54 protein-coding genes (2 of these 54 cut by a window edge) are annotated in these 57,671 nt (G+C 33.1%); 45 read left to right on the top strand and 9 right to left on the bottom strand.

Translation table 11 applies throughout. The features are described from left to right. The 6 genes from IAI10_RS15000 to IAI10_RS14975 form a co-directional block, all read left to right on the top strand. Positions 1 to 806, top strand: partial view of an AEC family transporter gene (locus IAI10_RS15000; protein WP_315674098.1) — the 3' portion only. It extends 112 nt beyond the left edge of the window; only the last 806 of its 918 coding nucleotides appear in the window; its start codon lies off the left edge, out of view; it ends in the stop codon at positions 804 to 806. 111 nt (positions 807 to 917) lie between these two features. Next, positions 918 to 1,277, top strand: a complete 360-nt coding sequence (locus IAI10_RS14995) for a DUF5658 family protein (protein WP_315674097.1) — start codon at positions 918 to 920, stop codon at positions 1,275 to 1,277. A 134-nt stretch (positions 1,278 to 1,411) separates the two neighbouring features. Next, on the top strand, positions 1,412 to 1,705 hold the full coding sequence (locus IAI10_RS14990) for a hypothetical protein (RefSeq protein ID WP_315674096.1): 294 nt from the start codon (positions 1,412 to 1,414) through the stop codon (positions 1,703 to 1,705). A gap of 204 nt (positions 1,706 to 1,909) precedes the next feature. Next, positions 1,910 to 3,208: a hemolysin family protein gene (locus tag IAI10_RS14985; RefSeq protein WP_315674095.1), complete on the top strand. Its 1,299-nt coding sequence runs from the start codon at positions 1,910 to 1,912 to the stop codon at positions 3,206 to 3,208. 81 nt (positions 3,209 to 3,289) lie between these two features. Next, positions 3,290 to 3,742: a YhcH/YjgK/YiaL family protein gene (locus IAI10_RS14980; RefSeq protein ID WP_315674094.1), complete on the top strand. Its 453-nt coding sequence runs from the start codon at positions 3,290 to 3,292 to the stop codon at positions 3,740 to 3,742. Between the two features lie 184 nt (positions 3,743 to 3,926). Then, a complete protein-coding gene (locus IAI10_RS14975) occupies positions 3,927 to 4,115 on the top strand; it encodes a hypothetical protein (protein WP_315674093.1) in 189 nt (62 codons plus the stop codon). Positions 4,116 to 4,130: 15 nt separating this feature from the next. Here IAI10_RS14975 and spo0A read toward each other — a convergent pair whose 3' ends face one another. Beyond that, entirely contained in the window at positions 4,131 to 4,943 is an 813-nt protein-coding gene (gene spo0A, locus IAI10_RS14970) for a sporulation transcription factor Spo0A (RefSeq protein WP_315674092.1), read from the bottom strand. Positions 4,944 to 5,225: 282 nt separating this feature from the next. On the opposite strand from spo0A, the gene IAI10_RS14965 reads away from it, so the two are divergent. Further along, positions 5,226 to 5,621, top strand: a complete 396-nt coding sequence (locus IAI10_RS14965; protein ID WP_315674091.1) for a hypothetical protein — start codon at positions 5,226 to 5,228, stop codon at positions 5,619 to 5,621. 95 nt (positions 5,622 to 5,716) lie between these two features. Here the strand turns inward: IAI10_RS14965 and IAI10_RS14960 are convergent, their stop codons facing one another. After that, the gene (locus IAI10_RS14960) at positions 5,717 to 6,400 is read right to left on the bottom strand and encodes a peptidoglycan-binding domain-containing protein (protein ID WP_315674090.1); all 684 of its coding nucleotides are present in this window, start codon (positions 6,398 to 6,400) and stop codon (positions 5,717 to 5,719) included. A 162-nt stretch (positions 6,401 to 6,562) separates the two neighbouring features. Here IAI10_RS14960 and IAI10_RS14955 point away from each other — a divergent pair, with 162 nt between their 5' ends. The 10 genes from IAI10_RS14955 (at position 6,563) to IAI10_RS14910 (ending at position 16,481) form a co-directional block, all read left to right on the top strand. Further along, on the top strand, positions 6,563 to 6,946 hold the full coding sequence (locus IAI10_RS14955; RefSeq protein ID WP_315674089.1) for a phage holin, LLH family: 384 nt from the start codon (positions 6,563 to 6,565) through the stop codon (positions 6,944 to 6,946). Positions 6,947 to 7,367: 421 nt separating this feature from the next. Beyond that, entirely contained in the window at positions 7,368 to 7,943 is a 576-nt protein-coding gene (locus IAI10_RS14950; RefSeq protein WP_315674088.1) for a lysophospholipid acyltransferase family protein, read from the top strand. A 178-nt stretch (positions 7,944 to 8,121) separates the two neighbouring features. Further along, entirely contained in the window at positions 8,122 to 9,129 is a 1,008-nt protein-coding gene (locus IAI10_RS14945; RefSeq protein ID WP_315674087.1) for an isocitrate/isopropylmalate family dehydrogenase, read from the top strand. A gap of 247 nt (positions 9,130 to 9,376) precedes the next feature. Then, positions 9,377 to 10,528 (top strand): pyridoxal phosphate-dependent aminotransferase, encoded by a 1,152-nt coding sequence (locus tag IAI10_RS14940; RefSeq protein ID WP_315674086.1) that lies wholly within the window; start codon positions 9,377 to 9,379, stop codon positions 10,526 to 10,528. A 20-nt stretch (positions 10,529 to 10,548) separates the two neighbouring features. Then, positions 10,549 to 11,397, top strand: coding sequence for a MetQ/NlpA family ABC transporter substrate-binding protein (locus IAI10_RS14935; RefSeq protein ID WP_315674085.1), 849 nt, complete (start codon positions 10,549 to 10,551; stop codon positions 11,395 to 11,397). Positions 11,398 to 11,467: 70 nt separating this feature from the next. After that, entirely contained in the window at positions 11,468 to 12,499 is a 1,032-nt protein-coding gene (locus IAI10_RS14930) for an ATP-binding cassette domain-containing protein (RefSeq protein WP_315674084.1), read from the top strand. Further along, the gene (locus IAI10_RS14925) at positions 12,492 to 13,154 is read left to right on the top strand and encodes a methionine ABC transporter permease (protein WP_315674083.1); all 663 of its coding nucleotides are present in this window, start codon (positions 12,492 to 12,494) and stop codon (positions 13,152 to 13,154) included. Before IAI10_RS14930 ends, IAI10_RS14925 begins: the two co-directional genes overlap by 8 nt. 76 nt (positions 13,155 to 13,230) lie before the next feature. Continuing rightward, complete coding sequence (locus IAI10_RS14920; RefSeq protein WP_315674082.1) at positions 13,231 to 14,604, top strand: FAD-binding oxidoreductase; 1,374 nt, start codon at positions 13,231 to 13,233, stop codon at positions 14,602 to 14,604. Between the two features lie 736 nt (positions 14,605 to 15,340). Continuing rightward, positions 15,341 to 15,667, top strand: coding sequence for an ArsR/SmtB family transcription factor (locus tag IAI10_RS14915; protein WP_396334397.1), 327 nt, complete (start codon positions 15,341 to 15,343; stop codon positions 15,665 to 15,667). A 52-nt stretch (positions 15,668 to 15,719) separates the two neighbouring features. Next, the gene (locus IAI10_RS14910; protein ID WP_315674081.1) at positions 15,720 to 16,481 is read left to right on the top strand and encodes an SDR family oxidoreductase; all 762 of its coding nucleotides are present in this window, start codon (positions 15,720 to 15,722) and stop codon (positions 16,479 to 16,481) included. A gap of 51 nt (positions 16,482 to 16,532) precedes the next feature. On the opposite strand, the gene IAI10_RS14905 is transcribed toward IAI10_RS14910, so the two are convergent. Then, complete coding sequence (locus tag IAI10_RS14905) at positions 16,533 to 17,093, bottom strand: AAA family ATPase (RefSeq protein ID WP_315674080.1); 561 nt, start codon at positions 17,091 to 17,093, stop codon at positions 16,533 to 16,535. 433 nt (positions 17,094 to 17,526) lie between these two features. Between IAI10_RS14905 and IAI10_RS14900 the strand changes: the two genes are divergently transcribed. The 5 genes from IAI10_RS14900 (at position 17,527) to IAI10_RS14880 (ending at position 21,372) form a co-directional block, all read left to right on the top strand. Continuing rightward, on the top strand, positions 17,527 to 17,691 hold the full coding sequence (locus IAI10_RS14900) for a hypothetical protein (protein WP_315674079.1): 165 nt from the start codon (positions 17,527 to 17,529) through the stop codon (positions 17,689 to 17,691). Between the two features lie 39 nt (positions 17,692 to 17,730). Beyond that, entirely contained in the window at positions 17,731 to 18,087 is a 357-nt protein-coding gene (locus IAI10_RS14895; protein WP_315674078.1) for a hypothetical protein, read from the top strand. A 141-nt stretch (positions 18,088 to 18,228) separates the two neighbouring features. Continuing rightward, entirely contained in the window at positions 18,229 to 19,869 is a 1,641-nt protein-coding gene (locus IAI10_RS14890) for a sulfate permease (protein WP_315674077.1), read from the top strand. Between the two features lie 53 nt (positions 19,870 to 19,922). Next, positions 19,923 to 20,534: a class I SAM-dependent methyltransferase gene (locus IAI10_RS14885; RefSeq protein ID WP_315674076.1), complete on the top strand. Its 612-nt coding sequence runs from the start codon at positions 19,923 to 19,925 to the stop codon at positions 20,532 to 20,534. A 40-nt stretch (positions 20,535 to 20,574) separates the two neighbouring features. Beyond that, positions 20,575 to 21,372, top strand: a complete 798-nt coding sequence (locus IAI10_RS14880; protein WP_315674075.1) for a M55 family metallopeptidase — start codon at positions 20,575 to 20,577, stop codon at positions 21,370 to 21,372. Between the two features lie 122 nt (positions 21,373 to 21,494). Here IAI10_RS14880 and abc-f read toward each other — a convergent pair whose 3' ends face one another. After that, positions 21,495 to 23,120, bottom strand: a complete 1,626-nt coding sequence (gene abc-f, locus IAI10_RS14875) for a ribosomal protection-like ABC-F family protein (RefSeq protein ID WP_315674074.1) — start codon at positions 23,118 to 23,120, stop codon at positions 21,495 to 21,497. Positions 23,121 to 23,532: 412 nt separating this feature from the next. Between abc-f and IAI10_RS14870 the strand changes: the two genes are divergently transcribed. The 11 genes from IAI10_RS14870 to IAI10_RS14820 all read left to right on the top strand — a co-directional run bounded on the left by IAI10_RS14870 (position 23,533) and on the right by IAI10_RS14820 (position 35,638). Further along, positions 23,533 to 24,030, top strand: coding sequence for an NUDIX domain-containing protein (locus IAI10_RS14870; RefSeq protein WP_315674073.1), 498 nt, complete (start codon positions 23,533 to 23,535; stop codon positions 24,028 to 24,030). A gap of 168 nt (positions 24,031 to 24,198) precedes the next feature. Then, positions 24,199 to 26,865, top strand: a complete 2,667-nt coding sequence (locus IAI10_RS14865) for a cation-translocating P-type ATPase (protein WP_315674072.1) — start codon at positions 24,199 to 24,201, stop codon at positions 26,863 to 26,865. 222 nt (positions 26,866 to 27,087) lie between these two features. Then, positions 27,088 to 27,447, top strand: a complete 360-nt coding sequence (locus IAI10_RS14860; protein WP_315674071.1) for a GntR family transcriptional regulator — start codon at positions 27,088 to 27,090, stop codon at positions 27,445 to 27,447. 16 nt (positions 27,448 to 27,463) lie between these two features. Continuing rightward, positions 27,464 to 28,306, top strand: a complete 843-nt coding sequence (locus tag IAI10_RS14855) for an ABC transporter ATP-binding protein (protein ID WP_315674070.1) — start codon at positions 27,464 to 27,466, stop codon at positions 28,304 to 28,306. A 15-nt stretch (positions 28,307 to 28,321) separates the two neighbouring features. Next, entirely contained in the window at positions 28,322 to 29,731 is a 1,410-nt protein-coding gene (locus IAI10_RS14850; RefSeq protein WP_315674069.1) for a hypothetical protein, read from the top strand. 117 nt (positions 29,732 to 29,848) lie between these two features. After that, on the top strand, positions 29,849 to 30,661 hold the full coding sequence (locus IAI10_RS14845; protein WP_315674068.1) for an ABC transporter permease: 813 nt from the start codon (positions 29,849 to 29,851) through the stop codon (positions 30,659 to 30,661). A 12-nt stretch (positions 30,662 to 30,673) separates the two neighbouring features. Next, positions 30,674 to 31,648 (top strand): ABC transporter ATP-binding protein, encoded by a 975-nt coding sequence (locus tag IAI10_RS14840; RefSeq protein WP_315674067.1) that lies wholly within the window; start codon positions 30,674 to 30,676, stop codon positions 31,646 to 31,648. Between the two features lie 3 nt (positions 31,649 to 31,651). After that, positions 31,652 to 32,467 carry an ABC transporter permease gene (locus IAI10_RS14835; RefSeq protein WP_315674066.1) on the top strand — a complete coding sequence of 272 codons (816 nt, stop codon included), beginning with the start codon at positions 31,652 to 31,654 and terminating at the stop codon, positions 32,465 to 32,467. Positions 32,468 to 32,509: 42 nt separating this feature from the next. Then, entirely contained in the window at positions 32,510 to 33,079 is a 570-nt protein-coding gene (locus tag IAI10_RS14830; protein WP_315674065.1) for an HD domain-containing protein, read from the top strand. Positions 33,080 to 33,122: 43 nt separating this feature from the next. Next, positions 33,123 to 34,169: a metalloregulator ArsR/SmtB family transcription factor gene (locus IAI10_RS14825; protein ID WP_315674064.1), complete on the top strand. Its 1,047-nt coding sequence runs from the start codon at positions 33,123 to 33,125 to the stop codon at positions 34,167 to 34,169. A gap of 140 nt (positions 34,170 to 34,309) precedes the next feature. Continuing rightward, the gene (locus IAI10_RS14820; RefSeq protein ID WP_315674063.1) at positions 34,310 to 35,638 is read left to right on the top strand and encodes a helix-turn-helix transcriptional regulator; all 1,329 of its coding nucleotides are present in this window, start codon (positions 34,310 to 34,312) and stop codon (positions 35,636 to 35,638) included. Positions 35,639 to 36,179: 541 nt separating this feature from the next. Here the strand turns inward: IAI10_RS14820 and IAI10_RS14815 are convergent. Next, entirely contained in the window at positions 36,180 to 36,356 is a 177-nt protein-coding gene (locus IAI10_RS14815; RefSeq protein WP_315674111.1) for a Uma2 family endonuclease, read from the bottom strand. A 585-nt stretch (positions 36,357 to 36,941) separates the two neighbouring features. Between IAI10_RS14815 and IAI10_RS14810 the strand changes: the two genes are divergently transcribed. Beyond that, positions 36,942 to 37,790 (top strand): methyl-accepting chemotaxis protein, encoded by an 849-nt coding sequence (locus IAI10_RS14810; RefSeq protein WP_315674062.1) that lies wholly within the window; start codon positions 36,942 to 36,944, stop codon positions 37,788 to 37,790. 80 nt (positions 37,791 to 37,870) lie between these two features. Here the strand turns inward: IAI10_RS14810 and leuD are convergent, their stop codons facing one another. Together leuD and leuC are read right to left on the bottom strand one after the other, a co-directional pair. Continuing rightward, the gene (gene leuD / locus IAI10_RS14805) at positions 37,871 to 38,464 is read right to left on the bottom strand and encodes a 3-isopropylmalate dehydratase small subunit (RefSeq protein ID WP_315674061.1); all 594 of its coding nucleotides are present in this window, start codon (positions 38,462 to 38,464) and stop codon (positions 37,871 to 37,873) included. A gap of 17 nt (positions 38,465 to 38,481) precedes the next feature. Further along, on the bottom strand, positions 38,482 to 39,882 hold the full coding sequence (leuC, locus tag IAI10_RS14800; protein ID WP_315674060.1) for a 3-isopropylmalate dehydratase large subunit: 1,401 nt from the start codon (positions 39,880 to 39,882) through the stop codon (positions 38,482 to 38,484). A 130-nt stretch (positions 39,883 to 40,012) separates the two neighbouring features. Here leuC and IAI10_RS14795 point away from each other — a divergent pair, with 130 nt between their 5' ends. From IAI10_RS14795 to IAI10_RS14760, 8 genes are all read left to right on the top strand, one after another. After that, positions 40,013 to 40,891 (top strand): LysR family transcriptional regulator, encoded by an 879-nt coding sequence (locus tag IAI10_RS14795; RefSeq protein WP_315674059.1) that lies wholly within the window; start codon positions 40,013 to 40,015, stop codon positions 40,889 to 40,891. 107 nt (positions 40,892 to 40,998) lie between these two features. Further along, a complete protein-coding gene (locus IAI10_RS14790) occupies positions 40,999 to 42,111 on the top strand; it encodes an AAA family ATPase (protein ID WP_315674058.1) in 1,113 nt (370 codons plus the stop codon). Next, positions 42,086 to 44,467 (top strand): DUF5682 family protein, encoded by a 2,382-nt coding sequence (locus tag IAI10_RS14785; protein WP_315674057.1) that lies wholly within the window; start codon positions 42,086 to 42,088, stop codon positions 44,465 to 44,467. The genes IAI10_RS14790 and IAI10_RS14785 overlap by 26 nt, the downstream gene beginning before the upstream one ends. 27 nt (positions 44,468 to 44,494) lie before the next feature. Further along, the gene (locus tag IAI10_RS14780) at positions 44,495 to 45,613 is read left to right on the top strand and encodes a VWA domain-containing protein (protein ID WP_315674056.1); all 1,119 of its coding nucleotides are present in this window, start codon (positions 44,495 to 44,497) and stop codon (positions 45,611 to 45,613) included. Further along, on the top strand, positions 45,589 to 47,322 hold the full coding sequence (locus IAI10_RS14775) for an SWIM zinc finger family protein (protein ID WP_315674055.1): 1,734 nt from the start codon (positions 45,589 to 45,591) through the stop codon (positions 47,320 to 47,322). The genes IAI10_RS14780 and IAI10_RS14775 overlap by 25 nt, the downstream gene beginning before the upstream one ends. A 15-nt stretch (positions 47,323 to 47,337) precedes the next feature. Beyond that, positions 47,338 to 47,670, top strand: coding sequence for a hypothetical protein (locus IAI10_RS14770; protein WP_315674054.1), 333 nt, complete (start codon positions 47,338 to 47,340; stop codon positions 47,668 to 47,670). Continuing rightward, positions 47,667 to 51,188 carry a DUF4132 domain-containing protein gene (locus tag IAI10_RS14765; RefSeq protein WP_315674053.1) on the top strand — a complete coding sequence of 1,174 codons (3,522 nt, stop codon included), beginning with the start codon at positions 47,667 to 47,669 and terminating at the stop codon, positions 51,186 to 51,188. Before IAI10_RS14770 ends, IAI10_RS14765 begins: the two co-directional genes overlap by 4 nt. Positions 51,189 to 51,442: 254 nt before the next feature. After that, complete coding sequence (locus IAI10_RS14760) at positions 51,443 to 53,152, top strand: methyl-accepting chemotaxis protein (protein ID WP_315674052.1); 1,710 nt, start codon at positions 51,443 to 51,445, stop codon at positions 53,150 to 53,152. 252 nt (positions 53,153 to 53,404) lie between these two features. Here the strand turns inward: IAI10_RS14760 and IAI10_RS14755 are convergent, their stop codons facing one another. Further along, entirely contained in the window at positions 53,405 to 53,581 is a 177-nt protein-coding gene (locus tag IAI10_RS14755; protein WP_315674051.1) for an H-type small acid-soluble spore protein, read from the bottom strand. Between the two features lie 240 nt (positions 53,582 to 53,821). Here IAI10_RS14755 and mgrA point away from each other — a divergent pair, with 240 nt between their 5' ends. The 3 genes from mgrA to yaaA all read left to right on the top strand — a co-directional run bounded on the left by mgrA (position 53,822) and on the right by yaaA (position 56,712). Next, positions 53,822 to 54,808 carry an L-glyceraldehyde 3-phosphate reductase gene (gene mgrA / locus IAI10_RS14750; protein WP_315674050.1) on the top strand — a complete coding sequence of 329 codons (987 nt, stop codon included), beginning with the start codon at positions 53,822 to 53,824 and terminating at the stop codon, positions 54,806 to 54,808. Positions 54,809 to 55,089: 281 nt separating this feature from the next. After that, entirely contained in the window at positions 55,090 to 55,914 is an 825-nt protein-coding gene (locus IAI10_RS14745) for an aldo/keto reductase (protein ID WP_315674049.1), read from the top strand. A 21-nt stretch (positions 55,915 to 55,935) separates the two neighbouring features. Then, positions 55,936 to 56,712 (top strand): peroxide stress protein YaaA, encoded by a 777-nt coding sequence (yaaA, locus tag IAI10_RS14740; protein WP_315674048.1) that lies wholly within the window; start codon positions 55,936 to 55,938, stop codon positions 56,710 to 56,712. 220 nt (positions 56,713 to 56,932) lie between these two features. On the opposite strand, the gene IAI10_RS14735 is transcribed toward yaaA, so the two are convergent. Then, on the bottom strand, positions 56,933 to 57,671 hold the 3' portion of the coding sequence (locus IAI10_RS14735) for an MATE family efflux transporter (protein ID WP_315674047.1). Its footprint extends 626 nt past the window's final position; 739 of the gene's 1,365 nt are visible here — the last part of the coding sequence; the start codon falls outside the window, past its right edge; the stop codon is at positions 56,933 to 56,935.

The raw sequence follows: 57,671 nt of genomic DNA, 5'->3' as shown, positions 1-57,671 counted from the left end.
GGCTGCTTATAAATGTGACCTTACCTCTGATGGTTTTTAACTCTTTTACCAGCAAAATATCCAGGGACATGATAGCTAATGCTGAAAAAATTTTCATATATGCTGTAATCATACATGCAGCTATCATTATATTCTCAAAAATAGCTTATTTTAAAACCTCTAAGGAACAAAGGGGAGTGGCTAAATTTGTAACTTTATTTTCTAATTCTGGATTTATGGGATATCCCATACTGAACGGACTTTATGGAAATGTAGGGGTATTTTACTGCGCCATTTTTGGAATAGTATTTAATGTTTTTATGTTTACTTACGGTATAATGGTGCTTAAGGAAGAAAATGATAAGAATTTTCTTAGTCAGCTTAAAAAGATTATTTCAAATCCTGTTATAATTTCTATGATTGCAGGAATGCTTGTATTTTTATTTAATATAAAGCTTCCTTATGTGCTTTCCACTGCTATAAGCTCAGTAGGTTCAATAACTCCACCTTTATCTATGATAATAGTTGGCTCCATGCTGGCAGGCACGGACATAAAGAGTGCTGTGAGTGGGAAAAACGTATATATATTAAGCTTCATAAGACTTTTGGCCATGCCTATCTTTAGCTGGCTTATTCTCAAGGCTCTAGGAGCTCCAAGCTTGATAATAGACATAATAGTGCTTCTGGAAGCTATGCCTGCAGCTTCAAATGTGGCCATGCTCACCATTGAATATGGCGGTGACGAGCTTCTTTCAGTAAAGAGCATATTTGTGAGCACAGTGCTGTCAATGATATCCATACCCATAATAATAAAATTCTTATTGTAGATTATAAAAAATTAGCTATGTAAAGTAGCTAATTTTTTTAGCTTTGCATAAAATATACTAAGTGGGCACAAACTACATATAATTTCCAGAGTAATATGTGGGGTGTCATACATGGTACAATTTATAAAGGGCAGCGATTTAAAGAATATTAAAGTAAAGTTTATGATCATATATTTTTTTAATGTTTTAGATATAATGTTTACACTGTTTTTACTGAAAACGGGCATGTTTGAAGAAGGTAACATTATAATGCAGCCAATAGTAAAAAACAGTTTTTCAGCTATATTTATAAAAATTATACTTCCCCTTGTATTATTGATCGTGCTCTATTGTAGAATCAAGAAAGCTACTCTGCTTCAGCTTAAGTATTCTAATATTATCATACTTTTTCTAACATTCTTGTATCTTATAATCTGCTCTTTTCATGTGATTTTTTCTTTTCTGTACTTTTTATACTCATATGTGATTTAATATACATTATATTGAAAATAATGTTATAATAATGTAAGGCTGTGCTTTAAAGGATGTTTGCTATATTTAGGAAACTTATCGGTGTTATTTTAAAACAAAGCCTAATGTAAAAAGAGAAGAAGGAAAGTGATTTCATGAAAAAGAAAACTTTGGTATTGTCATTAGTTATTTTATCCAGTATAGTATTACTAACTGGATGCATTCCTGGGGATGGAAGCTATACGATTGCAAAGCCAGCAGGTTTTTTCTCCGGTGTTTGGCATGGTTGGCTGGCACCAATATCTCTTATAGTAGGCTTGTTTGATAAAAATATCAGAATATACGAAGCAAAAAATACTGGCTGGTGGTATGATTTAGGTTTTTATATAGCTATTATAAGCGGCTTTGGCGGTATATCTTTATCACGCAAGAGGAAAAAGGACAAGTAAAATACATAAATTTTGGGGCTGCACTTTAAATCAGCATTGACTTTTATGCTGATTTAAAACATTTCTTAATATTCCCATGAGCATTCAAAATATAATAAGAATTTATGAAATAAAAATATCAGCTATAGAAAATAATAATATAAAATAGAATCTATAAAATATAGAGATAGTAAAATTGTAGTGAGCTTAGGGGGAATAAACTGAATGACTACACTAATAAATATAATAATTATACTTGGATTAGTATTTATGAATGGATTTTTTGTGGCCACAGAATTTTCCATGGTTAAGGTAAGAAAATCTAGGATAGAAACACTGGTGTTTGAGGGAAATAAGAGCGCGAAACATACCCTGAAGGTGGTAAATGATTTGAATTCCTATTTATCAGCCTGCCAGCTGGGAATAACCTTGGCTTCACTGGGACTTGGCTGGGTGGGGGAACCTGCAGTAGCAGATATGCTAATGCCTCTTTTTAAGTTTTTTCATGTGCCGGAGGATTTGATACACTCAATTTCCTTTGTATTAGGCTTCATAATAATCACAGGCTTTCATATTGTACTTGGAGAACTGGCACCTAAATCTGTGGCTATTATCAATACCGAAAAGCTTGCTCTTATAACTGGATGGCCGCTGATAATGTTTTATAGAATCACCTATCCGGTAATGTTAGCCTTCAATCACAGCACAAATTTAGTATTAAAAATATTTGGCTTATCTCAGGTAGACGAGCATGAAAGTGCATATACAGATGATGAAATAAAGCTTCTGGTAGAAGATAGCTATAAGCATGGACTAATAGATCAGACAGAGCTTACCTTTGTAGATAATATATTCGAATTTTCAGAGACCACAGTGAAGGATGTAATGGTGCCCCGTACAGATATGGAATGTATTTTTTTAGAGGACTCCTTTGAGGATATCATAGAACTTACCTTAAGTCAGCAGCTGACTAGATATCCTGCCTGCAGAGGCAGCAAGGATAATGTGGTTGGATTTATAAATATAAAAGATTTATACAAAATTAAAATTAAAGGAGACATTAAAGACATAGAGAGCATTGTTAGAGATATTAAATTTGTACATGAATCCTTATCTATTAGCGATATGATTAAGGTTTTTCAAAAAGAAAAGATACAAATGGCTGTAATTATAGATGAGTATGGCGGAACTGAAGGGCTGGTAACGGTAGAGGATATTCTAGAAGAGATAGTAGGAGAAATTCAGGATGAATTTGATGAAGAAGGAGAGGCTATAACTAAAACTAAAGAAGGCAGTTATGTAGTAGAGGGAAAAGTTCTTATAGCTGATATAAATGATTTATTAGGTATAGAAATAGATGATGAAAATATAGATACCATAGGCGGATGGATTTACTCCCAGCTTAAAGCTTATCCTCAGGTTAATGAAAAGATTAGCTATGAAGGCTATGAGTTTGTGATATTAAAATGTGATAGGAAAAGAATCAGCAAAGTACTTATTAAAAATGCATCAGAAGAAATATGATACTAAGAGACTTGATTATTAAGCAAATAGGTTTTACAGTATATATGTAGCGCATAATTATTTTTGGGAGGAGTAAGATTCATGATAGTTGATAAATTGAATAATGCTGAATTATACTATGGAGTGAATCCTTCAATTAAAACAGCTTTAAAATATTTAAAAGAAAAGGATTTAAAATCTTTACAGCCAGGAAAATACCCTATTGATGGGGATAAAATATACATATCAATCTCAGAATATGTTACAAAGCCAGAAGAGGACTGCAAATGGGAAGCTCATAAAAAGTATATAGATATTCAATACATAATAGCTGAGACAGAAAAGATGGGTTATACTCATATCAGTAATTTAAAAGTTACTGAAGAGTATGATGAAGGAAAGGATGTTCTTTTTGGTGAAGCAGCTGGGGACATCGTAACCGTCAGGGAAGGCAGCTTTGCTATATTTTTCCCAGAAGATGCTCATATGCCTTGCATAAGAGATAAGGAAAATCAATGCGTTAAAAAAGCTGTTGCAAAGATTTTTATAGAATAGTAGCTAAAAATAATTGCTCATAGGGTTTCTTTGCCTTATGAGCAATTTAATTTAGGATTATTATGAGCCCAATATAGCCTATCCAACTAAAGAAATGTCTTAAATAAGTGTTGATTTTTAACACTTATTTAAAACAGAACCCAAAATAAAAAAGTATAATAGTAAAAAAGAAAAGGATGATTTTATGCAACTAATAATACAAATAGTGTTAATATGCTTAATATTGGCTATTCCAGTAGGTTTATTATTAAAAATCCTATTTAAAAAAATTGATAATGAGATAGATCTTTTGACGAGCTATATATATGCCTTGGCTGGAGTATCCGTAATAGTAGGATTCATATATGTGGTTGCAGAAGTAATTAAGCGTTAAGGCTTATTTTATACTTTATAATGCCTTATTCTGCAATCTTAATCTGTCAGCTAAAAGGGCTATGAATTCACCGTTCGTAGGCTTGGTTTTATTTTTGTTAATTACAGGACTAAATAGCAGTTTTATAGTATCTGTTTTGCCTCTGACAAACGCTACATGAATGGCGTGCCTGATTGCTCTTTCTACTTTGCTTGAAGTAGTATCATGGTTTGAAGCAATGACAAGATATAATTCTTTGTTTACGGATAGGGTATCTAGATTATTTAATAAGCTAAGAATGGCTTCTCGTATGTATATATAGCCTTTTATATGGGCAGGTATTCCAATTTCATGAAGCATGGTTGTAATTTGCTCTTGCAGATGGAAATCTGCAGTGCTTTGAGTCTCAGCACAGTAAGCTTCCTCTTCAATAGCTTCCAAAGCAGGCAGAATGTTTTCCTCAGCGCCATAATCCATAATCTGTCTTATCCTTTCCATAAATACGTCTAAATCAAAGGGTTTGGTTATATAATAAGAGGCTCCAAGTTCCATTGCTCTCTGTATGATTTTTTCTTGTCCCACTGCAGAAAGAATTATAAGCTTTGGCTTAGGACTTAGCTTCAATGCATTTATTTTTTCAAGGACTGCAAGGCCGTCCAAACGAGGCATTATAATATCTAAAATTATTAAATCAGTTTTTTGGTTTTTAACCAATTCTAGTACCTCAAACCCATCGTTACAAATACCAATCAATTCAATATCATCTTGGCAGGATAAGTAATCTTTAAGCAAACCGCAAAATTCCCTATTGTCGTCAGCAACTACTACATTGATTTTTTTTTCATTCATTTTTAATCTCTCCTTTTGAATAACAATACAGCATATTTATTTAATTCAATAATAACATGGAAAATCCTGCTAAAAAGAAATAATTTTCTTTTACATATTATTTTTATTAAAGATTCTGTTTTAAATCAGTGTTGATTTTTAACATTGATTTAAAAAACAGCCTTATTAAAAAGTAATATGTATAAATTATAAAATATTTGTAAAAATAATACATATATATTGAAGCTGTAACTTCATAGGTATAAAATGGTAAGGGACAATAATTAATAAGGAGATGATGAGTTGCTTAAAGCATTAAAAAAGAGCGGAGTATTAGTTGGTACCCTAGTAATTTTTATTGCATGTACTTCATCTGTTAAAAGTGGTGTTTATGCCAAACAAAAAAATAACAACATAAAAGTAAGTGTGAATAAGTTAAGTGATGATAAAGTTAAAGATACTGCGATAAAGTCAGATCAAAAGGAAAGTAGTCAAGAGGAAAAGATAGTATATATTAAACCAGCTCAAAATAAGGATCTGGTAAAAGTAAATCTTAATGATCCTAAATCCTGCATTGTAGAGGTAGCACCTAACGTTAGAATAAATTTTAAAACCCATAAGTTTGTAGATGCTAATGGTAATCCTCTGCCTACTTCCTATTCTAGGACTTATGTAGATTTTAGTAAAAACCAGCATTGATTTAAGATCTAGCCACAAATTAAAATAGGCATGTAGCAATAGGAAAATTTGACTGCATGTCTATTTTAATTTGGCCATATTTTGAAAGGATAGTATTAAGCCAACATTCCAAGTAAGCTATACCAAGTTTGAGGACCTACTATACCATCTTGAGACAAATTTTTATTTCCTTGGAACAGCTTTACAAAATAATTTGTATCTGGTCCAAATAAACCATCGATAGCTAAATAGTATTTATCATTTACTAAAAGAGATTGAGCCGTATACACAGCATCACCGCTGGTTATGTGACCGTATCCAACATAATCTCTATGAACAGTTGCATAGCCAATATAATAAATGTCAGTATTTCTTTGGTGGGCTGCTGTCTCTATGCTGCCTGAGTCCCTAAAGTAATAAACATCTACATAGTCAACTTGACCTGGAGAAAGGGTATCGGAAGCAGTTGCTAGAGAGTTATCAATGCTAGAATCTGATTTTACCATAATCATATCCGTATCTAAGGGCCTGATATTATTGAATTTGCACTTTACTTCATAATTTTTCTTTACGTCCTTAGGTGCATTTGAGTATGTGTAGATTTTTACATTGACTCTAGCTAGATGAATAACATTTTCGCTGGAAATCTGAGGCTTAATCTTGGTGCTGATGAGTTTTCTGTTTGCCAAAGTCAGCTGCTTTAATGTGTGAGTAGTTTTAGCAGAGGCAAAAGTAGGAGTTGCTGAAATAAAGGTGGCAGCTAACAGAGTTAATGCTAAGTTTTTTAACTTTATATTCATATGAACACCCCTTTACAAAAATTGGTATACAATCATTATATTACAAAATATGTTTTAGTTCAAATAACACAAAATTTCAGTAACCATAGTGTAAAAGACTGACTATTATTATATTAGCAATAAAATATTTTGCTAAATAATAACAATTAGGGGATGAAGAATATGGATATAAATCAGATTGCAGCCTATGTTATATCTATAATAATTTTGAGTATAGCAGGATATATTGGTAGACAGATAAAAGTCATGAAGGAAGATAAAAATTCTTTTTATAATAAAATATTGGAGTTTAAAAGTAAGGAAGAAAATAGGGCAATTGAGCTTATGGGCAAGGAAAATGAAGAAAAAGCCAAGCAAATCATTAAAGATGCGGTGTATAGGGCAGAACAGCTTGGAAAGGAAATGGCCTGGGATGGAGCTACTAAGCATACCAAGGCATTAGAATTTATAGAAAGTGAACTTAAAAAAGCAGGACTCACGGTTACGGATGAGGAAATCTTCAATTTAATAAAAACTACTGTGGGATATATTAATGCTGGAAAATAAATGCTGGGAGAGTGTCTTGTTCACTCTCCTTTTAAGCATAAAACAAAGAAAAAATGAAAGCTAAATATTTATGTGAGAAAAGTTAACCTTAATACATAGATATAATATGAATATTTTGGTATAATTATAGTGCTAAGGATAGGCTATGTTTTAATGTAATATCAACGATTTAAAACAGAACCTAGGGAACTAAAAAATATATATGATACTGGAAAGGGGAGTGAGGGACGCTATCTAGAGCGCATAGCTGCAGATAACGTTTGTAAGAATGTACATATTAAGATATATTTATTCCATAATATTGCTTATATTCACATTGCTGCTTAGATTATATCTATTTATCCTAAAAAGAACCGCTGCTAGGACTCAAGAAAAATATGATAGGCACGTATATAAAATAACCAATTGGTGGGCTAGCTATATGCTGAAAGTGCTTGGCATAAAGGTAAAGCTTAAAGGAAAAGAAAATCTTCCAGAAGGAAATTGTATGTTTGTATCCAATCATCAGGGAAATGCAGATTTCTTTATACCTATGGCAGTGCTAAACAAGCAGCTTGGATTTATAGCTAAGAAAGAAATATTAAAGATTCCTATATTGCGTACCTGGATGAAGGATATGCATTGTGTATTCATCGATAGAGAAAATATAAGGGAATCCTTAAAAGCAATAAATCAAGGTATTGACAATGTAAATGCAGGTTATAGCATGCTTATATTCCCAGAGGGAACTAGAAGCAAGAGCCACAAATTAGGGGAATTTAAGAAGGGCAGCATGAAGATGGCTTTAAAGGCAAACGCACCATTAGTTCCAATAGTTTTGGATAACACCTTCAAAGTGTTTGAAGAAAATAAAGGAAAGCTGAAGCCTGCCACTATAACAATGTCCATATTAAAGCCAATAGATGTAAATGCTCTGGATAAAGAGCAAAAAGCTCATTTGGCTGAATTGGTAAGAGAAAAGATCGCCCAGGAACTAGAAAAAAATCAAGATAATTAGAAATAGCGGATAAAAACTGGAGTTTATACTCTGGTTTTTTTATTTATAAAAAACAATGCTTTAATTCTTTAATATGTTACAGAATTTTATCAAACTATATGTTATAATAGTCTACAATAAAGTTTTTACTAATAATTATGCAATAAAATTTTTAAATTTTCAAAGGAGGAATCATTTCATGTACAACGTAACTTTAATACCTGGGGACGGAATTGGTCCAGAAGTAGCCTATGCCGCTAAAAAACTTATAGATGCATCAGGAGTAAAAATTAACTGGGATATACAAGAAGCTGGGGAAGCTATGATAGAGGAATACGGCACTCCATTACCAGATAGAGTTTTAGAGTCTATAAGCAAGAATGGTGTTGCTCTTAAAGGACCTATAACAACACCTGTAGGAAAAGGTTTTAGAAGCGTAAATGTAGCTTTAAGAAAGAAATTTGATTTATACGCAAATGTTAGACCAGCTAAAACTTATAAAGGTATACCTTCAAGGTATGAAAATGTAGATCTTGTTATAGTGAGAGAAAATACAGAGGACTTATATGCAGGAGTAGAGCATATGGTTGGCGAGGATGCAGCTGAGAGCATAAAGATATTTACAAGAAAAGGCTGTGAAAGAATAATAAGATATGCATTCGAGTATGCAAAAAAGGAAGGAAGAAAAAAGGTTACAGCTGTACATAAAGCTAATATTATGAAATGTACTGATGGAATGTTTCTTGATATAGCTAGAGATATTGCAAAGGAATACCCAGAAATAGAATTTGAAGATCTTATTGTAGATGCAATGTGCATGAATTTAGTGCAAAGACCAGAAGCCTATGATGTGCTTGTGCTTCCTAATCTTTACGGTGACATAGTTTCTGATTTGTGTGCTGGACTTGTAGGTGGACTAGGAGTAGCACCAGGAGCAAATCTTGGTAAAGATATAGCTGTATTTGAAGCTATACATGGCAGCGCGCCTACTATAGCAGGAAAGGATATTGCCAATCCTACAGCTATGATGCTTTCAGCTGTGCAGATGTTAAGATACTTAGGTGAGAGCGATGCTGCTTATAAAATTGAAAAAGCTATTTCAATAGTGCTTGAAGAAGGCAAATCAGTAACTACAGATTTAGGTGGAGATCTAGGAACAAAGGCATATACAGATAAGCTTATAGAAGTATTTAACAGCATAGAGTAATATTATAAATACCTTAGAGACCAGCAATGGATTTTTATTCCCTTGCTGGTCTCTTTTTCATTGTAAAAATCAATACTGATTTAGAACATAGCAAAAATTGAAGTCAATTATGAAAAAGGCAAAAATGTATTGGTTTCCATAAAAATATATCAAAAAAAACATTTGACAAATGACAATAAGATAATATAATAAATATTATAGGAATAGTAGGAATTACGTATTTTTAAAATTATAGGGGGGGACTTAAATGAAACAACTTAGTGATAGGCTGGATTGGTTCACAGAATCCATAATTAGAAAGATGACGAGAGTTGCTAATCAGTATGGAGCTATTAATCTTTCTCAAGGGTTTCCAGACTTTGATCCGCCTAGGGAGTTGATCGATGCACTTAAAAAAGCTGCTGATGAAGGGCCTCATCAGTATGAAATAACTTGGGGATCTACAGAATTTAGAGAAAAGCTTGCTAAAAAACAGAAAAATTTTATGGGAATTGATATAAATCCAGAAGAAAATATTGTAGTCACCTGTGGAAGCACGGAAGCTATGATGACAGCTATGCTCTCTGTCTGCAATCCTGGAGACAAGGTTATAGTATTTTCACCTTTTTATGAAAATTATACTGCAGATGCAATTTTGTCGGGGGCAGAGCCTATATATGTACCTTTGATACCGCCTAAATTTAATTTTGATAGAGAAGAGCTAAGAAATGCCTTTAAACAAAATCCGAAGGCACTTATATTATGCAATCCATCAAATCCTGTGGGAAAGGTATTTACAAAAGAGGAATTAGAGTATATAGCTGATTTGGCAAAGGAATATGATACCTATGTGATAACCGATGAGGTTTATGAGCATATAGTTTATAAACCTAATAAGCATACTTATCTATCCTCTCTTCCAGGCATGTTTGAGAGAACAATTTCCTGCAGCTCCTTATCTAAGACTTATTCCATAACCGGCTGGAGGCTTGGCTATATAATTGCTTCCAAGGAGGTAATAGATAATTGCAAGAAGGTGCATGACTTTTTAACGGTGGGAGCAGCAGCACCACTTCAAAAAGCCGCACTTGCAGGACTTGACCTTGGACAGGACTATTATGATGAGCTGTCAGAGCTTTATGAAAGAAAAAGAAAGCTGTTTTTAGATGGCTTAGATGAAATAGGACTTAAATATTATGAACCTCAAGGCGCTTATTATGTGCTTGTGGATATTTCGGAATTCGGGGAAAAGGATGATTATGAATTTTGCAAATTGCTGGCTAAGGAAATAGGAGTGGCAGCAGTGCCAGGATCCAGCTTTTTCAGAGAGCCAGTTACAAATTATATAAGATTTCACTTTGCTAAAAAAGAGGAAACACTGATAGAAGCATTAAACAGACTAAAAAAACTAAAAAAGTAATATAAATCGGGGGGATTTAAATGAATAAAACAAAAAAGATATTGGGGGCATTATTAGCATTAACAATGACATTCGCAGTGGCAGGATGTTCAAGTAAGAAATCCGAAGGTGACAAAGCTACTAAAAAAATAGTTATAGGAGTATGTCCTGGACCTTATGGGGATATGGTTAAAAAGGCCATAGCACCAGCACTGGAAAAGAAGGGCTATAAAGTAACCACTAAGGAATTCAGCGATTATGTACTTCCAGATAAGGCTTTAGCGAACAAAGAAATAGATGCTAACCTTTTTCAGCATACCGCTTATCTTAATAAATTTGCAAAAGATAATAATTTAAGTATATCACCAGTAATAAGTGTACCTACAGCAGGTATGGGCATATTTTCAAACAAAATCAAATCTTTGGATGATTTGAAGGACGGCGCTCAAGTTGCCATACCAAATGATGCTTCAAATTTAGCAAGGGCTCTTACACTTCTTCAGGTGCAGGGACTTATAAAAATCAAGGCTGATATAGACCAGACAAAGGCCACAGAAAAAGATGTAACAGAGAATAAGAAAAATTTAAAATTTGTTGCCGTAGAAGCAGCTCAGCTGCCAAGAACTCTTGACAGTGTAGACATAGCAGTGATAACAGGAAACTTTGCTATTGCTTCCGGTCTTGATCTTTCAAAAGCTTTAAAAACAGAAAAATTAGCAGAAAACTACAAAAACGTGGTAGCAGTGAGAACAGAGGATTTAGATAAACAATTAGGAAAAGATCTAAAAGAAGCAGTTCAATCTAAGGAATTTAGGGATGCCATAGAAGATCCTAAGGGTATTTTTAAATCTTTTGATAAACCAGAATGGTATACAAATAACAGCAAATAGCTATTTATAAAACATTGTGCAAAGTATTTTAGCACAATGTTTTGCATTATTAAGCTTTTGGGGGTGCAAAATGATTGAATTAAGAGATGTATCTGTTACTTTTAATGGTAAAAGTAAAGTTGAAGCAGTGAAAAACGTGAACTTAAAAATAGAAAAAGGAGAAATCTATGGCATAGTAGGCTTTAGTGGTGCAGGAAAAAGCACCTTGGTAAGAACAATAAATCTTCTGCAAAGGCCTACCAACGGGCAGGTATTTATAGATGGAGTGGACATAACTGAGCTTAAGGGAGAAAAGCTGAGACAAGTAAGGTTAAGAATTGGTATGATATTTCAGCATTTTAATCTAATAAGCGGAAAAACTGTTTATGAAAATATAGAATTCATGCTTAAAGCCAATGGCTATAAAAAGGCAGATAGAAAAGAAAGAGTAATGGAGCTATTAAGGCTAGTTTCTCTTGAGGATAAAGCAAATTTCTATCCTGCAAATTTAAGCGGTGGCCAAAAGCAGAGGGTTGGAATAGCAAGAGCTATAGCTAATAATCCAGAGATACTTCTTTGTGATGAGGCAACTTCTGCCTTAGATTTGGAAAGCACTGATGAAATTTTGGACTTGCTTAAAGTGATAAATAATAAATATGGAATAACCATAGTTTTTATTACTCATGAAATGGAAGTGGCTAAAAAGCTTTTTCATAAGATGGCAGTAATGAGCAGTGGAGAGGTAATTGAAAAAAATGATGTATACTCAATATTTGCTCATCCAAGTCATGAAATTACAAAATCCTTAATAAATAAAAATTTAAATCTTCAGCTTCCTGAAAAAATACAGGAAGCTCTGCAGCAGGGAGAGCTTTTAAAGGTGTATTATAGAGGAGATAAAAGTCTTGAGCCGGTGATATCCTCTGCAGCCAAGAATTTTAATATAAATATAAGCATAATCCACGGAAAGATAGAATACATCCAGAATAAAGCTTTAGGAATACTCATTATAAATCTGGTGGGAGAAAAGGATGAGTTAAGCAGAGCTAAGGAGTATATAAGAGAAAATGTTTCTGAACTTGAGGAAGTATTAAGCAAAGAAGAGGTGAAGAACGTTGGATAGTACATTAGACATATTAAAAGATGAATTAGGACAGGCGGTTTTAGATTCCTTAAATATGATAGGGATAGCTATTGTTCTATCAATAATTGTAGGGGGATTATTAGGACTGCTGCTATATTTAACCTCCAGCAAATTGTTTTTCAAGAATAGATTAATAAATACAATTGCAGGAGTAGTAATCAATATAGTTCGTTCCCTGCCCTTTGTAATATTATTAGTGGTGCTTATACCTTTTACTAAACAAATAATTGGTACAAGTATAGGACCTGAAGCTGCTTCAGTGCCTCTTACTATTGCTTCCATAGCTTTTTTTGCAAGACTTGCGGAAGGTGCTTTTAACGAAGTGGATAAAGGGATTTTAGAAGCAGCTATAGCCTCTGGAGCAAAGCTTAGAATTATATTATTTGATGTGCTTTTAGTGGAGGCCTTTCCTGGAATCATAAGAGCTATAACAGTTACCTTAGTAAGTCTTATTGGATATTCAGCTATGGCGGGCATAGTTGGAGGCGGAGGTATAGGAGATTTAGCTATAAGATACGGATATTATAGATATGAAACAGGTGTTATGCTAGTTACTGTTGTGATTTTGATAGTGCTTGTGCAAATAATACAGCTTATAGGAGATAGAATAGCTGGTGTACTTACCAAAAAATAGAGCTATGTTTTATACAGTGCAAAAATCAAAATCCATCTAAACAGAGCTAAAATAGCTGCAATTAGGAGGCATTTTTATGAGAATTGATGATTTATATAATATAGTAGGAGATGCATCGAGAGTAAAGCTTCAAGCTGATGTGGAAGAGAAATATTTAAGCGACGGATTGATGAGAGTTAAAGGCTTTGCAGATGCGGTGGTATTTCCCATAAGTACTGAGGAAATAAGCAATTTAATGAAGTTTGCCTATGACAACAATATTTATATAACCCCAAGAGGAGCAGGCACAGGTATGGTTGGAGCAACAGTCCCTGTTAATGGAGGAATAGTTTTAGATCTATCTCTAATGAATAATATATTAGAGCTGGATGAAAATACACTTACAGTAACAGTAGAACCGGGAGTTTTACTTAAGGAGCTTCAAAGCTATGTGGAAGAAAGAGGACTTTTTTACCCTCCAGATCCAGGTGAAAAATTTGCTTCCATTGGAGGAAATATAAGCACCAATGCAGGTGGCATGAGAGCTGTGAAATATGGAGTTACAAGAGACTATGTATTAGGACTTAAGGTAGTTTTAGCTAATGGGGACATTCTAAACTTAGGCGGTAAGATTAGAAAGAACAGCTCTGGACTTGATATAAAAGATCTTGTAATAGGTTCAGAGGGTACATTAGCTGTAGTAACCAAGGCTATATTAAAGCTTGTTCCAAAACCTAAGAAAAGCATAAGCGTTCTTGTACCTTTTGATACCTTGAAGAAAGGTATAGAAGCTGTAATAAAGGTTATAAAGAGCAATGCAAATGCTACGGCTATAGAATTTGTGGAAAGAGATGTTATAGCCAATGCTGAAAACTATTTGAAAATAGAATTTCCTACACATAAAGGCGAAGCTTATATATTATTGACCTTTGACGGAGATGAAGAAAGCGAGATAAAAAATAATTATTTAAAAGTCAAAAAGGTGGCCTTTGAGAATGGAGCATTAGATTTTATTTTGCTAGACAGCAAGGAGCTTATTGAAAATACCTGGAAAATAAGAGGAGCATTGGTTACAGCTGTAGAGGCGGTATCAGAGCAAGAACCTATAGATATTGTAGTTCCAATAGATAAGTCTGAAGAATTTATTAATTTTACTAAGGAAGCGGAAAAGGAATACGGCATAAAAATGACTAGCTTTGGCCATGCTGGAGATGGTAATATACATCTTTGTGTAATTAGAAACGGCATGGAGGAGGAGCTTTGGCACTATAAGTCTGATATTTTACTTAAGGCTTTGTATGAAAAAAGTAAAGAACTTAATGGACTTCCTTCTGGGGAGCATGGAATAGGACTTACTAAAAAGCCTTACTTTGAAGCAGTGACAGACAAAACGAATTTAGAATATATGAAAAAAATCAAAAAAGCTTTGGACGAAAAAGGAATTTTAAATCCAGGAAAGGTCTATATGTAATTAGTATTGAAAAATCGACACTGATTTAAAATAGAGCAAAAAATAAAAATTTAGATTTCCATAATTTACTCTGTATTTATCTAAGGATAGCGGACATAATAATACCATAAAGAGCTTAGCAGTTGAGTTTAAACAATATATATCTATTAAAGATGTATATATGTTAACTAAAATTATATGTAAATTTTTATTTATATATAATTTTCGATTTTATAAGGTTAGGAAAAGTTCTATTATTGTTGACTCATATATATTATATTACATTATTTTTTATTATATTGAGTTAAACGTCCTTTTGGCTTTTAATCTAAGTATAATAAAAGTAATTAATTATAATATTGCAGTTTATGATAATAGGATTCCAACTTATCTTATAAGGTCCAACTAAGATTATATAAAGTGCTGTAATGGTCATATATAGCCGTGAGGTTATATATGGCTGTGTAGGGATTTTATATAGTCGAGCGAACCATGAATATGGTTAGTGAAATGTTTAATTATAGTCGAAAGATTATAACTAGATACCAAATTAGTTATATTTGTGCTAGTTATACTGCTTGGTTCTTTATTTAATGGCTGCAGATAAATTTGTAAAAATATAAATTTATCTGCAGTCTGAATTTTTTGGCTAAGATATTGACTCAAGCTGTTAATTGTAGTACTTTTACATTAAGTTATATATTAAATAGGTCATGTTTTAACAGCTATTAAATAAAACAGGCAAGGTGGAGGGTACATGAGCAGTAAGGAACAAAATGAATACATACTTGAAAAATTTAGAGAATGTATACCTATTTTTGAGGTTATGTCTGATGTGGTGAGGCAAAACATAATAGTTCTTCTAGCAGAAAATGAAGAAGGGCTAAATGTTAATAGCATAACAGAGGTTCTGCCCCTTTCAAGACCTGCGGTTTCTCATCATTTAAAAATTTTAAAGCAGTCAGGAATTTTAGGATATCGTAAGAAAGGTACAGAAAATTATTATTATTTGACTTTAAAAAATCCTGTGGAAAAATTAAAAGAAGTTATAAAACTTATTGAAATTAACTGCGATTTGAGATAAAATTTATTTATAATTGGTTCAAAAGATTAAACCAATAATCGGAGGTGTTATTATGAGTAAAACAGTACTTATTACAGGAGCTTCAAGCGGTTTCGGCTATGAATTTGTAAAGCTATTTACAAAGGATGGTTTTGATCTTATACTTGTGGCTAGGAATAAGGGAAGGCTTGAAGAAATAAAAAAAGAATTTTCCAATTCAAAGATAACAGTAATCGAGAAAGATTTAACAAAACCTAATTCAGTAAAAGAACTTTACAATGAAATTAAAGAAAAAAGTTTAAAAGTAGATGTGCTGGTAAATAATGCAGGTTATGGTCTCTTTGGAGAATTTGATAAAATAGATATAGAAAAACAAATAAATATGATTAATTTAAACATAGCTGCTTTGACAGAACTAACTTATTATGTGGTTAAAGATATGAAAGCAAATAAAAGTGGAAAAATACTTAATGTAGCATCTTTAGCAGCTTTCTTTCCAGGACCTTTGATGGCAGCCTATTACGCTACAAAAGCATATGTGCTTTCCATATCTCAAGCCTTAGCAGAAGAGCTTAAAGGAACAGGGGTAACTGTAACTGCTTTGTGTCCAGGCCCTTCAGCTACAAATTTTGCTAAGGCTGCGTCAGCTGATAAGACTAAGCTATTTGCAAATGGTATGTCTGCAGAGGTGGTAAGTAAAATTGGATATGATGCATTAATGCAAAATAAAAGAGTTGTAGTGTCCGGAAAAATGAATAAGCTTGGTGCGTTTTTCGGTAAGCGCTTGCCTCAAAAGCTAGTTACATCCTTAGTTAAAAAAGTATCCCTAAGATAAGAAACTTTTTAAATCAGAGGCAAATAAAAAATAGAGGTTTTATAGATTTATCTATAAAACCTCTATTAGTTTTTGAATATCTGCCTCAACACTTTCAGCGGAAGAGTTGTCCACTACTAGGATGCCTTCTAGCTCTGGCACTGAATAGTTCTGTCCACTTACATATTCATCCCAATTAGCTAATTTCCAAGTATCTCTTTCAGAATTTCTAGCAATCATTCTCTGATGGCACACTTCAATATCACAATGCACCCAAACTGGAACGAGCTCTGCATCATATTCTTTAAGCTTGGCTTTTAGATTATTTATGTATTCACCATTTCTGTATTCCTTTGCAAATGGTGCATTTACCATTACATTGTCATTGTAATTTAAGCACTCAAAAGCAACATCAAGAATGGCTGTATATTCAGCATCTCTAACATATTCTTTAAAGAAAGCTGAGTCTCTGTTGTAAGGTTCATTTGCTGCCTTGAAAACCATTTTTGATAGAGGTATTATAGTATCCTTATCTAAATAAACAGGATTATCTAATCTTTTTGCAAGTTCAGAAGAAACAAAAGTTTTTCCACAAGCAGGTGGTGAACCTATAAGAATTAAATGCTTTTTCATATCGTCATCTTCCTTTGTTCTATAATTAATATTTGCACTTGTTAAAAAAAGTACAAACTACATTGTTTATTATATCACAAAGTATATATAGAAGTACAAGAAAAAAACATTTTTTAAGTAAAAAAAGTTTTTTTAAATTTATTTTAAGTGTTAAGTTACTTAATATTATAAATAAAATTAAATATATTTAAAAAATACTCGAAAAAATCTCTGGATATTAAAAACAGTAGATAAAAAAATATCAATATAAAAGCTTTTCTATTGTTAATATATTATATCTAATCATTAGGTTCTTCTTTAAAACGTAACCTTATAGTAAGAAACAAATGATAACTTTATTCATAAAATATACTAAAGAGACCTCTATATGTCTAATCATTCATTAATATGGCAATACTAAAAATGATAAAATATTTGAAAGTAGGGTGCTGCGATGAATGTAGGTAATATAGTTAAAATAGAAGATAATAATGAATGGAAGGGTATGTATGGCATTATAAGATATATACATGGCGATGAAGCTTATGTATTTTGCGTGCAAATGCCCTGCTATCTTTACAGAGTAACTAAAAATAATAATATAGTTTTGGTAAACTAAATTTATACTTTGTTGATATCCAAGGAGAATTAATATAAAATGAACTTGGATATCTTTTTACATGGAGGAAGAAAAAAATTGTTTAATATAGAGGATATTTTATCCGAGGATTATAGTAAATATCCTGAGGATGCAAAAGAGTATTTAATTAAATTTAACCAAAAGCTTAGAGAGAGCATAAAAGAGGAACTTATTCAAGATAAGATGGATATGGTAATGAAAAATGTGAATAATGACAAAGAGTACTTAGTAGGAGTCTTAGAGGAAATATTGGAAAATGGATTTAAAGGCTATAACAATATGTCTACTAGAGCTTTGGTAAATACATATTTGTCACAAAAGGATCAGCAGGATTTCATAGGGCTAATAGAGAAAGTGAGCAATGCACTTTCATAAAAAGTATACTGTCAACAATCATAGCTTGAAATCTATAATGTTATTGATAAGTTAATCGTAAATATGTTTTGGAACTTAGAGTCTTTCGTGCTATACTAAAAAAGTCGTGCAAAAATTAAATATAGTATAGGAGAGATAGTCTTGTTAGTACCGAAATTAGTTACTTGTCTTAAAAAATATTCCAAGGATCAATTTATTAAGGATTTCATTTCAGGGATAATAGTAGCAATAATAGCTCTACCGCTTAGCATTGCTTTAGCTATTGCTTCAGGAGTATCACCAGAAAAAGGTTTGTATACTGCAATTATAGGAGGATTTATAGTATCTTTACTTGGTGGGAGCAGAGTTCAGATAGGAGGCCCTACAGGAGCTTTTGTAGTTATTGTATACGGAATAATACAAAAGCATGGTGTTGAGGGATTAATAATAGCCACAATCATGGCTGGCATTTTTTTAATAATAATGGGAGCTTTGAAGCTAGGAAGCCTCATAAAATACATACCTTTTTCTATAACCACTGGTTTTACAACTGGAATAGCTGTGGTTATATTCTCTACACAAATTAAGGATTTATTAGGACTTCAAATGCAGTCCGTGCCTTCAGATTTCATAAGTAAATGGATTGCTTACATAAAGCATATGAATACAATAAGCATGACTAGTGTGTCTGTTTCTTTAATAACCCTAGCTATAATAATTCTGTGGCCTAAAATAAATAAAAAAATTCCAGGTACCTTTGTGGCTATAATAGTTGTTACTCTATTATGTTCATTGCTAAAGCTTAAGGTTGATACCATAGGAAGTGAATTTCATAATTTGTCTTCAGCATTCCCCAAATTTACAATACCTAATGTGAATTTAAAGATTATAAATGAACTTATGATGCCAGCTATAACCATTGCTGTACTAGGATCTGTTGAATCACTTCTTTCAGCAGTGGTAGCAGATGGTATGATAAAAGATAAACATCAGTCAAACACAGAGCTTATAGCTCAAGGGATTGCTAATATTTTTTCAGGCGTTTTTGGGGGGATACCAGTCACTGGAGCAATTGCAAGAACAGCAGCCAATATAAAAAATGGTGGAAGGACACCTGTTGCTGGAATGGTTCATGCAGTTTCACTACTTTTTATAATGATGATTTTTATGCCCTACGTAAGACTTATACCTATGGCATCTCTAGCTGCCATACTTGTGATGGTATCTTACAACATGGGAGATTGGAAAGCATTTGAAAGAATATTAAGAGCACCAAAAACTGACGCTTTCATATTTTTGATAACTTTTGTATTAACCATAGTGCTTGATTTAGTACAAGCTATAGGCATAGGAATAGTACTATCATCTCTTCTATTCATGAGAAAAATGGCACAGCTAACTGATGTGAAATATATGGAAGATGTTAGTGAGGATGAGGAAATATGTGAGTTACTTAATGGCATTGAAAATACTGAAGACATAGCTGTTTATGAGATTAATGGTCCCTTCTTTTTCGGAGCAGCCAGCAAATTTGTTTCTTCTATGTCTGAGATAAGCATGCCTCCTAAAGCCCTTATAATAAAAATGGAAAAGGTACCTTTTATGGATGCTACAGCTTATCAAGCCTTTAAAACTCTTTATGAAAACTGCAGTCAATACGGAACTAATTTAATTATAGTTAGGCTTCAGCAGCAGCCTTTTGATATGTTGAAAAAGTATGGATATATGGATATAATAGGTAAAGAAAATTTTTGCGATGATATGGAAAGCGCTTTAGAGAAATTAAAAAAAGAAATAGCATGATTTTGCTTTAGGGGTAAGTTTAAAAAGCTTACCCTGCATATTTGGAGGGATAAATGAATAAGGGTGAAAAATATGATTATATGCTAAAAAATATTAAAGACGATGAACTTGGATTGTTCGAAAAATACGAGGAAATTTTAAATGAAATCAGAGAAATTATTTTAACTTATAATGCTGAAGCTGTGCTGGATATAGGCTGTGGAACAGCTAATTTGTGCGGACCTATCAGCCGTAAAATAAAAGTTATTGGTATAGATAAAAATGAAGAAATGCTGCTTCAGGCAAAAAAGAAATATCCTAAAATGAGTCTAAAGCAAGGAGATTTTTTAGACAAGCCATTTGAAGAAGAAATAGCAGATATTATAGTAACTACCCTTGTTTTTCATGCTATCACCAATAAAAAACTGGCACTGGAGAATATGATTAAATATTTAAAGCCTAATGGGAAAATAGTAATTGCGGATTACATGTTTTTAAATGAGGAAGAGAGAGAGAACTGTAAGAGAGTTCTTTTAGAAGCTGGAAAGAAGGAACTTTGGGACTTTATCAATTCCAAGAACTATACAAATGTAGAAATGTTGGAAGATTACGTTGAAACTTTAGGGTATAAATTTAGAGCTAAGCACATAATCAATTTTACATGGCTTGTAGAAATTGAAATATAATATTAATATATATTTAATAGAACAAAGGGAGGCAATATTTATGAAAGTGTACATAAGTGCAGATATTGAAGGTATTACTGGAGTTACCAGCTGGAGTGAAACTGAAAAGACTCATGGTGACTTTCAAAGCTTTGCAAAGCAAATGACCAGGGAGGTAAAAGCAGCCTGTGAAGCTGCCTGTGAGGCAGGGGCTTCAGAAATTTATGTGAAGGATGCTCATGATAGTGCAAGAAACATTGATATAGCAGAGCTTCCCGAATATGTGGTGCTTCAAAGGGGATGGGCAGGAGAGCCTATGTGCATGGTTAGCGGATTAGATTCCAGCTTTGATGCTGCAATATTTCTTGGCTATCATTCAAGAGGGGGAAGTGGTACAAGTCCCTTAGCTCACACCTTGAGCACCAATTTGGATCATATAAAAATTAATGACAGATACGCCAGCGAATTTTTAATAAATGCTTATGCAGCAGCTCTTTACAAGGTTCCGGTAGTATTTGTAAGCGGAGATAAAGGCTTAACCGAAGAAGTGAAAGAAGTAAACGGAAGCATAGCCACTTTGGCAGTAAAGGAAGGACTAGGGAAATCTACTGCAAGTATTCATCCTGAAAAGGCTATTAAAGAAATTAAAAGCACTGTGGCTAGTTCTTTAAAGGAGTCATTAAGCGGATGCATGCTTACTTTACCAGATAAATTTAATGTAGAGATTGGTTATTTAAAGCAGGAGGATGCCTTTAGAAATTCTTTCTACCCAGGAGCAAAATTAGTTTCTCCAAAGGTAATTTCTTATACCGCTGAAAATTATTACGAAGTGCTTAGATTTCTTCATTTTGTAGCGTAAATAAGATTAGTAAAAAAGGTAAGGAAACAGTTAATAGATAAAAAGTAAGAGTTATGGTTAAAATTCGCCTAAAGCGAATTTCTACCTAAACTCTTCACTTTTACCTATTACTTAGTAAGCAATTACTGAGAAGCTGCTGCCATGTAATCCTCATAATTGCCATTAATGGTTTTAATGCCATGGCTGCTTAGCACGCATACTTTAGTAGCAATTTTGTTTATAAAATATCTGTCATGAGATACAAATATAATAGTGCCTTCATATTTAGTTAAAGCCTTTTCTAGAACTTCCTTGCTAAATATGTCTAGATGATTTGTAGGTTCATCCAGAATCAGCACATTAGCCTGCTTAAGCATCAGCTTGGCTAGAGCAACTCTCGCTTTTTCTCCTCCGCTTAAAGCCTGAATCTTTTTATACACATCTTCTCCTGAGAAAAGAAAGCGTCCGAGAATATTTCTAATATTTCCTTCCTTATCATCAGGACATTCCTGCCAAAGTTCATTAAGAACAGTGTTTTCCGCCCTTAGGTTTTGATGTTCCTGATCATAATAGCCTATAGAGATATCTTTTCCCCAGTATAATGCTCCGCTGTCTAAATTAATATATCCCATGAGAGCCTTTAGTAAAGTAGATTTACCGGTGCCATTTGGACCTAGAATAGCTACCTTGTCACTTCTATAAACTGATAGATTTAAGCTATCAAGAAGCTTTTTTCTATTAATTCCATCACCTACACAAATGGAGCCATTAGAAACGAAAAGTACATCTTTATGAGACTTTTGTTCCAGTGAAAATTCCATTTTTGTCCGCTTAAGCTCAGCTTGAGGTTTATCGATTTTATCCATTCGATTTATTATATTTCTTTTATTTTTAGCAGCTTTTGAAGAAGTAGCTCTCACTATATGAGTATCTACAAAGGTTTGAAGCCTTTTAATTTCCTGCTGCTGCATTTCATAATCCTTAAGCTGTTTTTCTTGATTTTTAGCTTTAATTTCCACATATTTTGAATAGTTTCCAGTATATTTGGTTAAAATTCCTCTTTCCATCTCCCATATGGAATCCACTAAAGCATCTAAAAAGTATCTGTCGTGAGATACTACTAATATGGCTCCATTGTAATTTTTTAAATATTTTTCAAGCCAGCTAAGTGCAATGAAATCCAAGTGGTTAGTGGGTTCATCCAATATAAGAAAGCTGGGTTCCTTTAAAAGCAGCTTAGCTAGGGCAAGTTTATTTTTTTCTCCGCCGCTTAAGCTAGAAACCAAGGTTTCTAGGGAAGAATTATTAAAGGACATACCATTAAATATTGTGTTTATTTTTTCATTAATGGAGTAGCCGCCGTGAATTTCGAAGTATTCCATCTTTCTGCTGTATTTTTCAGAAATAGAGCGCAGTTCCTTGGCATTGTCATAAACCTTGGGATCAGCCATCTTATTTTCCAGCTCTCTCAGCTGCTTTTCAATAATCAATAAATCAGAAAATGCATCAAGCAGCTCTTCATATATGGTATTATTTAAGCTTAAGCCATTGTCCTGCTTTAAATAGCCTAATTCGTCAAAGCTTCTATTAATCACATTACCAGTAAAGTCAGTATGCTCGCCTATTATTATTTTAAGCAGAGTGGATTTACCTGCTCCATTTACTCCTATTAAACCAATTTTTTCTTTTTTCTCTACCTTTAAGTTTATATTTGAAAGTATAGTTTTTCCTTCAAAACTGATACCTACATTGTTCATTTCTAATATCATAATTTTCTCCTTTCATACTACATATCTATATCACCTCCTTCCAATGTTACTCTTATGGTTCGAATCATCATAACTGCTAGTTTCATAATAATATTCCTCCTTACCTAAATAAAAAAGCCTCAGGCTTAAAGACCTGAGACTTTGATAACTATTAAAAATTCACTGCTTAGGAATTAAAATAAAACTTCTGAAGGTCTTTCAAATTAAATATGCTTTTATTTTCGGCTAAATTTATTGTGTTAAATTTCATATTAGTGACCTCCTTTTTATTTTAATTCAGAAAATTTAGTAATTTAAACAAGGTAAATATAACATAAAAATATAATTAATGCAACAATTATATAGGAAGAGACAAGAATATTTGTTATAATTTTGTTGATTCATTATGTTTTAAAAGAAGGAGAGATAAGGAATGATTTTTAAGGAAGTGTTAGATTACGCTGAAAGCGATAAAGTCCATAGTAAAATTCATACAAGAAAAGCGGTGAGAGCTGTTATTTTAAAAGGAGATAAGCTGCTTATGGTTCACTCCAATAGAGGGGATTATAAATTTCCAGGCGGAGGAGTAAACCCAGGAGAGAATGATTATGAAGCCTTAATCAGAGAAGTTGAAGAAGAAACAGGTTATCTGGTTAAAAATATAGAAAAAAAGATAGGAATGGTATTGGAAAGAAAAGAAGATGAGTTTGACAAGGAAGCCTTATTTGAAATGGAGTCACATTATTACGCATGTGAAGTAGAGGAGGAAATGCATCAGCAGAATTTAGATGAGTATGAGAAAGAATTAGATTTTTATCCTGCTTGGATTTCCCTAAAGGATGCCTTGGAAAACAACAAGTTATTATTAAATAACCCTGATATAAATCCTTGGACAAGAAGAGAAATAAAGGTATTAAGTAAATTGCTTTAGCCTTAGAATGTAATTTTTTTATATCCTCAATTAAATGTATTAAAACACACATTTTTGCATATAAAAAACTAGTGTAACAATAGTATGAATTTTTAGTTAATTGCCTAATAATAGCAAGAATATATGGTAAAATAAAGTCAATAAATGATGTAAAAAGGGTGTGAATACATGTGGTATGAAAAGAGCATTGAAGATGTAGTCAAAGAATTGTCTGTAAATGTTCAAAATGGGCTTACTGCAGAAGAGGTGGAGAAAAGGAAGGAAAAATATGGACTTAATAAATTGGCTGAAAAAAAGAAAAGAGGGATTATCAGTCTTATTTTTGAGCAGTTAAACGATATCCTTATATATATACTTCTTGCAGCAGCAGTGATATCTTTTGTCGTAGGAGAAAGAAGCGATGCGGTAGTAATTTTCATAGTTATAATAATAAATGCAGTGGTGGGAGTAATTCAGGAATCTAAGGCGGAAAAATCTCTGGAGGCCCTTAAAAAATTATCCACACCTAAAGCAGTAGTGAAGAGAAATGGTGAGGTTATAGAGGTGAATTCCGAGGAGTTAGTACCTGGAGACGTGGTGCTGATTGATGCTGGAAGATACATTCCCTGCGATTTAAGACTTATGGAAACTGCCAATCTTAAGATTGAGGAATCTGCTTTAACTGGTGAATCAGTGCCTTCAGACAAGGACGCTAATGAAAAACTTTCAGAAGGAAAAACTCCTTTAGGGGATCAAAAAAATATGGCTTTTATGTCCACTTTAGCTACTTATGGAAGAGGAGTTGGGATAGTAGTTGAGACAGGCATGAACACTGAGATAGGTAAGATAGCAAAAATGCTTGACAATGAAGAAACTAGCCTTACTCCTCTGCAGAAAAAACTGGAGGAGCTTGGAAAAATCTTAGGCTTTGGAGCTATAGGAATATGCATATTTATATTTATAGTTGGATGGCTTCAGGGAAGAGATACCTTTGAGATGTTTTTAACAGCTATAAGTCTTGCAGTGGCGGCCATACCGGAAGGACTTCCAGCTATAGTAACCATAGTGCTGGCTATGGGAGTTACAAGAATGATTAAAGAAAATGCTATTGTAAGGAAGCTTCCTGCTGTTGAAACTTTAGGGGCTGTAAACGTAATCTGTTCAGATAAGACTGGAACTCTTACTCAAAATAGAATGACGGTAACCAAGTTTTATGTGGATAAAAAGCTGGATGATGCAGCAAATATTAATATAAATTTGGCTCCCCATAAGCTTCTCTTAGAAAATCTTATGCTGTGTAACGATGCAACCTATACGGAAAGCTCTAAGACAGGAGATCCCACAGAAATAGCACTTCTGGAGCTGGGAGCAAAATATAATATAATAAAGCAGGATTTAGAGGCTGCACATCAGAGGGTGGATGAAATTCCCTTTGAGTCCGATAGAAAACTTATGACTACGATAAATAAATATGAAGATAAGTATTACGTGATGACAAAAGGTGCAGTGGATAATCTGCTGAAAATATGCGATAGTGCTCTTATAAATGGCGAGAAGGTTTCATTAGATGAAAAATTGAAAGAAGAAATAATGAAAAGCTCTAATAGAATGTCCGATGATGCTTTAAGGGTGCTTGCTGGAGCTTACAAAATTATAGCTTCAAAGCATATAGAAATAGATGAATTGGAACAGGGTTTAACCTTCCTTGGATTGGTGGGAATGATTGATCCTCCTAGAGAAGAGGTGAAAAAATCTATTGAAGTATGCAAAGCCTCAGGAATAAAGACAATAATGATAACGGGAGACCATAAAAATACGGCCTATGCTATAGCCAAGGAGCTTGGCATTGCGGAATCTGAATCCCAAGCCATATTTGGTGCAGACATAGATGATATGACAGAAGAGGAGCTCAGTGCAAAAATAGATAATTTAAGAGTATTTGCCAGAGTTTCACCAGAGCATAAGGTTAAGATTGTAAAAGCCTTCAAGGCAAAAGGAAATATAGTTTCTATGACCGGAGACGGAGTAAATGATGCACCATCTCTTAAGGCGGCAGATATAGGGGTAGCTATGGGAATAACAGGAACAGATGTGGCCAAGGGAGCCTCAGATGTTATTTTAATTGATGATAATTTCTCCACTATAGTTTCTGCTATTGAAGAGGGAAGAAACATATTTAACAATATAAAAAAATCCATAGTATTTTTGCTTTCCTGTAATATAGGAGAAATTATAGCTTTGTTTTTAGCCATACTTCTTGGCTGGGCAGCTCCTCTTAGACCAATTCACATACTTTGGGTTAATCTTATAACAGATACTCTCCCTGCACTGTCCTTAGGAGTGGATGCCGGAGATAAGGATGTTATGAAAGAAAAACCAAGAGATCCAAAGCAAAGCTTATTTGCTGGTGGAGTTGGTATAAGTATAATTTTAAACGGTCTACTAATAGGTTTTGTTACTTTAGCAGCTTTTGTAATAGGACTTAAATATTATACTGGTGATCCTTCAATATTTCCTTTGATGCCTCATGATTTATCAAAGCCTGAATACAAAGATGCACTTACTCATGCCAGAACTATGGCCTTTGTAGTGTTAAGCGTTTCTCAGCTCTTTTATTCCTTTAATATGAGGCATCCTAAGAAATCCATATTCCAGATAGGTATATTTACTAATAAGTATTTAGTAGGTTCGCTTATCTTAGGCATACTTCTTCAATTAATGGTGATAACAGTGCCATTGTTTAGAAATATTTTTGATGTATTTAAATTAAGCATGATGGATTGGCTTCTTGTATTAGGAATCTCAATAGTGCCTTTGCTTTTAAATGAAATTATAAAGCTGGTAAAACGTAAATAGATAGATAAAGCAGCGAGTATAGAGGGTAAAAACCTGAATTCTCACTGCTATAATTTTAGGCTATGTTTTAAATAAGCATTGATTTTTAATACTTATTTAAAACATAGCCTGATTTTTTTGTTGCACAAATTCTTGACAAGTACTAACAAATAATCTATTCTATATATGGGTTGATTACATGAGTAACCAACCATACAACTACCGATGGGAAGGAGGAAACCCATGGAGTTTTCGCAAGATTCTATAAAACCTATTTATTTGCAGGTAGCAGAATGGCTTGAGGATGAGATTTTAAAAGGTAATCTAAAGGAAGAGGAGCAGGTGCTCTCGAAAAATCAATTTGCAAGCCTATATAATATTAATCCTGCCACTGCCAATAAGGGAATTAATATTTTAGTAGACGAAAATATACTCTATAAGAAAAGGGGAATAGGTATGTTTGTAGCAGTTGGAGCAAAGGAAATTATCATTTCTAAGAGAAAAGAAGGGTTTTGCAGGGAATTTATTGATAAGCTTTTGTATGAAGCTGACAAACTTGGCATGACAAAAGAAGAAGTAATCGAAATTATTAAGAAGAGATAGTTTAGGAGGTTATGAAATGAAGGCTGTAGAGTGTTTAGGTGTAACTAAAAATTATGGTAAAAAGGCAGTGGTAGATGGCATTAATTTGTCCTTAGAGGAAAATAAGATTTATGGACTTCTTGGAAGAAATGGAGCTGGTAAAACCACTCTTTTAAATATAATTGCTGCCCTTATAAAGGAAGACCAAGGACAGGTTAAGGTATTTGAAGAAATAGTTTTTGATAATGAAAAAATCTTAAATCAAATTTGCTTTGTAACTGACAGAATGACCTACATGAGCAACCTAAAAGTGAGCAAGATATTTAGATTGGCACAGGGCTTTTTTGAAAATTGGGATGAGGAATTTAAGAATCAGCTTATAGAAAGATTTAAATTGGAGGAGAACAAAAAATATAGGAGGCTGTCAAAGGGCATGCAAGCCTTAGTTGGAATAATAATTGGACTTGCTGCAAGATCCCCTCTTACTATATTTGATGAAGCTTATTCAGGTTTAGACGCAGCTGCGAGAGAGAGCTTTTACAAAATTCTTTTAAAGGACTATATAGATAATCCAAGAACTATAATTTTTTCCACCCACCTAATTGACGAGGTGAGTAATCTATTTGAAGAAATAATTATAATTGATAAAGGAAAACTGCTTTTACAGGAAGACATGAATACGATAAATGAAAAATCCTTTGAAATTTGGGGCGATGAAACTGAAATTGACAAGACTATAATAGGAAAAAGAGTTTTAAAAACAGAAACCGTTGGAAGAAGCAAAAAAGCCTTCATATTTGATTATATAGAAGAAGAGCATAATATTAAGCTAAAAAGAATGTCCCTTCAAGATTTATTTATAAATATCACAAATGAATAGGAAGCAGGTGACAAAATGCATTCAATAAAAAAATATGTAAAGCTGCACCATGACTTTACCAGTAATATGGAGTATTTAAGCTATTTTATTTGTACCCTATATCCCTTGATTCTTATAATTACGGCAATATTATCTCACACAGACAATTTTAATAAGATTAATGATGTGTCTAATATACTTTCTTATGGTACAATGATTTTCAGCAATTTTTTACTAGCTATGACTTTGCATAGCTTAGGAAAGAAAGTGCAAATGTTTTTTAGGGCAACAAAAAAGAATTTTTATGTATCTATGATGATATATTGGATTTATATAAATATAGTGCTTTCAATAATTCATGTTATACTTTCAAAACTCCTTTTACATTTTTATAATAATGTAAGTATAGATATATACAGCAGTCTAAAAGAATTTTTTATGGTGTTTTCCTTATTCACATTGTTTGTAAGTCTATTTAATATATTTTCCATATACTTAGATAGAGGTCGCAATGAATTTATATTTTTATTTTTCCTGCCAATTATAATACTTTTTAAGACTAATCCAACAGACTTAAATTTATTGCACTGTTCGTTAATGCTTCTCTTGTCAGTTGTTTTGATTTATGCAGGATGGCTACTTGAGAAGAATACTTATAGTAGCAAAGCTCATGATACTAAACCCGGAAGAAAAATTAGAATTGAAAAGAAGTTGCAGAAAAAAACAAGGCTTACTAAATTAAGAGCAGCAATTCAAATATATAGCTTTCAGGACCTTGGACTTGTAGCTGTGCTAGCTATTCTTTGCTTAGTATTTTTGTTTAATGAAACAGGAGATAATGGAGGAAAACAACTTATATCTCAATATCTTTTATTGTTTATGTGGATGCCAATGGTAGCTGTGTTTGACTGCAACTTTAATTTTTCAATAAGGCTTGTGATGCACTCACAATTTAGTGCGTCCAGAAGATTGTTTTATAAGGCTTATTTGATAGCTACTATGTTTAAAGCTATCTGTGCTTTAATTGTATTTATAGCTTTTGTGCTTCTTGAGAAACTGGTGTGTTATGAAAAAGGACTCACTGCGAGAATTGATATATTTGGCAATAAATATGCAGGTATAAGCAGCAATGAATTTATAAGTATATGTGCTTTGTTTTTTGCAGTAACCTTGTTTTTCTATTCAATATGCACACTTTTTGCGGCATCAGAAAGACTACAGGGACTTGCTTTCATATTGGAGATAGCAGTTTTTACAGTAATGAATGTAGACCTTCTATCAAGTGGTAGAATTAATTTTAATAATGTAAATATACTTGTTTCGATTATTTTGCTCATAGCTAGCCTGGCCTTTTATATTGCTTTTAGACTTCTACTAAAAAAGAAAAACCTAGGCAAGTCATGGTTTTCAAATACCTTGATAGCTATGTCTAATACTAAAAACTAAATATTGACAAAATAACTCCCTATAACTATAATGCTTGTGCCTTAAAAACACAGTAGATTTGATTAACTATTTGGTTAATCAAATTTGAAAATGCATTATATTAAGGGGGTTATTTTTATGAATTTAAAAACACTTAAGGCCACATTTAAAAGAAATCTTACCATTCACATCAGAGCCTATCCTAAGGACTTTTTTATCAGCAGTGTAATAGGCTCTATCTACACAGCACTGTCAGCTTACTTTATTTATTATCTATTGTTTAATGGCAGCGTTAATGCATCTTTTTCTTCCTTTTCGGGAACCTCAGATTATATGAGCTATGTAATCCTTGGAAATTGTATGTATCTATACGTGGTAAGGACATGTCTCAATGTGAGCAGAAGCTTAATCACTGAAAAAAGGGAAGGCACCTTGGAAAGCCTCATGCTGGCACCCTTCAAAAGAGTGCAGTACTTTGTAGGAAATATGTTTGAGCAAACCATAACTACCACCTGTGAGATGATAATTACAGTATTAGTAGCTATGCCTTTTGGATTAAGCTTTGGAGGCATAAATGTTTTATCAGCCATGCTGGCTTTCTTAGTGTCATTATTTGCATATTTTTCATTATCACTAATACTTGCTAGCATTATGCTTTATTTTAATGATACTTATATTTCTCAAAACACCTTATTTGCTCTGCTCTTCTTAGTATGTGGTGTAACTTTTCCCGTGCAATACCTTCCTCAGAGCCTTCAGATAATTTCAAAAATCATACCAGTAACAGCATCCATTGATCTTGTCAGAAACAGTGTGATATCTGGAGCTGGCATTATGCAGCAAGGTAAGGATTTTATAGAAGTTATAGCCTTAAGCCTAATGTATTGCCTGGTCGGTTTCAAGCTGCTGAAAAAAGTGGAAATTATAGCATTAGAGAAAATAAATATGTAGGAGGGAAAAAATATGTTAAAGGTAGAAAATTTGAAAAAGGTTTATGATACAAAGGTTAAGAAGGGACTTTTCAAAAGTGAGAGATTTCTAGTCGAAGCGGTTAAAGGTATAGACATGGAGATAAAGGAAGGTCAGATAGTAGGACTTTTAGGCATAAATGGAGCAGGAAAAACTACTACCATAAAGATGCTATCCACCTTGCTCAGCCCTACCAGCGGAAGCATAAATATTGACGGACTAGATGTAGTTAAAGATTCTGAAGAGGTTAAGAAAAGAGTAAACATGGTAGCAGGCGGTGAAAGAATGCTTTACTGGAGGCTCACTGGCAGAGAAAATTTAAAATACTATGGTGAGTTATACAATATAGATTCAAAAAAGCTAGAGAGCAGAATAGATTATTTGCTGGATTTAGTAGGGCTCACAGAAAAACAGAATTTAGCTGTGGAAAGATACTCCAAGGGAATGAAGCAGAGACTTCAGATAGCAAGGGGACTTATTAATGATCCAAGCTATATTTTCATGGATGAACCTACTTTAGGCTTAGATGCAGTGATAGCAAGAGAGCTGAGAAAGCATGTTAAAGATATAGCTCATAATGAAGGAAAAGCTATATTGCTTACTTCACATTATCTTCAGGAGGTAGAGGAGCTTTGTGAATATATTTATATCCTGGATAGTGGTAAAATAATAGCACAGGGAACCCCAAAGGAGCTTTCTCATATAGGTATGAGTCATAAGGTGCTTTGCATTGAGGTAGATAGCTTAAATCAAAAGCTTCATCAGGATATAAAAAGATTATGTATGTCCATAAATGGCTGCAGCATGAGCTTCCATGAGGAAAATAGGCTTTATACTATAAAATCTCTTGAGGATATAAGTACCGAAGTGGCTAGAATCCTTATGGAGAATAATATGCCTATCAAAAGCTTTTATTCAAAGGAACCCAATCTTGAGGATGCTATTATTAAGCTTTCAAAGGGGGCATAGAGGATGAGATATTTTTTAAAAGTAACCTTAGCGGAAATGAAGAAGCAGCATAGCAATAACATTCATAATAAAAAAATGTATATAAGCCATTTCCTTTGGCCGATACTTACTTTTATTTCAGCCTATTACAGCTATAAGCCCTTTAATTTTGATAAAATATCCTCTAAGGTAAGTTACCTGAATGAGCATAATATTTTGATATTCATGCTCATAGGCTATATGAGCCTTCAATTTTTTCAATGCTTAATACAATCAGCCTGGAATCTGTCCTATGAGAGGGTGTCTGGAACCTTAGAGCTCATATATTTAACTCCAGCCAGCAGATTAGGCTTTGTAGCTGGAAATGCTATAAGCTCTCTATTTGAAAGCATATGGCTTTTCGTAGTGTTTTCAGCGGCGGTGTTATTTATAAATGGGAGCAGTATGAAGGTAAATATAATTACTCTTATAGTAGGAATTGTGCTGGCTATAATTATGGCCATGCTTTGGGGTATGCTCTTAAATGCTATATTTTTATTTTCCAGAGACTCGGGATTTTTATTTACAGTTCTGCAGGAACCTATGGAAATGTTCGCTGGTATAAAGACTCCTACAGCTATTTTTCCATTTTGGGCCAAGGTGTTGAGCGTAGTATTTCCTCTAACTTACTGTGCTGAAATACTGAGAAGAGCTGTTTTAAATGGAAGCTCCCTATGGCAGATAAAAACTTTTCTTTTAGGCAGCATAATAGTTGGATTAATAATGTTTGTAACCACTATTTTATGCCTGAGAGCTGCTGAAAAATACGCTAAGAGAACTGGAAATATGGCATTATTTTAAAATAGAATCTTGAGGATAAATTTAGTACTTGGAGGAATTTATATGAATGTAGAAGCTATGATAAAAGATATAGAAGAATTAGTAGAAAACCAGTGTAGGCAGGAGAGCAATATTTTTGGATATGAAATTTGGGAATATCATATAAAACAGGTAGTAGAATATGCTGTAATTTTAGCTGATAGCTTAGTGGCAGATAAAGAAGTAGTTAAAATTGCAGCTCTCCTCCATGATTATGCAGGAATTAAAGATAAAGCTATGTATGAACAGCATCATATATACGGAGCTGAAGAAGCTGAAAAAATATTATTGAGTTATGGATACGAATTGGATAAAATAAAAGAAGTAAAAACATGCATAATTGAGCATAGAGGGAGCGTGCTTTTAGAGAAAACCTCTAAAGAGTCCATATGTATTGCCAGTGCAGATGCTATGGCACACATTGCTTCTGTACCTTCACTCTTACACCTTGCTTATGTAAAGAAGGGCATGAAGGTTGATGAAGGGGCTGCTTGGGTTAAAGGAAAAATAGAAAGAAGCTATAAGAAGCTTTGCAAAGAAGCAAGAGAAGTAATACAACATAAATATGAAGCAGTAAAAGAAATTTTATATTAAAACAGAACGTAAAATAGAAACTTTGGGAAAGGAGAGTATATATTTGAAGCTGGAAGAAAAAGTATATGATAAATATAAAGTGGAATTTATATATTCTCCTTATTTTGAGATGATGTGCAGTCTCCATGTGTTATCAAATCCGCATCACCACCTGGAGAAACTAAATTGGGCAAGTAACATGAAGGAAAAAATAAATAAAAATTTATATGATAAAATAATTAAGCTTTCTTCAAGGCTTGATGAATGGATGTTTGGAATGAATCTATGCGATGCGGGAGAAAAGGTAAATGATTTAAACATAATGGCAGCTATAGATTATCTGTTGGAGCTTGATATAAATGAATTTATGTATTTCTTCCTGGGAAGAGAAGCTGATAGAAAAACTATAAAAAAGTGGATCATTGGAAAAGAATTTCCAGGGAAATATAAAGACTTAAGAGTGGACATGAATATTTTTAAGGATGCAGAAAGCTTTAGAAGAGAATTTATTTTTTGTATTAAAGAATATTATTATAGCTATTTTGAAAAAGAGCTGAAATTTATAGAACCTCTTTTGATTAGAACTTTAAGAAAGCATATAGCTAGATGTGAAACCATTGGATTGTTAAAATATATAGACGAGCTTCACCCTAGAATTGAGATAGGAGAGGAAGAAATATATTTTCACAAATATACTAAATTTAATGTGAATATTAGTGATATGGAAATCATATCTATTAGAGTAAGCAGTTTTATAGATCCACATTTGCTTATCGACATTACAGATAAAAAACATATAGAGCTCACCATAAGAGCTCATCTGGAGCAGGCCTCAGAGGTAGTGCCTATAGATCTTTCCAAAACCATGAAGGCTTTAGGAGACGAAACTAGATTGAGAATACTAAAGTGCATATACGCATCAAAGGCTTCCACTCAAAGCATAGCTAAAGAGATTAATGTTTCTGAAGCTGGGGTATCAAAGCAGCTCAAGCTGTTATACGAAGCGGATTTACTTTACAAGCAGCGAGAGGGAAATTATATGTACTATTACATAAATAAGATGACCATAGATAGAATTCCCATGGATATATATCAATTTATAGATAAATAGAATTCTAGGATAAATTTGGAATCTGATAAAAGTAATGCCCAATTTTTACTTATTTCATAAATTATTTATAAGTTGTTAACATTTAATCCTTATAATGTTATAATAATTAGAAATTACTAAGCCATAGGAGGTGAAAAAGTATGGAAGACTGTAGAGTAATTCCTGTAGGACATAAGCTGAGATTACTTAGAAAAAGATACAATCTTCGTCAGGAAGAGATTGTAGGAGATGATGTTACTAGAAACTTAATAAGCCAAATCGAAAATGGCAAGGCAAAGCTAACTAGAAGTACAGCACAAATAATCATGTCCCATGTAACCGAAATACTAGAGAAAAACAATCTTACCTTAGATATAGATATAGAATATCTATTAGAAGATCAGGAGGCTCAAGCTAGAAAAATACTGGACCAATTCATAGATGAGCTAAAAGAACTGCTTGATAATAATGATACAAGCTTTATCAATACTCTTAAGGATGCTGATCAATTCTTGCTGGAATGGGATTTCATTGATAAAAAGATACTCATATGCGAATTAGCAGGAGACTATTTTTCTGGTAATAATGATTTCTATAAAGCTTCGGTATATTATGAGAATGTAAAATGCCTTATGAATTTAAATATGGATGTGGCTTCACTAATACCTGTGCTAAAAAAGTTATCAAAGGTATATTTTTGTATGGAAAAATATAAAGACGGAATTGATGTATGTAACTATGCATTAGATAGATTCCCACAAATGAATGACGACTACAAAGTGGTATTTTTGTTTAATAGTAGTCTGTATTATAATTATTCTAAGGAATATAAGAAATCTTTAGATATTATTGATAAACTTAAAAACATTGTTAATGAAAATACAAAAGATAAGCATGGTGATATATATATTAGAATATTATTGTTACAAGCTTCAAGCTTGCAATTTTTAAAATGTTATGACGAAGCATTAAAAATTTATAACATAGCCTTAGAAATTACTTCTAAAGAAAATTGTGGATATATATCTATATACTGTAATAATATTTGCGAGATATATATTGATATGGGTAAAATTGAGGAAGCTAACGAACGTATAAATTTTATTTTAAATAATTTAAAAAACATACCAAATGATTTTATTATGTTACCTCAATTATATTTAGAAATTAGCAGAAGGTATATAGAATTAAAGGATTATGATAATGCTGTTACTTATCTGAGAAAAACTTTGAACTTGGCAAAAGCATTTAAATATTCTTTTGTTATAAATGATGTTATAATGGAACTAATACATATGTCTCATAAGGATTTGGCTGTAAATATTAAAGATGAATTTATTGAATTAGTTACTAACGTTGGTAGTGTTAATAATATGTTGATGCTAAACGTTCTTCAATATTTCACAAAACTAAATGATGCTAAATCCGTTATAGAAATATGTGAATTTTGCAAAAAATACTCAGAAAATACGTATAAAGGACGTGATTAAAGTGTTTTTCAAACATAAAAAGATTTACTCTATTGCCGTTATTCTTACTGTAACAGTTGTATCTTCTAGTGTAGCTATATACCTATTATCAAGTTTGCCAGGTTTTCCATTAGATTAAGTAATAATACGAGAATACTTAATGTACTTAAATATTCTATAAAATAAGAAGAACTAATGATGTTAAGGTAATACATGAATATAATAAAAAATTATAAGGAGATGTGATTAAAGTGACTTTTAAAATTAAAAAAGCATTTTCTACAGTGGCTGCATTCACATTTATAATTGTATCATCCAGCATCGCAGTACATTTACTGCAATATTATCCAGGATTTCCCTGGAGTTAATAGATAAAGAACATAAATAAAAAATAAACTGCTAAAAATCCACCTAGAATTAAAATTTTAGGTGTTTTTTTGCGTAATTGATATCACAGCTATTAAGAGCTTTTAGTTCAGAAAAATTATAAATCTATTTAATTAAAATCAATTTCTAAATTGTCATATATTGAAACTTTTATTTTATCTTTAAAGGTATAACTTTAAAGAGCTGCGTATTGATCACTTCTATCAAGAGTATAAATTAATATAGTTTTGCTTACAGGATTTACTATACAAGATTCTCTTATCTTAAAATTTTCGTATAAGCTAAGCTTTGTAACATAATCATTAGAAGGCCTGAAAGGTGATACTACTTCTACAATCATATTATAGCAAATGTTAAATCTTTGATTTCAGATATTCATTCGGGAGATAGAAATGACTGAAGTTGCTGTACATGAAATGAAATATTATGGTAAAGAAGTGAATTCGGACATAGATGTAGTTAATTATAGTGATGAATGTTATGCTGATTTTTGGTAAATTCTATGTCTTTATCAGGAATATCGTTGAAGTAGATATTCATTACCATTAAGGCTTTCTTACGAATTTCTATTAGCTTGTTGATATTATATCAACAAGCTCTTTATATATGTGAAAAATATGAAATTATTTACTAATATTATTAATCAAAAATGATTAGATTGTGTAAATTTAATAAATATGGTATGATTTTTACTATAAAAGACATATTAGTACATAATAGTACATATTATTATATTATTCTACATGATGTATTATCGCACAAATTTTATTAATCTTAAAGTATTATTATTTCCTTATTTGTTGTTGAAATTTGGAAAAAGATAAGCTTATTAAAATTACTAAAACTTGAAAACCTTATCAATGTTTTGCTGGTTACGTATGCAATTTATCGCAAAATAATAATGCTCAAAAATCAATTGAAAGAAGGGTGAATTTAAATGGTGAATTCAAATTATTTTAAAACAGATGAAGCTATACTTGCTGCTTTTAAATTAGTGCTGCCTTACCTTAATAGAATTGTACGAGAGGATATGGCTGTTGGATTAACGGACCTAAATGAATATATAGCATACTACAGAGCAAAAGAATTTGAATTGGACTTACCTCCAGGAAAACCAATAAATGATATAAGCACAATTGTAGAATGTATTAATACTGAAAAAGCTACTTTTGATGATATACCAGTGGAAGTATATGGTAGGCCAATCAAGACAATCTTCACTCCAATATATGGCGTGGATAATAAAGTCATAGGAACATTAAGCTCAGGCATTGACTCAAATGATAATTTTCAATTAATAAGCAATGTTAATAAGTTAGCTTCTTCTACAAAGCAAGCTTCAGAAAGTGTTGAGCAGATAAGTGAGAGCGCTGCAGAACTTGCAGATTCAGGACAAAAATCTATAGCACTTGCTCATGATTTGACAGAGAAATTTAGAGATACAAGTCAAATTCTAGAACTTATAAAAGGTATTGCTTCTCAAACGAACCTTTTAGGCTTAAATGCTTCTATAGAAGCATCGAGAGTTGGCGAGTTAGGCAAGGGTTTTTCGGTGGTTGCTACGGAGATAAGAAAATTAGCTGCACAGTCTAAAGAATCTGCAGTGAAAATTCAAAATATGTTAAATGAAATGAATAAAATTGTTAATTCAATTAATGGTTTAATAGAATCGAATGGAGCTGTTAGTGAAGAACAAGCAGCAGCAACTCAGGAGATATCTGAAAATTTAGTGAATATAAATAAAGCTGCTAAACAGCTAGAGGTTTTTGTAACTCGATATAATTAAATTTGATTACATTTTTAAATGAAAAAGCTGCGACAAAATTAATTCGTCACAGCTTTTTTAAAAAAAGAGGAAATCTATATCTAAAAAGATATATGCTGCTTTTCGTAGGCGGCAATTTTATCTTCCTTAAGAAGTGTAAGGGAGATATCATCATAGCCATTCAATAATTTTTCTCTTCTGAAGGCATCTATTTCAAAGGAAAAGCTCAAGCCCTTGTCATCCTTTATAGTAAGCTCTTTAAGATCCACTTCTAATTTATAATTTTCATATTTTGAAGTTCTTTCAAAAAGCTCATCTACCTTTGCATCTTCCAGCTTTATAGGAAGTATTCCGTTATTAAAGCAATTGTTATAGAATATATCTGCAAAGCTTGGGGCAATTATTACCTTAAAACCAAAATCTGATAGTGCCCAAGGAGCATGCTCTCTGGAGGAGCCGCAGCCAAAATTAGCCCTGGATATTAAAATTGTGGAATTTTTAAAATCTGGCTTATTAAGCACAAAGTCTTCAATAGGTGCTCCTTTTTCATCGAATCTGAGTTCATAGAATAGAAATTGTCCAAAGCCACTTCTTTCGATTCTCTTTAAAAACTGTTTTGGTATGATGGCATCAGTATCCACGTTTACTCTATCTAAAGGAGCCACAACCCCTATATGTTTAACAAAAGGTTCCATAAATAATCCTCCTCCTACTATTTTAAATCTCTAACATCAACAAAATGTCCATATATAGCAGCTGCTGCGGCCATAGCTGGAGAAACTAGATGAGTTCTGCTTCCTCTTCCTTGTCTTCCCTCAAAGTTTCTATTAGAAGTAGAAGCGCATCTTTCACCAGGCTTCAAAACATCTGGATTCATGGCAAGGCACATGCTGCAGCCTGCATCTCTCCATTCAAAGCCTGCTTCTATAAATACCTTATCTAAGCCTTCTTCCTCTGCTTGTTTTTTCACCTTAACAGAGCCAGGAACAACAAGAGCCGTTACCTTCGGATTAGCCTTTCTTCCTTTAGCAATTTTTGCTGCTGCTCTTAAATCTTCAATCCTTCCATTAGTACAGGAACCTATGAATACATGGTCAATTTCTATGTCCTTCATAGCTATGCCAGGAGTAAGTCCCATATATTTAAGAGCCTTTTCAGCACCATGCTTTTTGTCTTCATCCTGAAAATCCTCTGGAGAAGGAACTTTATCTTCAATAGAAGCCCCCATTCCCGGACTTGTTCCCCAGGTTACTTGAGGTGCAAGAGTGGATAAATCAAATGCTAGTTCTTTATCAAACCTTGCATCTTCATCAGACTTTAATGTTTTCCATAGAGCTACTGCTCTATCAAAAGCTTCTCCTTTAGGAGCATGAGGTCTTCCTTTTAAATAGGAAAAGGTAATTTCATCAGGAGGTATAAGACCGGATCTAGCACCACCTTCAATTGCCATATTACAAACTGTCAATCTTTCCTCCATGCTCATATTTTTTATTGCTGCTCCAGCAAATTCTATTACATAACCAGTTCCAAAATCAGTACCGTATTTGCTTATTATTCCAAGAATTACATCTTTGGCTGTGACTCCATACCCTAAACTACCTTCAACGGTTATTCTCATGGTCTTAGATTTTTTTTGTGGAAGACATTGAGTGGCGAGCACATGCTCTACCTCACTGGTACCTATGCCAAAAGCTAAGGCACCAAAAGCACCGTGACTTGCAGTATGGCTGTCACCGCATACTATGGTTTTGCCAGGAAGTGTAAGGCCAAGCTCTGGACCTATAACATGCACAACTCCTTGACTTTCGCTTTCCAAGCCAAAAAGGTTTACACTGAAATCTTCACAATTTTTATATAAGGCATCTATTTGCTGCTTAGAAATAGGATCTTTTATATCAAATCTATTAATGGTAGGTACGTTATGATCCATAGTAGCGAAGGTTAAATCTTTTCTCCTTACTTTTCTTCCCGCAATTCTTAATCCTTCAAAAGCTTGAGGCGAGGTAACTTCATGTATGAGATGAAGATCAATATACAGTAAGCTTTGATCTCCTGCTTCAGAGCTCACAAGGTGATTGTCCCAGATTTTTTCATATAAAGTTTTCCCTGTCATTTAAAATCTTCCTTTCATAAATAATACTGTACGAACAAATTCTTGTTGTAATTATATGATATACAGCTATATAATTGAAATACATATTAATTATGATTAGTATAACTTATAGTTATATAAGGAGAAAAATATGGAGAATAATTTGGAATTATATAAGATATTTTATACAGTAGCTAAGAGCGGCAATATTTCCTTGGCTTCACAGAAATTATTTATAAGTCAGCCTGCAGTAAGCAAATCCATAAAAAAATTGGAAGCTCAGCTGGGGATAGAGCTTTTCATAAGAAATTCAAGAGGGGTAAAGCTGACGGAAGAAGGAAAGATTTTTTATAAATATGTAGAAAAAGGGCTTAATGAAATTTCCATTGGAGAGAAGGTATTAGGAAAGCTTAAGGACGGAGAAGAAGGAAATATTAAGCTGGGGGTAAGCACCACTCTTTGCAAGCATTTTCTTATACCAAAGCTTAAAAAATTTAAAAAAGCATATCCCAATATAAAAATAAATATTATCAATAACACCAGTTCAGATACACTAAAGCTCATAGATAATGGGGAAATAGATCTGTGCGTAATAAGTGAGCCTATGGACAAAAATGATAATTATAATTTTATAAAGCTTCTAGAGATTCAGGATATATTTGTAGCCAGCAAAGAATATTTAGACACATTAAATACCATAGAAGCAGAGCATATATTTTATGATGCTACGGTAATGTTTTTAGAGAAAGATAATGTTACCAGAAGGTATATAGATAAATATTTTCAGGATAATGGCCTGGATATAAAGCCTGATATGGAAATAAGCAATATGGATCTTTTGATGGAATTTGCAAAGATAGGCTTTGGAATTACTGCCGCAATAAAAGAGTTTATAGCCGAAGAACTTAAGGCAGGGGAGCTTATTGAAATACCGATAAAGCCTGAAATACCTAAAAGAAATATAGGAATCGTTTATAGTAGTAATCTACCTCTGTCAAAGGCAGCAGAAACCTTGAAAAAATATCTCTAATAATATTTTTTATGTATAAATATTCTTGATATTAAATAGCATTTTAATACCAAGAGTATTTTTGTTATAATGGTAATAGTTGTAATAATATCGAAAGGAAGAAATTTATGGATAAATCAAAGGTGTTAAAGCCTACAGTTGAAATATTGTATAAAGATCAGCTTGAAGCTCTTAAAAATAGCGACAAAGGACCTAAGCCTATGAACTGGCAGCTGTCTCCTAAGAGCATAAGAGCTTTTATACTTGGAATGGATAAGCCTCTTGAGTATGAAGGAAGGAAAGTTAAAATAACCAGAAAATTTTATGGAGATGATACCTTAATTGAGAGATGCATAATAACCCTAGCTGGAAATAGAGGACTTATGCTGGTAGGAGAGCCTGGAACCGCTAAAACTATGCTCAGTGAATTGTTATCTGCTGCTATCTGTGGCTGCAGCACTAACACTGTTCAGGGAACAGCAGGTTCTACAGAAGATATGATAAAGTATACCTGGAATTATGCTATGCTTCTGGCAAAGGGACCAGTATCAGAAGCTTTAGTACCATCTCCATTATATATAGGAATGAAAAAAGGAATGATTACTAGATTCGAGGAAATAACCAGATGTCCTCAAGAGATACAAGACAGCCTAATAAGCATATTAAGCGATAAGATAATTACAGTGCCAGAGCTGGGAGATGAAGGTATAATCATGGCTTCTCCGGGCTTTAATGTTATAGCTACTGCTAATACCAGAGACAGAGGAGTTAATGAAATGAGCAGTGCTCTTAAAAGAAGATTCAATTTTGAAACCATTTTTCCTATTAATGATGTTAAATTAGAAGCTAAGATAATAGAAGGAGAAGTGGAAAAACTTTTAAGAGATTCTAACGTGGATATTGATATAGATAGAGATGCAGCAGAAATACTTGCAACAACCTTTCATGAGCTTAGAGAAGGAATCTCTTCAGAAGGATACAGAATAGATAAGCCTGCTTCCGTCATGAGCACAGCTGAAGCTGTATCTGTGTATTACCAGACAGTAATGAGCAGCTTCTATTACGGGGATAGTAAGGTCAGCATGGATTCTATGGTGCAGAATCTTTTAGGCTCAGTGCTTAAGGAGAGCCGAGAAGATATTGACAAGCTTAAAAGCTACTTCAATGTGGTGGTAAAAGCTAAAAGCAATGGTGATAGCAGATGGAAGGGTTACTATGATGCAAGAAAATGGGTCAGATAAATATATCAAAGCAGCTTATGATTTAAGTTCAAATGTGGTGTTTTTTCCAGTTAGACACCACAGTCCAGCCTGTGCCTTTCATTTAAAAAAAGCTATAGAAGCTTATGCACCTGAGATAATACTTATTGAAGGACCAGAAGGGGGAAACGCAGTTAAAGCTTATATAGATGATGAAGAAACTAAGGCACCTATATGCATATACTATAGCTACAGTGACAGCAAAGCTTTAATTGATGACAGTAAGGGAAAATACATGTGCTATTATCCATTTTTAGATTTTTCTCCTGAGCTTGTAGCTCTAAGGGAAGGAAGAAAACGAAAAATAACCGCAGAATTTATAGATTTATCCTATGCTGAGATGCTTATAAACAGCAAAAAGGCTGGGGAAGCTAAAAATAATAAAAATACATATAACGATGATTATATGATGGAAAGAAGTGCATTTATAAAGGCATTATGTGAAAAAGAAAGTTGCAGAAGCTACAATGAGCTTTGGGAAAAGCTGTTTGAGATAGATGGTATTAATATTTCTACTGAAAAGTTTATAGAAAATATGATAGTTTCCTGCTTCCTTTCAAGAGTAGGTTATGATGAGCAGCTGCTGCTAGAGGAAGGCTGCATTGCCAGGGAAACCTATATGGCTATGAATATACGAAAGGCTATGAAAGAATATAAAAGAATTCTTGTGGTTACAGGAGGATTTCATAGTGCTGCCCTCATGGGATTAATAAAGGAAGAAAAAGAGCTAAAGCTTCATAAGATACCTGAGGAAGATGAAGGTATCTATGCCATGGCTTATTCCTTTGAAGAGAGTGATCAGTTAAATGGCTATGCCAGTGGTATGCCTTATCCTAATTTTTATCAAAAGGTATGGGATAATCTAAATTGTAAAGTAGATAAGCCCTATGAAAAAACAGTGCTGGATTTTATAGTAAGATGCGGGGGAGCCATAAGGAAAAAAGAAGGAGGACTTTCTACAGCAGATGAAATAGAGGCTTTTAGCATGGCTTTAGGACTTAAAAATATAAGAGAAAAACGAGAGTGTGGGGTATATGAACTTCAAGACGGAATAAGGTCTTCCTTTGTGAAGGGAGAACTTGATTTAGCTTCAGAGGTGACCTTAAATCAGCTGAAGAAAATTCTTACTGGCAGAAAAATAGGAAGCTTATGTGCTGGTGCAGAGGTTCCTCCCATAGTAAAGGACTTTAAAAAAATATGCGAGTATTATAAGTTAAAACCTTCTACTGTGAAGGCAGAGGTTGCTCTATTTATATATAAGAATAAAAGGCAAAGTGAGGAAAGTAATTTCTTTCATAGGATGAAGTTTCTAAACACTAATTTTGCCATACTGGAAAAAGGGCCGGATTTTGCGAACAGAAAAAATACAAATTTGGTAAGAGAGCTTTGGAATTATAAATGGGACAGCAGAGTGGAAAGCAGTCTTATAGAGCTGTCAGTATATGGCGGTACAGTAAAGGAAGCTGCAGCTTCCATACTGAAAAAAGAATTTGAGAAAAATAAAAATTCTGCAGAAGGGGCATCTTTGCTTTTGATAGAAGCTTTCAATATGGGACTTGAAGAAAGCTTTAAAAATTTATCTGCTGAAATAGAAGCTATAATATCAAAAGATGGCATGTTTTCATCTGTGGTTAACTGCTGCTTTAATTTAAATTTTTTGTATAACTCGGAGGAACTTATTAAAGATAAAAGAGATGATAAAGCTGTAGAGTTTCTCAATCAAGCCTATAATAAAGCAGTATATTTAATGAATGATACCAGCTCTGTAGGCAGCGAGGAAGAAAATAAGATTATTTCTAATTTTAAAGATATATATAATTTAATAAACAAGAAATATTTGAACTTGGATAGGGAAATCCTGCAGGAGGCCTTAGAAGACCTAATAGCTAAAAAAGATTGTAACAGCTCTGTAGAGGGAGCAGCTCTAGGAATTTTATATGGAATTAATAAAATTGATATTCAGAAGTTAACCTCTAAAGCTGAGGAATATTTATTTGGAACGGGGGATAAGCTCTTGAAGTCTGCTAGCTTTTTAAAGGGGCTTTTTTCCACCGCAAAGGATGTGCTTCTAACAAAACAGGAATTGCTTAAGGGGTTAGATAATGTAATCAAAAATCTAGGTGAGGAAGAGTTCCTTAGCATAATACCTGATTTAAAATTAAGCTTTACTTATTTTAATCCACAGGAAGTAAGCTTAATTGCGGCCTCTGTGGCAGATTTTTATAATTATTCTAAGGAGGAATTAATGACTCCTGCAGATATAACTGAAAGTGATATTAGATTGGCGCAGGAGCTAGATGCTTTTGCTAAGGAGTATATAAAAAGCTGGTATTTTTAGCAGGCAAAGCTATATGGAGGTGAAAGAATGAAGGAGGATGCTTTAGCTTTAAACCGCTGGAGACTCATACTTGGAAAGTATGCTGAGGAAAATATAAGCTTTTCCCATGGAGAGCAAAGCTATGAAAAGATGAGTGACTTATTGGAATATCTTTATGATAGAGAATATAGTGAGGAAAGAGGAATAAGACAGGGAGGTCTTGGACCTAGTAACCTTACTGTGCCGGAGTGGATCACTAAGGTAAAGGAGCTTTTTCCAAAGAAAACTGTGGAGATATTAGAAAAGCATGCTTTGGATAAATATGATTTAAAAGAACTTTTAACGGATAAGAGGGTATTGGAATCACTAAAACCCAATACGGAACTGCTTAAAAGCATAATGCAGATGAAGCATATGATGAAGGGAGAAGTACTGGAAACCGCAAGAAAAATAGTGAGACAGGTGTCAGAGGAATTAAGAAAGCAGCTTGAAAATGATGTTAAACTCACCATAATGGGAAGATTGGATAAGACTAAAAGTTCACCAGTAAAATCTGCTAAGAATATAGACTTTAAGAAAACCATAAGAAATAATATGAAAAATTATGATGTGGAAAATAACAGACTTATAGTAGATAAGATTTATTTTAATGCTAGAGTTAAAAGATTTAATCCCTGGGATATAGTTATAGCTATAGATGAAAGCGGAAGTATGCTTTCCTCAGTAATATACAGTGCAGTAATGGCAGGAATATTTTCAAGTCTGCCTATGCTTAAAACCAAGCTGATAATTTTTGATACTGAAGTAGTGGATTTGACTTACACTGGCTGTGATGTGGTGGAAACCTTGATGAGTGTTCAGCTGGGCGGCGGAACTGACATTTCAAGAGCCTTAGGCTATACCTATCAGCTTATTGAAAATCCTCACAAAACTATAGTAGTGCTGGTAACAGATCTATATGAAGGTGGTGCTTATGGTGAAATGTACGCCAGAGCAAAGAGCATCCTGGAAGCTGGAGCAAAGCTTATCATTCTAACAGCTCTAGATAATGAAGCTTCTGGCTGCTATGATAAAAATGCTGCAGAGAGAATGGCAAGTCTTGGAGCAAATGTGGCAGCCATGACGCCGGGAGGGTTAGCTAAATGGGTAGCACAAATAATTTCCTAGAAGAATTCAGAAACTATTTATCCATGATAAATGAGGATTATATAATTGGAATTTCCAATAAAGGTATATTAAATAGAGCTAAGAAGGAACTTGAGTCAGGGGAAGAGATAGATATCATATTCAATGAAGATAATGTGGAGTGCAGGCTTAAGGATGGCACTATATGTAATATAAATGCAGATATAAAAAATTTTAAATGCAGCTGCCCCTCAAGAAGCATATGCAAGCATGTGGTTAAAAGTTATTTGTATGCAGCTTCTCATTCTAAAGAGCTCTTTAAAGGTAAAGGAAACTCTAATTCTAAAGAAGAAAGCTTAGACTTTTCTGAGCTTATTAAAATTGATATAAAGCAAATAAAAAAAGTTATTTCTGATAGAGATATAAAAAATATATTAAAGAAAATAGAGTTTGGTTTTTTTCCTGAAATAGAGGAAGACAATATACTCAAAATAAGCTTTCCTGAAGAAAATATAGTAGTAAAATTTATTAAGACTAAAGCCGTAGAAGAAATGATAGATATAAATAAAAGCAGTATTTTAAACAATTCCCTGTGCAGCTGTAAAGAAAAAGACATATGTAAACATAAGCTGGAGGCACTTATACATTATAAGCTTTTAAAGAAGGCAATAAAATATGATGATATAAATGCTTTAATTGAAGAAGAATTCAATTTTAAAAAAGAAGATTTTGTAAGCACTTTGGAAGGAATAAAAGGAATAGTGGCAGAAATATATATAGGGGGATTAGCTAGGGTATCTGAAAATCTATGTCAGCAATTGGAGCAGATGGCTTTGATAGCTCACAATAATAATCTTCCAAGCCTAGAAAAAAGAATCAGAGCAATTGGAGCAAATCTTCAGCTTTATATAAATAAAAATGCCAGCTTCAACATTAAAAATTTTAGAAAGCAAATGCACCAAATCTATAAAATTATAAATGCAATGGAAAATTCAAAGGATAGAAAATTGGTTAGAGAGTTCATGGGCAGGTATAAAACCAATTATTATGACCTACCAGCCATAGAACTTTGGTGCTTAGGGGCAAAAGCCTGGAGTACCGCTTCTGGGTATAAAGGTATAACCTTTTATTTTCATAATGATAAATTTAAAAAACTATTTACCTATACAGAATCAAGAGCAGATTACTATGAAGAGGCAAAAAAGTATAATTTCTATGACAAGGAAGCTCCTTGGGGAATACAAGGCAGGCAGAGTGAATTTTCCAGAAGTCATATAAAGCTTTTTAAGGGGAAGATAAATGATGAATTTAGGTTATCTTCCAGTGCTGAGAGCAGAGGTGAGCTATTAGAAAGAACCAGGATTAAAGACTTAGCTTTAAAGGAGCTTATCTTTGAAGATTGGGAACAGCTTTTTTTTAGCTTGGAAAATAGCATTGAAAACAGCTATGCTTCTTCAAAGCAGGATAATATATTTTTGCTTAAAATTTCATCCAATGATGAAAGCTCCTTTAATAATATAGGTCAAGTTTTTTCTATGGCTATTTATGATATGAAGGGAAGAAAAATATTTATAAGGCTTAAATATACAAAGGAAAATAAAAAGCTTATAGAAAATATAGAAAGTGCCGAAAGAAACAATATGCCTTATATGATACTTTCTGAGGTGTACATATATGAAGGCGAAATTATAGCTGTGCCAATAACTGCTTACTACAATAATGACAGATCTATAAATTGGACTTTAGAATAGCGGAGGCTAATTATTATGGACAATTTTAAAGTAATAAAAGAAATATTTGATGATATGGAAAATTTATTAGATGCGCTTCTATTAAGCGGAATATATATTGCTTCAGATAAATTGTCTGAAGATATAAAAACTATTGAAGGCAGGTTGGGACTTATAGGTATGGAAGAAGGAAAAAAGCTTCTTAAGGAATTTGAAAATAAATTATCCATGCAAAGACATAGAATGGATTATGATGATATGGAAATAGTTGCAGCTCTTACTAAGCTTGAAACCTACATAGAAGCTGTAAAATTAAAAATAAATTTAGAAATATCAAAACAAAATATTTATAAGGATGTGGTGAAATGAGAACATTAGAGGAGCATTTAAAGGAAAGAATAGAAAAAGTGGCAGAAAGTCTAGGGATTAAGGTTAATGAGGAACCAAGTCTTCAGCAGTATCTTGATGATAATTGTGAAGAAAAGGAATTTTTAAATAAAATAAAAAATTTGGATTTAAACAGTCTAAATAATACTGATAGAACCAACCTAAGAGTATGTTATGATTCTATAGCTAGGCATGAAAATAAGGAATACATGGATAAATTCATTAAAATCCTAGTGGCAGCGGATGAAAAAAACACAATAATAATTCTTAAAACCTGGAAGTATTCCTTTTCAGAAAAGGTAATAGAGCAGCTCATTAGATGTAATGCAAATCCAGCGGTAGTTATAAGCTATTTTGCTGAAGAAGTTCAAAGCAGAGAACACAGCATTAATATGGATAATCTTAATATTTTTAAAAGACTCCATGAAAAATACAGCGAATTTTTTAAAGAAGCCTTTAAGTTAAGTCAGGTTAATGCCAGATACTACTTAAGTGTGGTTCTTGCTAAAATTGATGCAGACAGATATAAAGAAAATCTTGAGTTTTTGGAAAAAGACACCTATGACAGCCTCAATGTGCTTTTAAATGATAATAGCAGTTATAAAAATGACCTAGATAAATTAAAAGAATATATTAAATATGGAAATATGGAACTAGAGAAAATACTTAAGGTTTTAAAAGCCAACATTAATGATAAGGATTTAAGCAAATATGTACTAAAGCTTCTAACTTTTGCAGCCTACAATTTAATGGGGAAATCTCTTATATTAAAAAGATTCATGAAGGTTATGATAAACCTATTTTATAAACAGACCTTTAACGTGCTTTATGATTTAATATACAATACCCACAAAGGAAAGGACAATATACAAATAGAGATTGAGGCTATTGTTAAAGAATTAGAGATACCTGAGGAGTATATGATAGCTTGGATGGGAACTAGAGAGGGGTATAACATCAGTGAATTTAATAGAGTGCTGGAGCTTAAAGCAAAGACAAATGAAGAGGTTTTTAACAGAGCTATAAATTTAGCAGGTAGAGCCAAAGCAAATTATTTGATAAGTCTGCTTTGGAAAAGCGGAAAAGGCGGCTCCTATATAATGCAAGTAGAAGATAGTTTTTATGATGAATTTTCGCAATTTTTACTATCCTACAGTATTCCGCAAAGCACCATAAATGATTTTAGTGATTATCTAAAGGGAAATAAAGAATTTGAAGATATATGCCTGCAGGCAAAAAATGTTATGAAAAGCATGAAGGGCTACATATATAATAGAGGAAATCATCTTGATACTCTCTTTAAACTTAAGGGGAATTCACCTGTATTTGAAAGAGGAGTAAAACTATACGAAGCATTTCAAAAATATGAGTTGCTTAGAAACTTAGTAAACAAACTAAAGGGTAATTTACCTAACTCTACTTCTGTTGAGAATCTGGCTAAAACTATGAAGCTTTATGGAATGTCTCAGAGAACCATAGTTTTTTATTTTGCTGAAGATATTGTAAATACTTATTATAGCCAGGGAATTAATGAGGAAAAGTTATTATTGAAAAAAATTGCCTCGGAAGATTTTGATTTGACAGCAAATATAATTGACGATTTATCAGCTAATGCAAGAGCTGAAGTTATAGGGATACTTTACGAAACAGGTAATGATAAAGTTAAGGAAATTATGCTGAAATATATACAAGATACCTCAAAGGTAGTCAGAGAAAAACTTATTGAGCTATTTTCAAAAAATGAGGAATATATTGCTGAAGTAGCACCGCTTCTTAAGGCTAAGAAGCAGTCCGTAAGGGAAACTGTTGTGGAAATTCTTAGAAGATATGATATAGAGAAAGTTGAAGGATTACTGAAGGAAGCCTTGAAAGCAGAAAAAAGCGAAAAAGTTAAGGCGATAATAGCAAAAGCTTTAAATTTAGAGGGGAATGCTTCTTCTGGGAAGGAAAACGTAACAATAGAGGATTACTGCAAGACTGTAATGAAAAGGGGATCTAAAGCTTCTATTAAATGGCTTGACTTTGAAACTTTGCCTAAATTGAAATTTAAGGACAGTGATGCAGAATGCAGTGAGGATATAGCTATGGCTTTACTTATAGCCTATTCTTCTGAAGGATTAATAGCTGTAAATAAAGATGCAAAATTTATATGCAGCAAGCTAAAGGAAAGTGACGTAGCAGAATTTGCCTTTGAGGTTTTATCTAGATGGCTGGAAAACGGAGCGGAAGCCAAGAAGAAGTGGGTACTAGCTTTTTCTTCAGTTCATGGTGATTATAAGGTGGTAGAGCTTTTAAAGAAAAATATAGAGGAATGGCCTTTGAAAGCTAGAGGAGCTATAGCTAGTGAGGCAGTAAAAGCTTTAGCCTTAAATGGCAGCGACGGTGCTCTAATGATAGTGGATGGTATATCTAGAAAGTTTAAATTTAAGCAAGTAAAAGCTGCGGCAGGAGAAGCACTAAGCTTTGCGGCTAAAGAGATAGGAATTACGGAAGAAGAGTTGTCAGATAAGATAGTTCCGAATCTTGATTTTGATGAAAGCGGGGAAAGAGTATTTGATTTTGGGGAAAGAAAGTTTACAGTGACCCTAAGTCCAGAACTTACTTTGGAGATTTTTGATGAGAATAATAAAGCATTAAAGAAGCTTCCTCAGCCTTCGAAAAAAGATGATGAAGGTAAAGCAGCTTCAGCTCAAGAGGAATTTAAATTGTTGAAAAAGCAGCTTAAAAGCACTATATCCATACAAGGAGCTAGACTTGAGGAAGCACTTTCATCAACTAGACTTTGGACTAAAGAAAAGTGGACAAAACTTTTTGTTAAGAATCCTATAATGCATAAATTTGCTATGTCTCTTGTATGGGGAACATATGAGGATAATAAGCTTAAAGAAACCTTCAGATATATGGAAGATGGAAGCTATAATACAAAGGATGAGGAGGAATATGAACTTCAAGGAGATGCTTTGATTGGACTAGTACATCCTATAGAGCTTAGTGAAGAAGATTTGCAGCTTTGGAAGGAGCAGCTGGAAAACTACGAGATAAAACAGCCTTTCCTTCAGATAGAAAGACCTATATATATAATTGAAGAAACAGAAAAGTCTTCTAAAAATATAGAACGCTTTGGAGGAATTATAATAAATAGTTTGTCTTTAACTGGTAAGCTAACTTCAGCTGGCTGGTATAGAGGTTCAGTTCTTGATGCTGGAGGCTATTACGATTTCTATAAAGAATTTAATAATTTTAATATAGGCGTGAATTTAGAATTTAGCGGTACCTTTGTTGGCTGTGAAGGTGAGGATGTGACTATATATGAAGCCACCTTTTATAAGACTGGCACTGTTGACAGGGGGAGCTATGTATACTCTTCCATAAAAGAGGAATACCGAGTTAACCCAATAGATGTTCCCATAAGACTTTTCAGTGAAATAATGTACAGTATAGACAGAGCTTTATCTGCTAAAATAGGTGTAGATGAAAAGTGGAAAGAAAAGAAAATATAGCCTTTAAGAATATATAGAATTAATAAATCTCTTACTCTTTTGCCAGTGAGAGGTTTATTTTTTTATTATGCACTGATACAAAATATTCCTTTAAAATCTTGTTAAAAATATATAAAGTTTTTGTGAAAAGTCACGAATGTTATAGTACAATTAGAAATATATTTTATGCAAATATATTATAATTACAAATGTTAACGTGTGCAAAGAATGAGGTAAGAATGTTAATAGTAAATTTTAGGGAGGGTTTTATTAAAATGCGCAAGAAGGGATTTAAAAATGTAAAAATTACACGCAACATTATTTTCATTTGGATACTATCACTGCTGTCCACCACTATAGTAGGAGTGATGGGATACTTAAACGTGAATAAAATGTATTCGCTTACCAGCAGCATAAATAGGGAGATTATTCCTAAGTTAAAGGATTGGGAAGACATAAATGGGGATATGGGGGTTCTTAGAAATACTCTCACCAAAATAATAGATAGACCCTTTGACGAAGCTAATGAAAAATCTATGCTGGATCTCAATAATAACATAAATACAATTATAGCAAGGCAGGTCAATGCTTCAAAGGATGATAAAAAGGAAACTTACATGGTTTCGGTGGCAAAAGAAGCCTATGAACATTATTATTCCTTTATTCCTAATATTATTGAGCAGAGAAAAAATAATCAAGTTCCAGACAAGCAGATAACCAATGTAGATATGGGCGTATATGGTAATCAGCTGGCGAAAAATATTACGGATATCATTAACTATGAAAAAGCTAAAGCAGATTCTATGGAAAAGCAAGCAAACAAGCTTCATAACAGCAGTGTATTGATTTTTGAAGTAGTTTTCGCAGTTTCACTTTTTGTACTAACTGTTATGTCCTTAACCATAATTATTGCTGTAAAGAATCTAATAAAAGATTTTACTAAAAAGTTATCTCAAGTATCTCAGGGAGACTTTACGGTAGCCTTTGATACTATGCTTACTAATGAATTCGGGATAATGAATAGAGCTTTGGAGCGCACTATTAATTCAATAGGGGACATGATTTTGAATATTAAAGAAGAATCTGGAACCATTTCCTCAGAAGCTATAAAGCTTTCAAATTTGTCTGAAAAAATGAATTCATCAACTAAAGAGATATCAAATGCTATTGAAGAAGTGGCTCAAGGCTCATCAAATCAAGCCAATGAGCTGGTGGATATGAATGATTCTTTAAATAATTTTGGTATAACTCTAGATGAAGTTGGAGAGACCATAAATAAATTAACCAATACCACAGGAAAAATAAATGAAAAGGTGCAAAACAGTAACAATGAATTAGGCATGCTTATAGATTCTATAAATGAAATATCAGCTTCTTTCAGCACCGTAGGCGATAAAATGCATCATTTAACTGGAAGCGTTAAAGAAATAACTGAAATTACAGATATTTTAAATAGTATTGCCGAGCAAACTAATCTTCTAGCGCTGAATGCTGCAATAGAAGCCTCTAGAGCAGGGGAGGCAGGAAGAGGTTTTGCAGTGGTAGCTGATGAAATAAGAAAGCTTGCTGAGCAATCAAAAGATTCCTCTAACGAAATAAATGAATTGGTTAAGGCCATACAAAAAGAAACGGATTTAGTGGCGGATACCACAAACCATGCTAATAATAAGCTTAATAATCAAGTGACTGTCGTAGAGAATTCAGTAAGTTCCTTTAAAGAAGTAATAGTAAATATTGAAAACATATTACCAACCATAGAAGAAATAAATAGCTCTATTGTCACAATAAATAAAAATAAGAAGGGCATAATTTCTGTGGCCGAGAACATATCTGCTGTGGCGGAAGAAAATTCAGCCTCCTCCCAAGAGATATCTGCCACAACTCAGGATATGCTTTCTTCCTCTAGCCACATAGAAAAATCTTCACAAATTCTTAAAGGGAAGAGTGACTCTATGATGAAACAGGTTGAGAAGTTCAAACTATAATATTTGATTTTTGTAAAACAGCTAAAGGATAAATTTTAGCTGTTTTCCTTACATATGAAAAATTTTTAAATAATTTAAATAATAATTAATAAATTATTTAAAATAGTTAACAAATAATATGTATTTTGTACATTATTATGTCATAATTAACTGCTACTATATAATTGTAGAAAGAAAAGAAGATTCCCCCATAAATTTAATGATATAAAAAGCAGTAGGCAAGTCCCCCTTACCTGCTGCTTTTCTCCTTTTCTAACCTTCCTTTAACTCAGAAAGCTTCACTGTTAATTCTTTTTTTGTACTCAAATCCTTAACTCTTGCACAATTTTGTCCCTCACTGATTTCCTCAATCCAGATAGAAGATCCGTTATAAACTACATCTATCACTCCTTCAGATTCAAAAATTTGGCAGGCTCTATCTTTATCCATATTATCATCCTTTCTTTATAGCTATGCTTTAAATATGTGCCAAAGGTTAAAAATTCTTTAAAGCACAGCACTTTTTATAAATTTGATAATATTATTTGCTATATTCAATATAAAAATTCTGAAGAGTATTTATATAAAAATTAACGACATAAAAACAAATGTACAGGACATTATTTCATTTATTATTTTAAGATATAGTGTTAGGCTAAATATATAAATACATAATTAGGAGGAAATGAAATGGCATATACAGCAGATGAAAAAAGATATTCGGACATGGTATATAACAGATGCGGAAGGAGCGGCTTAAAGCTTCCAGCTATATCCTTAGGCCTATGGCAGAATTTTGGGTATAATAAAACTTTAGAAAATATAAAAGCTATGCTGTTTAGAGCTTTTGACTTAGGAATAACACATTTTGATATAGCCAATAATTATGGGCCTAAACCTGGAGCGGCTGAAGAAAATTTTGGCAGAGTTTTAAACAGCGATTTAAAGTCCTATAGAGATGAACTTATAATTTCCTCAAAAGCCGGGTATGATATGTGGCCTGGACCTTATGGTAACTGGGGATCAAAAAAGTATTTGGTGGCTAGTCTTGATCAAAGTCTTAAACGTTTAGGGTTAAATTATGTAGATATTTTTTACCATCACAGACCAGATCCAGAAACACCACTGGAGGAAACCATGGCAGCTTTGGACTTAATTGTAAGACAAGGGAAAGCTCTATATGTAGGCTTGTCGAATTATGGCGCAGAAGATACAAGAAAGGCTGCTAAGATACTTAAGGAGCTTGGTACACCTTGTCTTATTCATCAGCCCTCTTATTCTATGGTTAATAGATGGATAGAGGATGGGCTTCAAGAGGTTTTAGAGGAAGAAGGAATAGGTTCCATAGCTTTTTGTCCATTAGCTCAGGGACTGCTTACTGATAAATACTTAAATGGCATCCCAGATACTTCAAGGGCGGCAGCAAATTCATGGGTAAAGTCTGGCATTACTGAAGATAAGGTGGATAAAGTTAAAGCTTTAAATGAGATAGCTAAAGAAAGAGGACAGAGTATGGCACAGCTGGCTCTAGCCTGGGTGCTTAGAAACGGAAAAGTTACATCAGCACTTATAGGGGCCAGCAGAGTAAGTCAGATAGAAGAAAATGCAGCTGTTATAAATAATCTAAAATTTACGGAAGAAGAACTTAGGACAATAGATGAAATATTAAATAGTTAACAAATAATATATAATATTGTAATAGATATGACATAATTCCGTGTTAATATTTATTTATAGATAGATTATACCCCTAACAATTAAATAAACATACAGGCAGTTGAAATCCCCCTTTCAGCTGCTTTTTTCTTTAGGCGTAATTTTAAATAATGACAAATTAAAATGCACAGATAATACATAGAAAATTCGTAGGGTTAGTGATAAAATAAGTATAAATAAAATTATCTAACTATTATTATTAAATAATTTTATTTACAGTTTAAAAATGAGGAGGAAGGTATATGGCAATATTAAATGAATCTGTAGTTTTGAACAATGGAGTCAAGATGCCTTGGCTTGGTTTTGGAACCTTTAAGGTGGAAAATGGAAATACAGTTATTGATGCGGTTAAAGAAGCATTAAAAATAGGATATAGACATATAGACACTGCGGCCGCCTATGGAAATGAGGAAGGCGTAGGAAGAGCTATAAGAGAAAGCGGAATTCCTAGAGAAGAAATATTTTTAGTAAGTAAGGTTTGGAATTCGGAGCATGGCTATGAAAAAACAATTAAAGCCTTTGAAAATACTATTTCAAGATTAAGTACGGATTATCTTGATTTATATCTTATGCATTGGCCCAAACATCTGAATGATGAAACCTGGAAAGCCATGGAGAAGCTTTATAAGGATGGAAAGATAAGAGCTATAGGGGTCAGTAACTTCAAAGTTCACCACCTAGAGGATTTGATGAAAAACTGGGAAATTATACCTGCAGTTAATCAGGTGGAATTTCAGCCTTTGCTTCAGCAAAAGGACACTCAGGAATTCTGTGAAAAATTAAATATCAGATTGGAAGCTTGGTCACCTTTAATGCAGGGAAAGATTTTTGATATTCCTCTGCTTAAGGAACTTTCCCAAAAATATGATAAGACAATAGCTCAAATAACCTTAAGATGGGATCTTCAAAAAGGGGTGGTTACTATTCCTAAATCTGTAACCCCTGCAAGAATATTGGAAAATTCCAATATCTTTGACTTTGAAATTTCTGCAGAAGATATGGAAGCTATTGCAAAGCTGGACGCTAACTTTAGAGTCGAATCTGATCCTGATAAAATAGCTTTTTAGAGAAAGGGTAAATAGTTTAATATGTTAATGATATTATCTCCAGCTAAAACTTTAAACTTTGAAAAGGTGCATTCTCAATTGTCTTATACCACTCCTAGATTTGTAAAAGAAGCTTCCCAGGTTATGAAGGAGCTTAAAAAGTATTCGCCTCCGGAACTAGAAAGTCTTATGAAGATAAATAGTAAGCTTTCTGAACTGAATTTTAAGAGAAATCTAGCCTGGTCCAAGGAGCATAGCCTGGAAAATTCTAAGCAGGCGCTGTTTTGTTTTGACGGCGCTGTCTATCATGGCTTTGCTGCGGATAGCTTGAAGGAAGAGCATATTGCTTTTGCTCAGCAGCATGTTAGAATACTTTCAGGTTTATATGGAATGCTTAGACCATTAGATCTTATTGAGCCCTATAGATTAGAAATGGGTATAAAGCTTCCAGTTAAGAATAATAACAATCTTTATGAATTTTGGAAGGATGCTTTATTGGAATACTTTAATAAAGAAATGAAGCTTCAGAAGGAACAGGTGCTAGTAAACTTAGCTTCCAAGGAATATTATTCGGCTATAGATATGAAAAAGCTGGGAGGTAAAGTGGTAACTCCTATATTCAAGGATTATAATCATGGAAAGTATAAGATAGTGGCTATTTATGCCAAGAGGGCAAGAGGTTTAATGGCAAGGTACATAAGTGAAAATAAAATTGAGAGCGCAGAGGAGCTGAAAAATTTTGACTTAGAAGGTTATGAATTTGATGAAAAGCTTTCTGATGATGAAAATTTAATCTTTACAAGAGTTAGTCGATTCTAGCTTCAATTCGTAATTTACAAATTATAAGTAAGAAGTAAAGGATAAAAGGTAGGAGAGAAGAAGTAAGAGTTAAAAGTTATGGTTAAAATTCGCCTGCAGCGAATTTATAAATTGAAATCGTCTCTTAAAAAAGGCTATTTCTACCTAAACTCTTCACTCTTACTTAAACTCTTTTGCTTCTTAACTGTTTTTATCCATTATCTGTTGAAAAATTTCATTTTTATACTTTTAGATATTTCCATTTCCCAGCCTTCATTCTGAAAAGATACATTATAGCTCTCACGCTGAAGTCAGCAATTATACCTATAATGATTCCATAAAGACCTATATGGAAAAAATGATTTAAGGTAGAAGCTGTGCATACTCTGAAGGTCCAAAGAGCTATGACGGCGGTTATTATTACGTATTTTATATCTCCAGCACATCTCATAACTGCTGCACTGACTTTTTCTATACCCATGAAAGGTTCTATTATGGAAAAACCTCTTATAATTATAATGCTGGCGGAAATAACCTCTGGATCATTGGTATAAAGCATAGCTAGATTCCTTGCAAAGGTGAATTCAAGCAGGCCTGCCATGAGTCCAACCAGCACCGCTATCTTTCTGTTTTCATAGGCGTAGCTCTCGGCTCCATCATAATCCTTTCTTCCAAGACTTTGTCCAACTGTAGTGGTGGTAGTAGTTGCAAAACCCATTATTGGTAAGAAGGCAAGAGAATGAATGTTTGTACCAACTTGATAAGCTGCAACTTCTGCTGTACCTAAGGATACAATTAGTATCTGTATTACAAGGAAGCCCCCTTGCATTATAAGATTCTCCATAAAGGAAGGAATTCCAACTCTTATTATTCTCATCATGATTTCTCCGTTAAGAATAAGTTTATCCCCTTTATCTAAATGAATTTTAGATTTTTTTCTAAAAAGCACAAATAAAATCATTATTCCACCGCAAAATCTA

Origin of the sequence: Clostridium sp. 19966 (assembly GCF_032335695.1) — a bacterium.
Taxonomy (GTDB): domain Bacteria; phylum Bacillota; class Clostridia; order Clostridiales; family Clostridiaceae; genus JACTOJ01.
Note: the sequence above shows the minus strand (reverse complement) of the source record. Positions and strands in the feature narration are given on the sequence as shown.

Coding starts and splice junctions, on each gene's coding strand:
- IAI10_RS14995 (WP_315674097.1), top strand. CDS start 918: ATGGTACAATTTATAAAGGGCAGCGATTTAAAGAATATTAAAGTAAAG.
- IAI10_RS14990 (WP_315674096.1), top strand. CDS start 1,412: ATGAAAAAGAAAACTTTGGTATTGTCATTAGTTATTTTATCCAGTATA.
- IAI10_RS14985 (WP_315674095.1), top strand. CDS start 1,910: ATGACTACACTAATAAATATAATAATTATACTTGGATTAGTATTTATG.
- IAI10_RS14980 (WP_315674094.1), top strand. CDS start 3,290: ATGATAGTTGATAAATTGAATAATGCTGAATTATACTATGGAGTGAAT.
- IAI10_RS14975 (WP_315674093.1), top strand. CDS start 3,927: ATGCAACTAATAATACAAATAGTGTTAATATGCTTAATATTGGCTATT.
- spo0A (WP_315674092.1), bottom strand. CDS start 4,943: ATGAATGAAAAAAAAATCAATGTAGTAGTTGCTGACGACAATAGGGAA.
- IAI10_RS14960 (WP_315674090.1), bottom strand. CDS start 6,400: ATGAATATAAAGTTAAAAAACTTAGCATTAACTCTGTTAGCTGCCACC.
- IAI10_RS14955 (WP_315674089.1), top strand. CDS start 6,563: ATGGATATAAATCAGATTGCAGCCTATGTTATATCTATAATAATTTTG.
- IAI10_RS14950 (WP_315674088.1), top strand. CDS start 7,368: ATGCTGAAAGTGCTTGGCATAAAGGTAAAGCTTAAAGGAAAAGAAAAT.
- IAI10_RS14945 (WP_315674087.1), top strand. CDS start 8,122: ATGTACAACGTAACTTTAATACCTGGGGACGGAATTGGTCCAGAAGTA.
- IAI10_RS14940 (WP_315674086.1), top strand. CDS start 9,377: ATGAAACAACTTAGTGATAGGCTGGATTGGTTCACAGAATCCATAATT.
- IAI10_RS14935 (WP_315674085.1), top strand. CDS start 10,549: ATGAATAAAACAAAAAAGATATTGGGGGCATTATTAGCATTAACAATG.
- IAI10_RS14930 (WP_315674084.1), top strand. CDS start 11,468: ATGATTGAATTAAGAGATGTATCTGTTACTTTTAATGGTAAAAGTAAA.
- IAI10_RS14920 (WP_315674082.1), top strand. CDS start 13,231: ATGAGAATTGATGATTTATATAATATAGTAGGAGATGCATCGAGAGTA.
- IAI10_RS14915 (WP_396334397.1), top strand. CDS start 15,341: ATGAGCAGTAAGGAACAAAATGAATACATACTTGAAAAATTTAGAGAA.
- IAI10_RS14910 (WP_315674081.1), top strand. CDS start 15,720: ATGAGTAAAACAGTACTTATTACAGGAGCTTCAAGCGGTTTCGGCTAT.
- IAI10_RS14905 (WP_315674080.1), bottom strand. CDS start 17,093: ATGAAAAAGCATTTAATTCTTATAGGTTCACCACCTGCTTGTGGAAAA.
- IAI10_RS14900 (WP_315674079.1), top strand. CDS start 17,527: ATGAATGTAGGTAATATAGTTAAAATAGAAGATAATAATGAATGGAAG.
- IAI10_RS14895 (WP_315674078.1), top strand. CDS start 17,731: ATGAACTTGGATATCTTTTTACATGGAGGAAGAAAAAAATTGTTTAAT.
- IAI10_RS14885 (WP_315674076.1), top strand. CDS start 19,923: ATGAATAAGGGTGAAAAATATGATTATATGCTAAAAAATATTAAAGAC.
- IAI10_RS14880 (WP_315674075.1), top strand. CDS start 20,575: ATGAAAGTGTACATAAGTGCAGATATTGAAGGTATTACTGGAGTTACC.
- abc-f (WP_315674074.1), bottom strand. CDS start 23,120: ATGATATTAGAAATGAACAATGTAGGTATCAGTTTTGAAGGAAAAACT.
- IAI10_RS14870 (WP_315674073.1), top strand. CDS start 23,533: ATGATTTTTAAGGAAGTGTTAGATTACGCTGAAAGCGATAAAGTCCAT.
- IAI10_RS14865 (WP_315674072.1), top strand. CDS start 24,199: ATGTGGTATGAAAAGAGCATTGAAGATGTAGTCAAAGAATTGTCTGTA.
- IAI10_RS14860 (WP_315674071.1), top strand. CDS start 27,088: ATGGAGTTTTCGCAAGATTCTATAAAACCTATTTATTTGCAGGTAGCA.
- IAI10_RS14855 (WP_315674070.1), top strand. CDS start 27,464: ATGAAGGCTGTAGAGTGTTTAGGTGTAACTAAAAATTATGGTAAAAAG.
- IAI10_RS14850 (WP_315674069.1), top strand. CDS start 28,322: ATGCATTCAATAAAAAAATATGTAAAGCTGCACCATGACTTTACCAGT.
- IAI10_RS14845 (WP_315674068.1), top strand. CDS start 29,849: ATGAATTTAAAAACACTTAAGGCCACATTTAAAAGAAATCTTACCATT.
- IAI10_RS14840 (WP_315674067.1), top strand. CDS start 30,674: ATGTTAAAGGTAGAAAATTTGAAAAAGGTTTATGATACAAAGGTTAAG.
- IAI10_RS14835 (WP_315674066.1), top strand. CDS start 31,652: ATGAGATATTTTTTAAAAGTAACCTTAGCGGAAATGAAGAAGCAGCAT.
- IAI10_RS14830 (WP_315674065.1), top strand. CDS start 32,510: ATGAATGTAGAAGCTATGATAAAAGATATAGAAGAATTAGTAGAAAAC.
- IAI10_RS14820 (WP_315674063.1), top strand. CDS start 34,310: ATGGAAGACTGTAGAGTAATTCCTGTAGGACATAAGCTGAGATTACTT.
- IAI10_RS14810 (WP_315674062.1), top strand. CDS start 36,942: ATGGTGAATTCAAATTATTTTAAAACAGATGAAGCTATACTTGCTGCT.
- leuD (WP_315674061.1), bottom strand. CDS start 38,464: ATGGAACCTTTTGTTAAACATATAGGGGTTGTGGCTCCTTTAGATAGA.
- leuC (WP_315674060.1), bottom strand. CDS start 39,882: ATGACAGGGAAAACTTTATATGAAAAAATCTGGGACAATCACCTTGTG.
- IAI10_RS14795 (WP_315674059.1), top strand. CDS start 40,013: ATGGAGAATAATTTGGAATTATATAAGATATTTTATACAGTAGCTAAG.
- IAI10_RS14790 (WP_315674058.1), top strand. CDS start 40,999: ATGGATAAATCAAAGGTGTTAAAGCCTACAGTTGAAATATTGTATAAA.
- IAI10_RS14785 (WP_315674057.1), top strand. CDS start 42,086: ATGATGCAAGAAAATGGGTCAGATAAATATATCAAAGCAGCTTATGAT.
- IAI10_RS14780 (WP_315674056.1), top strand. CDS start 44,495: ATGAAGGAGGATGCTTTAGCTTTAAACCGCTGGAGACTCATACTTGGA.
- IAI10_RS14775 (WP_315674055.1), top strand. CDS start 45,589: ATGGGTAGCACAAATAATTTCCTAGAAGAATTCAGAAACTATTTATCC.
- IAI10_RS14770 (WP_315674054.1), top strand. CDS start 47,338: ATGGACAATTTTAAAGTAATAAAAGAAATATTTGATGATATGGAAAAT.
- IAI10_RS14765 (WP_315674053.1), top strand. CDS start 47,667: ATGAGAACATTAGAGGAGCATTTAAAGGAAAGAATAGAAAAAGTGGCA.
- IAI10_RS14760 (WP_315674052.1), top strand. CDS start 51,443: ATGCGCAAGAAGGGATTTAAAAATGTAAAAATTACACGCAACATTATT.
- IAI10_RS14755 (WP_315674051.1), bottom strand. CDS start 53,581: ATGGATAAAGATAGAGCCTGCCAAATTTTTGAATCTGAAGGAGTGATA.
- mgrA (WP_315674050.1), top strand. CDS start 53,822: ATGGCATATACAGCAGATGAAAAAAGATATTCGGACATGGTATATAAC.
- IAI10_RS14745 (WP_315674049.1), top strand. CDS start 55,090: ATGGCAATATTAAATGAATCTGTAGTTTTGAACAATGGAGTCAAGATG.
- yaaA (WP_315674048.1), top strand. CDS start 55,936: ATGTTAATGATATTATCTCCAGCTAAAACTTTAAACTTTGAAAAGGTG.